This window comes from Stenotrophobium rhamnosiphilum (genome assembly GCF_003052265.1).
GTDB classification, from domain to species: domain Bacteria; phylum Pseudomonadota; class Gammaproteobacteria; order Nevskiales; family Nevskiaceae; genus Stenotrophobium; species Stenotrophobium rhamnosiphilum.
In genome coordinates this window covers 1-57,671 of the sequence record NZ_QANS01000001.1, presented here as the reverse complement: position 1 = coordinate 57,671, position 57,671 = coordinate 1, and the positions used below count along the sequence as shown (strand labels likewise).

General features: G+C 54.6%; 48 protein-coding genes (1 of these 48 running past the window's edge). 25 read left to right on the top strand and 23 right to left on the bottom strand.

Annotation, left to right across the window (positions count from 1 at the left end):
- Positions 1-198, top strand: the 3' end of a protein-coding gene (locus tag CJD38_RS00240; RefSeq protein WP_107938302.1) for a 2-hydroxychromene-2-carboxylate isomerase. The gene continues 402 nt to the left of window position 1, outside the view; 198 of the gene's 600 nt are visible here — the last part of the coding sequence; its start codon lies beyond the left edge, outside the window; its stop codon occupies positions 196-198.
- A gap of 1,136 nt (positions 199-1,334) precedes the next feature.
- On the opposite strand, the gene CJD38_RS00235 is transcribed toward CJD38_RS00240, so the two are convergent.
- Positions 1,335-4,664, bottom strand: a complete 3,330-nt coding sequence (locus tag CJD38_RS00235; protein ID WP_107938301.1) for a transglutaminase family protein — start codon at positions 4,662-4,664, stop codon at positions 1,335-1,337.
- A gap of 123 nt (positions 4,665-4,787) precedes the next feature.
- On the opposite strand from CJD38_RS00235, the gene CJD38_RS00230 reads away from it, so the two are divergent.
- From CJD38_RS00230 to CJD38_RS00210, 5 genes are all read left to right on the top strand, one after another.
- Complete coding sequence (locus CJD38_RS00230; RefSeq protein ID WP_107938300.1) at positions 4,788-5,654, top strand: alpha/beta fold hydrolase; 867 nt, start codon at positions 4,788-4,790, stop codon at positions 5,652-5,654.
- 59 nt (positions 5,655-5,713) lie between these two features.
- Positions 5,714-6,373: an SDR family NAD(P)-dependent oxidoreductase gene (locus tag CJD38_RS00225; RefSeq protein ID WP_107938299.1), complete on the top strand. Its 660-nt coding sequence runs from the start codon at positions 5,714-5,716 to the stop codon at positions 6,371-6,373.
- 2 nt (positions 6,374-6,375) lie between these two features.
- Positions 6,376-7,932 carry a glycerol-3-phosphate dehydrogenase/oxidase gene (locus tag CJD38_RS00220; protein WP_107938298.1) on the top strand — a complete coding sequence of 519 codons (1,557 nt, stop codon included), beginning with the start codon at positions 6,376-6,378 and terminating at the stop codon, positions 7,930-7,932.
- A gap of 147 nt (positions 7,933-8,079) precedes the next feature.
- On the top strand, positions 8,080-10,374 hold the full coding sequence (locus CJD38_RS00215; protein ID WP_107938968.1) for a hypothetical protein: 2,295 nt from the start codon (positions 8,080-8,082) through the stop codon (positions 10,372-10,374).
- Between the two features lie 21 nt (positions 10,375-10,395).
- On the top strand, positions 10,396-12,267 hold the full coding sequence (locus CJD38_RS00210; RefSeq protein WP_240625547.1) for a DUF1302 domain-containing protein: 1,872 nt from the start codon (positions 10,396-10,398) through the stop codon (positions 12,265-12,267).
- 61 nt (positions 12,268-12,328) lie between these two features.
- Here the strand turns inward: CJD38_RS00210 and CJD38_RS00205 are convergent, their stop codons facing one another.
- From CJD38_RS00205 to CJD38_RS00195, 3 genes are all read right to left on the bottom strand, one after another.
- A complete protein-coding gene (locus CJD38_RS00205; RefSeq protein WP_107938297.1) occupies positions 12,329-13,006 on the bottom strand; it encodes a SanA/YdcF family protein in 678 nt (225 codons plus the stop codon).
- Positions 13,003-13,404, bottom strand: a complete 402-nt coding sequence (locus CJD38_RS00200; RefSeq protein ID WP_240625545.1) for an MAPEG family protein — start codon at positions 13,402-13,404, stop codon at positions 13,003-13,005. The genes CJD38_RS00205 and CJD38_RS00200 overlap by 4 nt, the downstream gene beginning before the upstream one ends.
- 84 nt (positions 13,405-13,488) lie before the next feature.
- Positions 13,489-14,667, bottom strand: a complete 1,179-nt coding sequence (locus tag CJD38_RS00195; protein WP_107938296.1) for a vWA domain-containing protein — start codon at positions 14,665-14,667, stop codon at positions 13,489-13,491.
- Positions 14,668-14,926: 259 nt separating this feature from the next.
- Here CJD38_RS00195 and CJD38_RS00190 point away from each other — a divergent pair, with 259 nt between their 5' ends.
- A complete protein-coding gene (locus CJD38_RS00190) occupies positions 14,927-15,574 on the top strand; it encodes a DNA-3-methyladenine glycosylase family protein (RefSeq protein WP_107938295.1) in 648 nt (215 codons plus the stop codon).
- 167 nt (positions 15,575-15,741) lie between these two features.
- A complete protein-coding gene (locus tag CJD38_RS00185; protein ID WP_107938965.1) occupies positions 15,742-16,578 on the top strand; it encodes a metal-dependent hydrolase in 837 nt (278 codons plus the stop codon).
- Here the strand turns inward: CJD38_RS00185 and CJD38_RS00180 are convergent.
- From CJD38_RS00180 to CJD38_RS00160, 5 genes are all read right to left on the bottom strand, one after another.
- Positions 16,575-17,393 carry a UDP-2,3-diacylglucosamine diphosphatase gene (locus tag CJD38_RS00180; RefSeq protein WP_107938294.1) on the bottom strand — a complete coding sequence of 273 codons (819 nt, stop codon included), beginning with the start codon at positions 17,391-17,393 and terminating at the stop codon, positions 16,575-16,577. The two genes, CJD38_RS00185 and CJD38_RS00180, sit on opposite strands and share 4 nt — an antisense overlap.
- 950 nt (positions 17,394-18,343) lie before the next feature.
- A complete protein-coding gene (locus CJD38_RS00175; RefSeq protein ID WP_107938293.1) occupies positions 18,344-20,233 on the bottom strand; it encodes an MFS transporter in 1,890 nt (629 codons plus the stop codon).
- 60 nt (positions 20,234-20,293) lie between these two features.
- The gene (locus CJD38_RS00170; protein ID WP_107938292.1) at positions 20,294-20,782 is read right to left on the bottom strand and encodes a hypothetical protein; all 489 of its coding nucleotides are present in this window, start codon (positions 20,780-20,782) and stop codon (positions 20,294-20,296) included.
- 29 nt (positions 20,783-20,811) lie between these two features.
- Positions 20,812-21,486, bottom strand: a complete 675-nt coding sequence (locus CJD38_RS00165; RefSeq protein ID WP_161554113.1) for a glutathione S-transferase family protein — start codon at positions 21,484-21,486, stop codon at positions 20,812-20,814.
- A gap of 14 nt (positions 21,487-21,500) precedes the next feature.
- Positions 21,501-22,373 (bottom strand): alpha/beta fold hydrolase, encoded by an 873-nt coding sequence (locus CJD38_RS00160; RefSeq protein WP_107938290.1) that lies wholly within the window; start codon positions 22,371-22,373, stop codon positions 21,501-21,503.
- 359 nt (positions 22,374-22,732) lie between these two features.
- Between CJD38_RS00160 and CJD38_RS00155 the strand changes: the two genes are divergently transcribed.
- The gene (locus CJD38_RS00155; RefSeq protein ID WP_107938289.1) at positions 22,733-23,356 is read left to right on the top strand and encodes a phosphoadenosine phosphosulfate reductase domain-containing protein; all 624 of its coding nucleotides are present in this window, start codon (positions 22,733-22,735) and stop codon (positions 23,354-23,356) included.
- A 445-nt stretch (positions 23,357-23,801) separates the two neighbouring features.
- Here the strand turns inward: CJD38_RS00155 and CJD38_RS00150 are convergent, their stop codons facing one another.
- The 3 genes from CJD38_RS00150 to CJD38_RS00140 form a co-directional block, all read right to left on the bottom strand.
- Positions 23,802-24,359: an ATPase gene (locus CJD38_RS00150; protein ID WP_107938288.1), complete on the bottom strand. Its 558-nt coding sequence runs from the start codon at positions 24,357-24,359 to the stop codon at positions 23,802-23,804.
- 3 nt (positions 24,360-24,362) lie between these two features.
- A complete protein-coding gene (locus tag CJD38_RS00145) occupies positions 24,363-24,728 on the bottom strand; it encodes a TA system antitoxin ParD family protein (RefSeq protein ID WP_107938287.1) in 366 nt (121 codons plus the stop codon).
- A gap of 143 nt (positions 24,729-24,871) precedes the next feature.
- A complete protein-coding gene (locus tag CJD38_RS00140) occupies positions 24,872-25,801 on the bottom strand; it encodes an alpha/beta fold hydrolase (protein WP_107938286.1) in 930 nt (309 codons plus the stop codon).
- Between the two features lie 296 nt (positions 25,802-26,097).
- On the opposite strand from CJD38_RS00140, the gene CJD38_RS00135 reads away from it, so the two are divergent.
- From CJD38_RS00135 to CJD38_RS00120, 4 genes are all read left to right on the top strand, one after another.
- The gene (locus CJD38_RS00135; RefSeq protein ID WP_107938285.1) at positions 26,098-27,318 is read left to right on the top strand and encodes an efflux RND transporter periplasmic adaptor subunit; all 1,221 of its coding nucleotides are present in this window, start codon (positions 26,098-26,100) and stop codon (positions 27,316-27,318) included.
- Between the two features lie 75 nt (positions 27,319-27,393).
- A complete protein-coding gene (locus CJD38_RS00130; protein WP_107938284.1) occupies positions 27,394-28,086 on the top strand; it encodes an ABC transporter ATP-binding protein in 693 nt (230 codons plus the stop codon).
- Positions 28,083-29,243 (top strand): ABC transporter permease, encoded by a 1,161-nt coding sequence (locus CJD38_RS00125; protein WP_107938283.1) that lies wholly within the window; start codon positions 28,083-28,085, stop codon positions 29,241-29,243. Before CJD38_RS00130 ends, CJD38_RS00125 begins: the two co-directional genes overlap by 4 nt.
- Before the next feature lies 1 nt (position 29,244).
- The gene (locus tag CJD38_RS00120; protein WP_107938282.1) at positions 29,245-30,435 is read left to right on the top strand and encodes an ABC transporter permease; all 1,191 of its coding nucleotides are present in this window, start codon (positions 29,245-29,247) and stop codon (positions 30,433-30,435) included.
- A 34-nt stretch (positions 30,436-30,469) separates the two neighbouring features.
- Here the strand turns inward: CJD38_RS00120 and CJD38_RS00115 are convergent, their stop codons facing one another.
- Positions 30,470-31,852, bottom strand: a complete 1,383-nt coding sequence (locus tag CJD38_RS00115; protein ID WP_107938281.1) for a GGDEF domain-containing protein — start codon at positions 31,850-31,852, stop codon at positions 30,470-30,472.
- Between the two features lie 29 nt (positions 31,853-31,881).
- Positions 31,882-33,072 carry a serine/threonine protein kinase gene (locus CJD38_RS00110; RefSeq protein ID WP_107938280.1) on the bottom strand — a complete coding sequence of 397 codons (1,191 nt, stop codon included), beginning with the start codon at positions 33,070-33,072 and terminating at the stop codon, positions 31,882-31,884.
- A 144-nt stretch (positions 33,073-33,216) separates the two neighbouring features.
- Here CJD38_RS00110 and CJD38_RS00105 point away from each other — a divergent pair, with 144 nt between their 5' ends.
- Positions 33,217-34,104: an adenylate/guanylate cyclase domain-containing protein gene (locus tag CJD38_RS00105; protein ID WP_107938279.1), complete on the top strand. Its 888-nt coding sequence runs from the start codon at positions 33,217-33,219 to the stop codon at positions 34,102-34,104.
- Between the two features lie 3 nt (positions 34,105-34,107).
- Entirely contained in the window at positions 34,108-35,064 is a 957-nt protein-coding gene (locus CJD38_RS00100; protein ID WP_107938278.1) for an FHA domain-containing protein, read from the top strand.
- 99 nt (positions 35,065-35,163) lie between these two features.
- Here CJD38_RS00100 and CJD38_RS00095 read toward each other — a convergent pair whose 3' ends face one another.
- Positions 35,164-36,681 (bottom strand): glycoside hydrolase family 5 protein, encoded by a 1,518-nt coding sequence (locus tag CJD38_RS00095; RefSeq protein WP_161554112.1) that lies wholly within the window; start codon positions 36,679-36,681, stop codon positions 35,164-35,166.
- A gap of 578 nt (positions 36,682-37,259) precedes the next feature.
- Between CJD38_RS00095 and CJD38_RS00090 the strand changes: the two genes are divergently transcribed.
- The 3 genes from CJD38_RS00090 (at position 37,260) to CJD38_RS00080 (ending at position 42,605) form a co-directional block, all read left to right on the top strand.
- Positions 37,260-40,181 carry a ribonucleoside-diphosphate reductase subunit alpha gene (locus tag CJD38_RS00090; protein WP_107938276.1) on the top strand — a complete coding sequence of 974 codons (2,922 nt, stop codon included), beginning with the start codon at positions 37,260-37,262 and terminating at the stop codon, positions 40,179-40,181.
- 118 nt (positions 40,182-40,299) lie between these two features.
- Positions 40,300-41,460, top strand: coding sequence for a ribonucleotide-diphosphate reductase subunit beta (locus CJD38_RS00085; RefSeq protein WP_107938275.1), 1,161 nt, complete (start codon positions 40,300-40,302; stop codon positions 41,458-41,460).
- A 440-nt stretch (positions 41,461-41,900) separates the two neighbouring features.
- On the top strand, positions 41,901-42,605 hold the full coding sequence (locus CJD38_RS00080) for a hypothetical protein (protein WP_107938274.1): 705 nt from the start codon (positions 41,901-41,903) through the stop codon (positions 42,603-42,605).
- A gap of 58 nt (positions 42,606-42,663) precedes the next feature.
- Here CJD38_RS00080 and CJD38_RS00075 read toward each other — a convergent pair whose 3' ends face one another.
- The gene (locus CJD38_RS00075; RefSeq protein WP_161554111.1) at positions 42,664-43,467 is read right to left on the bottom strand and encodes a methyltransferase domain-containing protein; all 804 of its coding nucleotides are present in this window, start codon (positions 43,465-43,467) and stop codon (positions 42,664-42,666) included.
- Between the two features lie 179 nt (positions 43,468-43,646).
- On the opposite strand from CJD38_RS00075, the gene fsa reads away from it, so the two are divergent.
- The 3 genes from fsa (at position 43,647) to CJD38_RS00060 (ending at position 46,036) form a co-directional block, all read left to right on the top strand.
- The gene (gene fsa / locus CJD38_RS00070) at positions 43,647-44,294 is read left to right on the top strand and encodes a fructose-6-phosphate aldolase (protein ID WP_107938272.1); all 648 of its coding nucleotides are present in this window, start codon (positions 43,647-43,649) and stop codon (positions 44,292-44,294) included.
- 326 nt (positions 44,295-44,620) lie between these two features.
- Complete coding sequence (locus tag CJD38_RS00065; protein WP_161554110.1) at positions 44,621-45,433, top strand: SDR family NAD(P)-dependent oxidoreductase; 813 nt, start codon at positions 44,621-44,623, stop codon at positions 45,431-45,433.
- 159 nt (positions 45,434-45,592) lie between these two features.
- Positions 45,593-46,036: a hypothetical protein gene (locus tag CJD38_RS00060; protein WP_206362830.1), complete on the top strand. Its 444-nt coding sequence runs from the start codon at positions 45,593-45,595 to the stop codon at positions 46,034-46,036.
- 68 nt (positions 46,037-46,104) lie between these two features.
- Here CJD38_RS00060 and CJD38_RS00055 read toward each other — a convergent pair whose 3' ends face one another.
- Positions 46,105-46,836, bottom strand: a complete 732-nt coding sequence (locus CJD38_RS00055; RefSeq protein ID WP_240783516.1) for an isocitrate lyase/PEP mutase family protein — start codon at positions 46,834-46,836, stop codon at positions 46,105-46,107.
- A 374-nt stretch (positions 46,837-47,210) separates the two neighbouring features.
- Here CJD38_RS00055 and CJD38_RS00050 point away from each other — a divergent pair, with 374 nt between their 5' ends.
- From CJD38_RS00050 to CJD38_RS00040, 3 genes are all read left to right on the top strand, one after another.
- Positions 47,211-47,801 carry a TetR/AcrR family transcriptional regulator gene (locus tag CJD38_RS00050; protein WP_107938269.1) on the top strand — a complete coding sequence of 197 codons (591 nt, stop codon included), beginning with the start codon at positions 47,211-47,213 and terminating at the stop codon, positions 47,799-47,801.
- Positions 47,802-47,913: 112 nt separating this feature from the next.
- The gene (locus CJD38_RS00045) at positions 47,914-48,831 is read left to right on the top strand and encodes an SDR family NAD(P)-dependent oxidoreductase (RefSeq protein ID WP_107938268.1); all 918 of its coding nucleotides are present in this window, start codon (positions 47,914-47,916) and stop codon (positions 48,829-48,831) included.
- On the top strand, positions 48,786-50,066 hold the full coding sequence (locus tag CJD38_RS00040) for an NADH:flavin oxidoreductase (protein ID WP_366511301.1): 1,281 nt from the start codon (positions 48,786-48,788) through the stop codon (positions 50,064-50,066). Before CJD38_RS00045 ends, CJD38_RS00040 begins: the two co-directional genes overlap by 46 nt.
- 261 nt (positions 50,067-50,327) lie before the next feature.
- Here CJD38_RS00040 and CJD38_RS00035 read toward each other — a convergent pair whose 3' ends face one another.
- Positions 50,328-52,232: a CocE/NonD family hydrolase gene (locus CJD38_RS00035; protein WP_107938266.1), complete on the bottom strand. Its 1,905-nt coding sequence runs from the start codon at positions 52,230-52,232 to the stop codon at positions 50,328-50,330.
- Between the two features lie 115 nt (positions 52,233-52,347).
- On the opposite strand from CJD38_RS00035, the gene CJD38_RS00030 reads away from it, so the two are divergent.
- On the top strand, positions 52,348-52,974 hold the full coding sequence (locus CJD38_RS00030) for a TetR/AcrR family transcriptional regulator (protein WP_107938265.1): 627 nt from the start codon (positions 52,348-52,350) through the stop codon (positions 52,972-52,974).
- Between the two features lie 145 nt (positions 52,975-53,119).
- Here CJD38_RS00030 and CJD38_RS00025 read toward each other — a convergent pair whose 3' ends face one another.
- The 5 genes from CJD38_RS00025 to CJD38_RS00005 form a co-directional block, all read right to left on the bottom strand.
- Positions 53,120-54,757 carry a tetratricopeptide repeat protein gene (locus tag CJD38_RS00025; RefSeq protein ID WP_107938264.1) on the bottom strand — a complete coding sequence of 546 codons (1,638 nt, stop codon included), beginning with the start codon at positions 54,755-54,757 and terminating at the stop codon, positions 53,120-53,122.
- A gap of 271 nt (positions 54,758-55,028) precedes the next feature.
- Positions 55,029-55,328 (bottom strand): VOC family protein, encoded by a 300-nt coding sequence (locus CJD38_RS00020; RefSeq protein ID WP_146165885.1) that lies wholly within the window; start codon positions 55,326-55,328, stop codon positions 55,029-55,031.
- A gap of 164 nt (positions 55,329-55,492) precedes the next feature.
- Positions 55,493-55,981 carry a GNAT family N-acetyltransferase gene (locus tag CJD38_RS00015; RefSeq protein WP_107938262.1) on the bottom strand — a complete coding sequence of 163 codons (489 nt, stop codon included), beginning with the start codon at positions 55,979-55,981 and terminating at the stop codon, positions 55,493-55,495.
- Positions 55,982-56,109: 128 nt separating this feature from the next.
- Positions 56,110-56,463 carry a GNAT family N-acetyltransferase gene (locus CJD38_RS00010; RefSeq protein WP_107938261.1) on the bottom strand — a complete coding sequence of 118 codons (354 nt, stop codon included), beginning with the start codon at positions 56,461-56,463 and terminating at the stop codon, positions 56,110-56,112.
- Between the two features lie 540 nt (positions 56,464-57,003).
- Complete coding sequence (locus CJD38_RS00005) at positions 57,004-57,300, bottom strand: hypothetical protein (protein WP_107938260.1); 297 nt, start codon at positions 57,298-57,300, stop codon at positions 57,004-57,006.
- Positions 57,301-57,671: the final 371 nt, after the last annotated feature.

Sequence of the window (57,671 nt, the reverse complement as noted above, 5' to 3'; positions counted from 1 at the left end):
GCCGGTTTGGATGCTGCGGCGATTTTTGCTCGGGCGCAGGAGCAGAGTGTTAAGGATCAGCTTAAGGAGAACACCGAAGAGGCGCTGAAGCGTGGGGTGTTTGGGGCGCCGACGATGTTTGTGGGGGATGCGATGTTTTGGGGGAATGATCGGTTGGAGCAGGTGGGGTTGGTGTTGGCGGGGAAGATTAAGGCTTAATCGACAAGCAAGCTCCCGCTAAAATATATACATGGACGCGACAGCTCTGCTCTTCTTGCTATTTATTTTTGCGAACGGCACTTGGTGTCTTGTGTATCCAGATAGTGTCGCTCGATTCCGGAACAATTTTGGTAATCGCTACACTCGTACTGTTGATGGAAGCAATGCATATTTAACCCCAAGACGCGTGAGAATCATGGGGGCAATACTTGTCACTACTTCATTGCTCCTCGCTCTCATCTACTTTTCCTCTCAGTAGCATCGTAGGGTGGGTTAGCCGCAATGCGGCGTAACCCACCATTTTTCGCGCTTCATTTGGCTACTGCCTGCTGTTCTTTGAAGTGTCGTCTTTCGCGCTGTGGCGCGAGTTACTTTTCTTTGCTTGTGCAAAGAAAAGCTAACCAAAAGAAAGCACCCCCAGCGTCTACGCCCGCACGATGAAGCTGTGCGGGTTCCCTGCGCTTCTCGTCTTGGCCGGGGTGCGTGACAGGCCATCCATGGCCAGACACGCACGCTTCGGCTTCCTGCCTCGCCCGTGTCTGCGCACGGCAATAACCGGACAAGACTGTGATGCTCGGCGTTGACGAAGGGACCCGACATCAAAAGCAAAGCGACTCTTGCTGTGAGTGTGGAGAGAGTCGCCTCAACGGCACTTCCTGTGCTTGAGAACAGTAAAAGTGTTAGCAGCACTTTTGCCCGCATAAAGAGCTGCATCACCGCTCATTCGCTCGCTAGCTAATGAGATGTACAAGTGGCCTTGCTTTACCGGGTTCCCTTCGACAACGCCGAGCATCACAGCACTGATCGGTTATTGCCGACGCTTCGCGTCGGGCGAGGCAGGAGCCGAGCGTGCGTGCCAGGCCACGGATGGCCTGTCACGCACCCCGATCAGTGCGAGAAGCGCAGGGTACCCACACGTCTTTTTGTGTGGGCGTAGTCGCAGGGTGCCCTTTCTTTTGGTTACTTTTCTTTGGGCACGCAAAGAAAAGTCACTCGCGCCTCAGCGCGAAAGACGCCACTTCAAAGAACAACAGACAGTAGCCTCGCGAAGCGCGTAAAAAACGGTGGGTTTCGCTACGCTGTACCCACCCTACATTCATCAGCGCACGCCTGCGAAGCGGTGCGCACAGCGCACCCTACAGTCGTCGCAAATCGAGCGTGCAAGGAAACTCCGGATTCGGCGTCTCCGCCTGCGGCACATACCATCCCGGCTTATGCCCAATCGGCGCAAACCTCGCCAGCCTTCGCGCTTCTGCTTCGTAACTATTCACCGGGAACGTGTCGTAGTTACGTCCCGCCGGATGCGCCACGTGATATGTGCAGCCTGCAATCGCGTGCTTGTTCCATGCGTCGTAGAGATCAAACGTCAACGGCGTGTGCACACCAATCAGCGGATGCAAACACGAAGACGGTTGCCATGCGCGATAACGTACGCCGCCGACAAACTCACCGCGCACACCGGTTGAACGCAGCGGCACCTTGCGCCCGTTGCAGGTGACGAAATGGCGACCACCACTCGTGAGGCCGCTCACTTTCACTTGGATGCGTTCAATCGATGAATCAACGAAGCGCGAAGTCGCACCGCCTGCGGGTTCTTCACCCAACACCGGCCAGGACTCCAACGCGTGACGCAACTCCATCTCCATGCCATCGCAAGTCACAACACCATGGCGCGGGAAGCGGAAATCAAAGTGCGCTGCAAACCATTCTGGCTTGAAGTTGAACCCTGCACGCTGAAGATCAGCGACGACATCGCAAAGATCTTTCCAGTTGTCGTGCGGCAACATCCATCGATCTTGTAGCTCTGTGCCCCAACGCACGAGCGGCATTTTGTACGGCTCGTTCCAGAAGCGTGCGATCAGTGAGCGCACCAGCAATTGCTGCACGAGTGACATCTGCGCATGCGGTGGCATTTCGAAACCGCGTAGCTCTAACAAACCCAGACGACCCGTTGCGGAGTCTGGTGAATAGAGTTTGTCGATGCAGAATTCCGCACGATGCGTGTTGCCGGTGAGATCCACCAACAGATTGCGCAGGATGCGATCGACCAACCAGGGCGGCACATTCGCACCCTTGTCTGGCAACTGCGAAAGCGCGATCTCTAATTCATAAAGCTGACCATCACGCCCTTCATCAACGCGTGGCGCTTGCGAGGTGGGGCCAATGAACATGCCCGAGAACATGTACGACAGCGACGGATGGTTCTGCCAATAACGCAGGAGGCTTCCGATCAAATCCGGACGACGTAGAAACGGCGAGTCCGCAGTTGTCGCGCCACCCACCACAACATGGTTGCCGCCGCCCGTGCCAACAGCACGGCCATCGATGATGAATTTTTCGGTGGTGAGACGCGTCTGTCGCGCTTCTTCGTAGAGCGTCAGTGTGTTGTCACGCAACTGTTCCCAGTTGTGTGCGGGATGAATGTTGACCTCGATCACGCCCGGATCAGGTGTGATGCGCATGAGTTGCAGGCGCGGATCATTCGGCGGCGCGTAACCTTCGATGCGAACTGGCAAACCGGTTTCTGCGGCAACGTCTTCAATCGCTGCAACCAGATCAAGAAAATCTTCTGTGCGCTCAACCGGTGGCATAAAGATGTTGATGAAACCGTCGCGTGATTCCACCGACAGCGCCGTGCGCACATTGCCGCCTTGCACATGCGAGCCTTCGTGTTTCGGATAAGGCTGACGTGATTCTTCAGTGAGAACTTGCGCGCTGCGGCGACGATTTAGATCGTGCGGCACGCCGTGCATTTGCAGATAAGGCTGACGACGCGGATCAGTATCGGGCATCAACGATGGCAGCGATGTCGGATCAGCGGGAATCACCTGCGGATAATCTGCAGCAGGCAACCACGGCAGCGTCTCCAAGGGCAAACGCAAACCAACTGGAGAATCGCCCGGCAACAAAAATAATTTACCCGTGCGTAAGCGCCAGCGTTCAGACATCCAGCGCGCCGCGGACTGCCAACGTTGTACTGGCAATACAAAACCACGTGGCGTTCCGAGCCCACGCTCAAACACGCCGAGCATGCGCTGACGCTCTTCGGGATCCTTGAGTTTGTTGTCTGCGGGATCAACGTTGATCGGCAGCTTTCGTTCCTTCACCAAGTAGTGAAGTGTGTCTTCGAATGCTTCCAATACATTGCGTTGATCAACATCCAAACGCTGCGCGAGGCCGGCGATGAAAGAACGCGTCTCTTCCAATGTCGGTGGCTTGACCAAATTAGGCTTCGGCACAGGCAAGCGCCATGTCGGCTGCTCATCACTGCGCCAATACAAGGTGTAAACCCAACGCGGCAATGACTCACCCGGATACCACTTGCCCTGTCCGTAGGTGAGCAAGCCATTCGGTGCAAATTTATCGCGCATGCGCTTGGCAAGGTCATACGCCAAGGCTTGTTTGGTCGGCCCGACGGCGGAAGTGTTCCACTCCGCGCCTTGCGGATCATCGAGCGAAACAAAGGTTGGCTCGCCGCCCATCGTCAAACGCACATCGCCCGCTTTGAGTTTTTTATCGACACTCGCACCGAGCTTGTCGATCTCTTGCCACTGTTCATCGGTGTAAGGTTTGGTGACGCGTGCAGGTTCGTAGAAGCGCGAGATTTTCATCTCGTGATCGAACTCCACTTCGCAGGGTTCCATCATGCCGCTGATCGGCGCTGCCGATGAGGGCTCTGGTGTCGCACAAAGTGGAATGTGACCTTCGCCTGCGAACAAACCTGATGTGGGATCGAGACCGATCCAACCCGCGCCCGGCACAAATACTTCGCACCAAGCGTGAAGATCGGTGAAGTCGTGATCGGTCCCGCTAGGACCATCAAGCGATTTCACATCAGGCTTCAGCTGAATCAGATAACCCGAAACAAAGCGCGCTGCGAATCCGAGGTTGCGCAATATCTGCACGAGCAGCCAGCTGCTATCACGGCAAGAGCCAGACGCTTTCTTCAGCGTTTCTTCCGCCGTCTGCACACCCGGCTCCATACGGATGGTGTAGTTGACGTGCAGCTGCAACTCGCGGTTGAGGTCGACCAGAAAGTCGACCGTGTTGGGCGCCTTGTCCGGAATCTTGGCCATGTAGGCGCGCAGAAAATTGCCCGGCGGCAATGGCCGCATATAGGGCTTGAGGTCTTCCTTCAGCGACTTTTCGTAATCGAAAGGAAATTTGTCGGCATAAGGCTCAACAAAGAAGTCGAAAGGATTGAACACTGCCAACTCGGTGGTGAGGTCCACCGTCACCTTGAAGTGATCGATCTTCTCCGGAAACACCACGCGCGCCAGCCAGTTGCCGTGCGGGTCTTGCTGCCAGTTAATAAAGTGCTCGGCCGGCTCAACTTTGAGCGTATAGCCCAAAATCTGCGAACGCGAATGCGGCGCAGGGCGCAGGCGGATAATCTGCGGCGACATCGTCACCCGCTTGTCATAGCGGTAGGTGGTGACGTGGTGGAGTGCAGCTTGAATCGTCATTGATCTTCTCAGCGGCAAGTGACCGCGTGATTCCTTTGGCAAGATGGATGCCAGTTTAGGCAGATGTGACAGCTTAACTGGCCAGAATCTCCTTATACTGAGTAAAAATATAAGGACCTAAGCATGAGTGCCGGTGCCAGCCGTTCCGAATTCATCACCATCCGCGGCCTGCGGTATCACATCCGCCGCTGGGGCGACCCCAAAGCACCCGCTCTTTTCCTCGGTCATGGCTGGTTGGATGTCTCGGCCACCTTCCACTATGTCGCGCAGGCGCTGCAGCCACAGTTTCAGATTCTGGCGCCGGACTGGCGTGGCTTTGGCCATAGTCAGTGGCCGCAGGATGGTTACTGGTTTCACGACTATGTCGCCGACCTTGAAAGCATCCTCGACCACTATTCGCCAACCGAGCCTGTCCTGCTCGCCGGTCACAGCATGGGCGCGCAGATCACCAGCCTCTATGCCGGCCTTCGTCCCGAGCGCGTCAAAAAACTGATCGCGATTGATGGCCTGTTCATGCCAGACATGGCTGTGGACAGTGCGCCGCGACGTTTCCGCCGCTGGCTGGATCAGATCAATGCACCCGCGCGACAGAAGTCCTACAGCTCTTATGAAGAACTGTCTCTGCGCGTGCGCAAGCAGCATCCGCAATTATCAGAAGAGCGCGCCCTCTTTGTTGCGCGTTGCTGGGGTAACGAAGATGGCTACGGCCGCATCACTTTATGTGCTGATCCCAAGCACCGGCTCGATATGCCCTCGCTTTACCGGGCCGATCAGAGCATGGAAATCTGGAAGCAGGTGACTGCGCCAACCCTCTTACTCGACGCAGGCAAATCCGCTTTCATCAACGCCATTCCACCGGCACTGATGCAAGAACGCCGCGATTGCTTCGCTAAACACGAAAGAGTGGTGGTGGCCGACGCGGGGCACATGATGCATTTCGATGCCCCCGAAGAGACCGCTCAGCATATGGCGCGGTTTTTGTCGCAATAAGATGGCATCCTGAATACAAGAAGCGGCATCATTGACCGCAGCATCAAAGGGGAGCGTACATGAGCAAAGTTTGTCTGGTGATTGGTGCAGGGCCTGGCATAGGCCAAGCCGTCGCATACGCTTTCGCGCACGAGGGCTACGACATCGCAATGATCGCGCGCAATCCCGACAAACTCACCGAAGCCTGCTCGCTGATTCGCAAGAAAACCGGCCGTGAAGTTCGCGCTTATGAAGGTGATGCTGGCGACGCACGCTCACTCAAGACCGCCATTGGACGCGCACGTCGCGGACTCGGTGAGATTGAAGTGATGGTTTACAACGCCGCCGTTGCCACACTATGTCGTCCGACCAAGCTCAGCCCAGAACAACTGCTCAGCGAATTCCAAGTCAACGTCGGCGGCGCACTCGTTGCCGCACAAGAAGTTGCCAAGACAATGAAGGTCGCCAAGCAAGGCACCATTCTATTTACCGGCAGCGGTTTTGCGTCTGAACCTGCGGTTAACTACGCCTCGCTCTCCGTTGGCAAAGCGGCATTACGCAACCTCGCCCACACGCTGGCGCAAGAGTTGGGCACGGACAACATTCACGTTGCCACCGTTACCGTGCAAGGATTTGTGCAAACCAATACGCGCTTCGATCCACATCGCATTGCGCAGGCATATGTGAAGCTGCACAAGCAGCGCAAAGGATCTTTCGACATCGAGACGATTTATAAATAGCCATGCTTGAGAACAACGCCTTTCCATTGGTCCGTAACACTGAAGCACTGCGTAAGCGGCGCTTTGACCTGTTGGTGATTGGCGGCGGCATTTATGGCGCGTGGACAGCATACGACGCAGCGCTGCGCGGACTCTCGGTTGCGCTGATTGAAAAGAATGACTGGGGCAGCGGCACTTCGTCGGCGTCCAGCAAACTGATTCACGGCGGCCTGCGTTATTTAGAACATTACGAGTTCAGTCTCGTGCGTCATGCGCTCAAAGAGCGCCGCACGCTGTCACGCATCGCGCCGCATTTGGTGCGGCCACTCAACTTTATTTTGCCGGTGTGGGACGGCCCGCGCGCGAGCATGCTCATGCTGTCCGCCGGACTCACTCTTTACGATCTACTCGCCGCGGGTGGTCAACCTGTTCCGCGTCATCGTCGTTACAAGCGCGCGGAGTTGTTGGCGGATTATCCGTATATCGATCCTGAGCGTTTGCTTGGCGGATTCCGCTACGGCGATTGTCAGGAAGACGATGCACGCATGACGCTCACCGTCGTTGCGGCAGCACAAGCTGCAGGCGCTGTCGTCGCCAATCGCATCAACGCTGAATCCTTATTAGATGACGACACTGGCGTCACCGGCGCACGCTTGGTTGATGGTGTGACTGGCGAAACGTTTGATCTTGAATCCAGCGCCGTCGTTAATGCTGCAGGCCCTTGGGCTTCAAAATTACTGGGCACTGACGCACCAAGAGTCAAACTGATTAAAGGCACGCATTTAATTCTGCCCGCGATCGCCGGTCAGCGCGAAGCGTTTCTACTCACGGCCACCGATGGCCGCGTGTTCTTCGTCATCCCTTGGTATGGCCGCACATTGGTCGGCACAACCGAACAACAAATTACAGATCCTTCGCAAGCGACACCAACAACCGAAGAAATTAGTTATCTGATTGCTGGCGTAAAAAGTGGTTTGCCCGGACTCGGCTGGTCAGAAAAAGATGTGATCGGCGCTTTCTCTGGCGTGCGCACACTGCAAGACGAAGACACCGGCGATTTATCTGCTGTGTCACGTGAGTTCGTAATTACTGAACCACGTCCGCGCTTGATCATGCCAATTGGCGGCAAGTACACCACCTCGCGTTGTGATGCGGTGGACATTGTTGATCGCGTCTATAAAGCACTGCAGCGCAAAGCGCCGCCATCACAAACGCATAAACATTTATTGCCGGGCGCACCCAATGCTCCTTTCGAGCAATGGCAATCGGAAACGATGAAAGCACTCGGCCATTACGGTGTTGATGCTGAAAGCGCGCAGTGGTTGGCGCTGCGTCACGGCACACGCGTGTCGCGTATTGAATCGTTGTTGCAAGAATCACCAGCAATGCGTGAACGCATTCACCCTAACTTGCCTTTCATCCAAGCTGAAGCCGCACTTGCTGTGCGTGAAGAAATGGCACGCTCGCCCGAAGACGTACTGCGTCGCCGCATGCCTTTATCGTTGCTCGCACAGGATTCACCCGACTGGCGCAATGCCGTCGAAACACTGATCGCCACTGAAATGCTGCGGCTTGTTTGAGCGAATGTCATTCTCTCTCGCGATTTAGTTTTTGTTTTCTGATAACTGACGAACGGATCAACTCTCCCGACCGAGTGCAAACGTTTTTGCTGCGCCATGTCACAAACTGGCGCCTGCACAAAAACGACATTTCGAAAGGAGATCGACATGCGCATATCACGCATTGTTTCCATATTTTCCGTACTTGCTCTCGCTGCGTGTGGCAGCCAGAACGATGGCCCAGACATCAGCAACCCAGACGGTTCAACAAGCAACAGCGCAACATCGCTGTTTGATCCAACCGCTGGCGTTATCCCATTTCCATTTGATGCGCTGTTTGCGGATGCGAATGGCAATCTCACCGGCACCATCAATATTCCAAATCCTAAAGGCGCGCCGTTTGTTAACGACGCTAATCGTCAGGATGGTTTCTCGACCGTAGCATCTGCCTTCACTGATTTTGCAGGCAAGGTGGACTTCGCTACTGCTGCAGTTGATCCAGTCACACATCTTCCAGGCCTGATGGTGATTGATGGCTCAACTGGCGCGCCTCTTGTTGCTGGCACTGACTATGTATTGCAAACATCAACTGCGCTTGATGATGCGTTCGGCACGCCGATCAATTCTTTCCGCACACGCATTTTGATTGAGCCACTCAAGCCGCTGAAGCAATCCACTACTTATGTGGTCGCAGTGACTTCAGCACTCAAGAGCACGGACGGCATTCCAATTGTTGCTAACGCGATGTTTAAAGTTGTGCGTTCAGCGACTGCAGTAACGGGCTCACCTACTGCGCAAGACAGTGATCCAGCGAATCCCAACTATGCGTATCTGCAAAGACTCACTGTCGCGCAGAAGACAACGCTTGAAGTGTTGCGCTCACGCATCATTCGCCCAGTGGTTGCACAACTCGGTGGCGCAGGTATTCCTGAAGCTGCGATCGTGATTGCATGGCCCTTCACCACGCAGTCGATCACCAACACGCTTGCTGCTGTGAACACCGGCGCTACGAGCAAGACAATTGTTCTCCAAGCATCTGGCTTAGACACCGCAGCTGCTGGTGCACCAGCAGGTGCAGACATCTATATCGGCAAACTCTTTGGTCTGCCGTATTACTTGGCTACCGATGCGACTCGCACACTCACCGACACACCGCTAAAGAGCTACTGGAAGAACAACGGCGTGCCGGCTGCAGGCAACTTTGGTCCGACTAAAGCCACTTCATCACCAGTGCCTTGCGGACTTTTCGCAACTGGCGCACCAACTGTGCCCGGCATTAGCCAAAGCAAAGTCGACTCAACCACGGCTTGCTTCCCAACGCCGAAGAAGAGTTCTGATGAAACGATTCCGGTATTAGCAACCGTGCCGAATGCTGCTGGCTGCCCAACTGGCCAGCCGCTTGCAGGTTGGCCTGTAGTGATCTTTCAGCACGGCATCACCGGCAATCGCACGCAGATGCTTGGCATTGCGCCAACGCTGGCAAAAGGTTGCATGGTGACCATTGCAATCGACTTACCACTGCATGGCCTGCCACCACCGGTTAATCCAGCCGCTCCAACACCTATCGACAAAGTCTACTTAGCAACCGGTGGCATTGAGCGCACGTTTAATCTCGACGCTGCAGGACGCGGTCCGAGCATGACGGGGTACACCAGCGCAGCATCATCTGGCACGCACTTCATCAATCTCGCCAGTGTTATCACTAGTCGCGACAACATTCGTGAAGCCGCGGCTGATCTCATCACGCTGACCAAGTCGATCCCAGCTGCAACGTTCGTTGATGGCGTTGGTGTTCCAGTTGTTGGCTTCAAGATTGACTCCAGCAAAATTTATTTTGTTGGTCACTCGCTGGGCGGCATCGTCGGCGGCACCTTGTTGGGTGTTAACACCGACATCAAAGCAGCAACGCTAGCAATGCCCGGTGGTGGCGTCGCGAAGTTGCTCGATGCTTCAGCCAGCTTCAGTCCAAAAATTGCTCAAGGCTTGGCAAGCAATGGCGTGAACAAAGGCACGGACACTTACGAAACCTTCTTGCGCTTTGCGCAGACCTTGGTGGACTCAGGCGATCCAATTAACTTTGCAGTGGCAGCACGCGCCAATCATCCGATCCACATGATTGAAGTGGTGGGCAGCAGCAGCTCACTGCCAGATCAAGTGGTGCCGAATAACGCACTGGCAGGCACGCTGGCGAGCATCCCGGGTTATTTGTCAGGCACTGATCCGCTCTATCGCATGATGGGTTTGGAGGTCATCGACAATCTCAATGTGCCAGTGGCAACGCCTGAGCTGAAGACTGGCGCCAATCTGGGTTACGTCGTGCGCTTCACGGCTGGAGATCACGGATCGATTCTCAGCCCCACCGCCTCACCCGCCGCGACGCAAGAAATGCAGCGCGAAACCGTTAACTTCCTAGCTAGCGGTGGCACCTGCTTGCCGATCGGCCGCAGCTGCACGGGCCCGTAAGGACACATTGAGGAAATCCTAATGAAAAATTACAACAAAACGATGCACACCATGAAGCTGACCGCCATCGCCTGCGGCTGTCTCGCAACGTTTGGCGCCCATGCTTACAGCGCTGAGCACGATGGCTACGCGATTGAACTCGGCAACAGCGCCACCATTGGCGCCATGATGCGTGCACAAAACCGCGACGGAAAACTCATCGGCATTGCGAACGGTGGCAGCTCCAACTCCACCAACAAAGACGATGGCGATTTGGCATTTGATCGTGGCGATATTGTTTCCAGCGTCGCTAAGATCACATCCGATCTCAAACTCTCCAAAGGTGATTACGGAATTTTTGCTCGTGCCAGCGGCTTCTTTAATATGTCGTTGGATAACAAGGACGACTACTTCACCAACGGTCGTGACTACTCGCCGTACTGCGACACCGCTCCTGCTTGTGGCAAAGAAGCCACGACCGCTGAACGCGATCGCAAAAACAAGCAGGTGCAAGATCAAGTCGGCAAGAAGATCGAACTGCTTGATGCGTATGTGTACGGCAACACACCGATATTGGATCGCACCTTCAGCTTCAAGATTGGCCGCCAGGTTCTGAACTGGGGCGAATCCACTTTCGTGCTCAACGGCATTAACAGCATGGTGGCATTCAACGCTAACCGTGCACGCGTTTCTGGTTTTGAGTTGAGTGAAGCGATTATTCCGACACCGATGGTGTGGGCGTCGATCGGCTTAACGGAACAGACCAGCATTGAAGGCTTCTACCAACTGAGCTGGCAGAAAACCATCATTGATGCTTCTGGCACTTTCTTTAGCACGAATGATTTTGCTGGCATCGGCGGCAATCGCGCCAATCTGGGCTTTGGTGAATTTCCAGAAAACACGCCAACCACTTCGGTTCAGCGTGCAACGGATCGCACACCTGGCAGCTCGGGCCAATATGGCGGCGCCTTCCACGCGTTTTTGCCTTGGCTGCATGAGAGTGACATTGGTCTCTACGCGATGAATTACCACAGCCGCCTACCGGTCTATAGCGGCATTTCTACAGCGCTTCCGATCACGCCTGCCGGCACGCCTGATCCTTACGCTGCGGCCAGTGCCAGTTACTTTGCTGAGTTTCCGAAGAACATCCATCTCTACGGCCTTTCATTCAACACTGCGATTCCTTGGGGCTTGTCGCTGCAAGGCGAGTACAGCTTGAAGCAAGGCCAGCCAATTCAGGTGGACACGGTTGAACTGCTGCTCGCAGGGCTTGGTGCACCGAGTCAGATTGCAGGCAACCAACCGGGCGTCACCACTGGCAATAAATATCTGCGCGGCTATCGTCGCAAAGATATTAGTCAAGTCGACTTCGGTCTGACGAAAATTTTCTCGCCATCGAAATTCTTTGGCTACGATCAGATCATCGGTGCATTTGAAATCGCGGGCATGCGCGTGCATGGCTTGGAAGATAACGATGAACTGCGTTACGACGGTCCCGCAACGGACACGCCGGGCAACGCAGCGATCGCAAACTCCGTTTCAGCAAGCTACAGCCAGCTTGCCTCTGCGTTGGCGGGCCAGCCAGTTTCGCTGACCATTCCACAGCAGAAAGGCGGCTACGCGACTTCCAACTCTTGGGGCTACAACGTTCTGGCGCGCTTTAGCTACGAGAACGTGCTGAATACGTTCACGCTCACGCCGACGGTTCGCTTTGTACACGATGTCAAAGGCAATTCGCCTAAGCCTGTCGCCAACTATGTCGAAGGTCGCAAGCAGGTGAGCTTGAGCTTTGGATTCCGCTTCCGCAACGAAATCAGTACGGAAATTGGTTACACCAATTATTTCGGCGGTGGCAAAGAAAACTTGCTGGCTGACCGAGACTTCGTCGATGCATCTGTGAAGTATTCCTTCTGATTATCTTTGCTCCAACAAAAAAGCCAGGCATCTGCCTGGCTTTTTTGTTCAACCGTTTACTTCAGGTTTTCTCAGCGTCGTTGGTGATCTTGATCTCTTGCGGTTCGCTCTGCACCGTTGGTTCAGTGCCAAAGAAAATCACATCGAAGACCGCCAAAGTACGCGCCAGAATTTCACGCCATGGATTACGTCTACCGTAATCGCCGGTGACATCAATCGGTGCGGCATAACCCACTGCATTGAGATCAAGCTTGCGCGCAATGAACAAAGCACGCCACGAGTGATAACGCGTGGTGATGATGGTGAAGCGCTTAAGGCCGAAAACAATATCGGCGCGAGTGATGGAATCCAAAGTACGGAATCCAGCAAAGTCCATCGTGATGTCTTTTTCAGGCACACCCAAACGCACCAACTCACGCAACATCTGACGCGGCTCGTTGTAAGTCGAATCCGGATTCGCGCCACTCACAATCAAATGCTTGACCTTGCCCAACTGATACAACTGAGCAGCCGCACGAACGCGCCCGTAGAACTCCGCACTGGACTTACCATCGGAACGATAAGGGCTGGTACCCATCACCAAGCCCACATCATTTTCCGGCAGCAGCGACCAGTTGGTGTACAGGTAGCCATTTGTGCTGTTGACCACCCAACGATTGGTCAACAGCACAATTAATGCAAAGCCAAAGAAGCCAAACCAAAACCAGCGCTTGAGCTTTCTCTTAGTAGCGGGTTTCAAGCCAGCAATCCCCAGAACATGTAGAAGAAGATAAGAACCTGAATGACGTAGAAAGTTGCACGAACAAACACCAAGGGCTGCGAGGTGCCAATCAAATGCACCAGCGACTGCGCAAGACGCGCATACAGCACATAGCAAGCAAGGCTATCAACTACCGGCTGCTTGCCCAAGAAGTAAGCGGAGAAGACAAGGATGGCGAAGATCGGCAGATTTTCAAGGCAATTGAGATGCGCATGCTGCATGCGCTTAACAATTTCAGGAACAGCAATGCCGTCATCACGACCCCAGGAATTAATCCCCTTACCACGCAACACTTCAATCACGCGCCAGTTAACTGAGGTGAACACCAGAATCAGTGTCCACAACGCAAATGCGAGTACTGCAAGAATTCCCGTCATTGTTGCTCTCCTTATTATTAATCGCGGTGCATTGTAGTCAGACTTCTACTCACTGGCGCGCGCACCTTGCGCGTCAGTTTAAATTTAGTGACTGAGTCTGCGCATGGCCTTGTCGAGTCCCGACAAAGTCAGCGAAAACATGCGATCTTTGCCAAGCAGCTCTTGAGCCACTTGGATTGACGGCGTGTACTCCCAACGTTGATCGGCTTCAGGATTGAGCCAGACCATGCGCGGAAATACATCCATCAGTCGCTTCATCCACGTTGCGCCGGCTTCTTCGTTCCAATGCTCAACGCTGCCGCCCGGCTGCAGAATCTCATACGGACTCATCGTCGCATCGCCGATAAAGATCACTTTGTAGTCCGGCGTGAATTTATGCATCACGTCGTAAAGCGGAATTTTTTCGGTGTGACGACGGCTGTTGTCTTTCCACACGCCTTCATAAATGAAATTGTGGAAGTAGAAATATTCGAGATGCTTGAACTCGGTCTTGGCCGCAGAGAAAAGTTCTTCGCAAACTTTGACGTGCGGATCCATGCTGCCGCCAACGTCGAGGAACAACAGCACCTTCACCGCGTTGTGACGCTCGGGCACCATTTTGATATCAAGCCAACCTGCATTGCGTGCGGTGCTGCGAATAGTGTCATCAATATCCAACACATCTGCCGCGCCTTCGCGTGCAAATTTGCGTAGACGACGCAGTGCCACTTTGATGTTGCGCGTGCCCAGTTCGATGGTGTCATCGAGATTGCGGAACTCGCGCTTGTCCCAAACTTTCACCGCGCTCTTCTGGCCGCCGCTGCCGCCGATGCGAATGCCTTCTGGATTGAAGCCGCTATTGCCGAACGGTGAAGTGCCGCCAGTGCCGACCCACTTATTGCCGCCCTGGTGACGCTCTTTCTGTTCTTCGAGGCGCTGACGCAGCGTCTCCATCAATTTATCGAGGCCGCCCATGGCTTGGATCTTGGCTTTCTCTTCATCGCTGAGCACTTTCTGCGCCATGGCTTTGAGCCATTCGTCTGGAATTTCTCCGGCGACGTCTTCGTAGACCGAGTCCACGCCCTTGAAGTAAGCGGCGAAGGCGCGATCAAAACGATCGTACTGGGACTCGTCTTTAACCAGCGTGGCGCGCGACAAATGATAGAAATCGTCCGTCGAGAAAATCGCCACGTGTTTGGAGAGCGCCTCCAAGAGCATGAGGAATTCACTGAGGCTAGGCTTGAGGCCCGCCGCGCGCAGAGTCAGGAAGAATGTAAAAAGCATGCGGAATATTAGGCTGAATGGCGGTAGTTGAGCCACCCAAATGAATGGGTTTGCTTACGGAGTTTGTTTTTATTTATTGATTATTAGTTTAAATGACTACTAATAATAATTACAGGTCACGCGCCTCTCTGTCATTCCGAACGCAGTGAGGAATCTCGCCTTAAGGCAACAGCAGGATTCCTCACTAGGTTCGGAATGACATTGGAGTGCGATGAGCAATGCCAAAGTCTAGACTGCCCGGCATCCACTGCGAGGTCACATGCCCCTCATTGCCGCCACTGCTGCAGATGTTCTTGCCGCCGAAAAATTCCTGTCGCGACGCGACCCGGTGATGAAGAAGCTGATTGCAAGCTACAAACCCTGCACCCTCGTTGGCCCGCAGCGCGATCCTTTTCATGTGCTCTGCACTTCCATCGTCAGCCAGCAACTTTCGGTGAAAGCCGCAGACACGATTCAAAACCGTGTCATGAAATTGGTTGGGGCCAAGAAATTATTGAAGCACGCGCATATCAATGATGCGGCGCACGATGACCTGCGCGCCTGCGGCCTGTCTCACGCCAAAGCCCGCTGGCTGCGTGCGCTCGCTGAACAGGTGCGCGATGGCACGTTCTCCTTCACCAAACTCAAACGCATGGATGACGAGGCCGCGATTGAAGCACTCGATGCCCTACCCGGCATTGGTCGTTGGACGGCGGAGATGTATTTGATCTTTGCACTGCATCGTCTCGATATTTTCGCGATGGGCGATGTGGGTCTGCGCAACTGCGTCAACAAGCTCTACAACGATGGAGAGCCTTTAAACGTGGAAGAAACTTTGGCCATCACCGATCGCTGGGCGCCGTATCGCTCGGTCGCGAGTTGGTATCTGTGGCGCGTGATCGACGGCGATATTCAGAACTTCAAGTAATTCTCTAAGCACACTGCGTAAGCTGCATTTCCGAAACCCAGATTACTCGTGGCTTGCGCGCCTGTATGTCGCGTCTGCACGGCCACAGTAGTTAGATTCTCCGCACTGCTACTTTGACATTGCCAACTGGCAAGTTCGTTTTAATCAAAGAACAGAAGGAGAGCATCATGCTGCCAACACGTCGCGACTTACGCTTTAAGCTCACACCTGAGAGCGTCCGCAATTGGCACGCACAAGGTCCGCAAGTCGCGCACTTCTTCAATGCCCTCTCGATTTTCTTTCCAACCGGCGAGCGCTTCTTCATCAATAGCGTTCGTCAGTATCGCGAGCGCGTAACGGATCCAGAATTGCAGAAAGCCATCACTGCATTCATCGGTCAGGAAGCGATGCACGGCCGCGAGCATGAGGAATACAACGATCTGCTCGCGCAAGCCGGATTTCCGATTCACCGCATGGAAGGTCGCGTTAACGCATTGCTGGAATGGGGCAAGAAGAAATTGCCTGCGATCAGTCAGCTCTCCGCCACGATTGCTTTGGAACATTTCACCGCGATCATGGCCGATCGCTTGTTGCGTAAACCCGACATGATTGCGAGTGCCGATCCTCGCATGGTCGCGCTATGGCGCTGGCACGCGCTGGAAGAAACTGAACACAAAGCCGTCGCGTTTGATGTTTATCGCGCGGTGAGAAAACCATCCCTCAAAAACTACATCACCCGCAGCAGTGGCCTGCTGATTGCGACAGTCATTTTCTTGGGCTTTGCTCACGCCTATCAGCGCGAACTGGTGAACGCTGACAAAACAATCGGGAAATGGGATGGCATGGGCAACTACCTGCGCTTCATGTTCGCCAAAGGTGGTTTCGTGCGCGATATGGCAGGCCCGTGGTTCGACTATCTCAAACCCGGCTTTCATCCATGGGATCACGACAACCGGCACTTCCTCGCTGAGATCGACACACTCATCGCCGAAGCAAAGCGCTTCGATATGCAGGAAGCCGCTTAAGACGCTTTGCGACGAAGCTGTGAGACCTTAGGACTCTGGTTGAGGTGATCAAGGCTCACCCACTGGATAACGCTGATCTTGCCGTTGGCATCTTCACCGAGCGCCGTGCAGCTTTCGACCCAGTCACCACAGTTGTGATACGTGACGCCGTGTAGCTCACGAATCTCAGCGTGGTGAATGTGTCCGCAGATCACACCATCCAACTCGCGACGTTTGCACTCGCGTGCAACGCTGTCTTCAAAGTTGGAAACGACGTTCACTGCCGTTTTCACGCGCTGCTTGGCAAACGCTGAGAGCGACCAGTAGCGCATCCCCATCAGCGCACGTCCGCGGTTGAACCAGAGATTAAAGCTCATCGTGCTTTCGTAGATTGCATCACCCGCCAGTGCAATCCACTTGTGATAGCGCGTGATCACGTCGAATTGATCGCCGTGCGTAACCAGCAATTTGCGGCCATCAGCCGTCGTGTGAATCGCCTCATTCACGACCTGGATGTTACCCATCTCCAGCTTGTATTCGACGAACTTGCGTAGGAACTCGTCGTGGTTGCCGGTGACGTAAAACACTTTGGTGCCACGCTTGGATTTGGTGAGAATCCTGCGGATGACGTTGGTGTGTTCTTGCGGCCAATAAAAATTGGACTTGAGCTTCCAGCCGTCGATGATGTCACCGACCAGATAGAGCTTGTCGCATTCGTTGTGCTTGAGAAAATCAACCAGGAATTCTGCCTTGCAGCCAGACGTGCCCAAGTGCACATCAGAAATCCACAAAGTCTTATAACGGTTGGTCGCGCGGTCCGATTTTTCTTTTTTCATCGCGGGTCTGTCGTCTTTTTTCACGCGCGCATTTTTTACAATGCGCGTTGTGGGGAAATGACAGTTTGATGAAGGTTTTGTGAATGGTCCGGCTTTTGCGGTTTGTGCTCGCTTCGCGAGCTGAGGTCTGCTCTGATTGAGACGACGTATTTCGCACGGCGTGCGAGTTACTTTCTTTGCTTGTGCAAAGAAAGTAACCAAAGAAAACACACCCTGCGTCTACGCCCGCACGATGAAGCTGTGCGGGTACCCTGCGCTTCTCGTCTTGACCGGGGTGCGTGACAGGCCATCCATGGCCAGACACGCACGCTTCGGCATCCTGCCTCGCCCGTGTCTTCGCACGGCAATAACCGGACAAGACTGTGATGCTCGGCGTTGTCGAAGGGGCCCGACATCAAAAGCAAAGCGACTCTTGCTATGAATTTTGCGGGGACCTCCTCAATGGCCGTTTCTGCTCTTGAGAACAGTAAAAGTGTTAACGGCAATTTTTGATCCAATCTGAAACAGCATCACCGCTCATTCGCTCGCTATCTGACGCGATGTACAAGTGGCTTTGCTTTACCGGGTTCCCTTCGACAACGCCGAGCATCACAGCACTGATCGGTTAATTGCCGACGCTTCGCGTCGGGCGAGGCAGGAGCCGAGCGTGCGTGCCAGGCCATGGATGGCCTGTCATGCACCCCGATCAGTGCGAGAAGCGCAGGGTACCCGCACGTCTTTTTGTGTGGGCGTAGTCGCAGGGTGCCCTTTCTTTTGGTTACTTTTCTTTGGGCACGCAAAGAAAAGTCACTCGCGCTACAGCGCGAAATACGCCATTTCAAAGAAGAGCAGGCAGCAGCCCGCGAAGCGCGTAAAAAACGGTGGGTTTCGCTACGCTCTACCCACCCTACAGTCATCACAATATTCAAAGGGCGCGCGTGCGCACAGCGCACCCTACGCATGAAAAGACGCTAAATCGCATCCCCACGCAAAGCCCGCACCTTCTCCTCCAGCAACACCGCAGTCACCTCAGAAGCCGGCACCGCCGGCCCAGCGACAAGCTCAATCCTCGACCAAACCCGTCGCGGCAAGCGCATACGCTTCAAGAACGTATCGCGACGACTAAAGATACTGCCCCAGAGCCCACGCAGTGCCAGCGGCACCACAGGCACTGGTGTGCGTTGAATCACGCGCTCGATACCGCTGCGGAAAGTATCCATCTGGCCATCATGCGTGATCGCGCCTTCTGGGAAGATGCCAACCACATTGCCTTCAGCCAGCTCACGTGCAATCTCATTGAACGCGCGTTCCATCATTGCTGGATCTTCCTTCGCTGGCGCAATCGGAATCGCCTTGGCATTGCGGAAGATGAAGGACAGAACCGGAATCTTGAAAATCTTGTGATACATCACAAAGCGCACTGGACGACGGATCGAGCCGCCGAGAATCAATGCATCGACAAAGCTGACGTGATTGCAGATCACAACGGCCGGGCCTTCATCGGGAATATTTTCGAGGCCCTTGGTTTTGATTCGGTACATCGTATTCACCAACACCCACACCAACAGGCGCATCAGGAACTCTGGCACCAATGAATAAATGAACAGCGCGACTAATGCGTTGAGCACTGCGGTGGTCAGCAGCAGCTGCGGAATGGTCAGGCCCATTTTCAGCAACACAACCGCCAGCAGCGCCGACACCACCATGAACAAGGCATTGAGGATGTTATTGCCCGCAATGATGCGCGAGCGATGTGAGGCTTCTGAGCGCGTTTGAATCAAGGCGTAGAGCGGCACGATGTAGAGACCGCCGGAGATGCCGATCATCAGCAAATCAAACAGCACACGATGATTACTGATGTTGTTAATGAAATGCGTGACAGTCTGATCTTGCAGTACAGCTAAGTGCGGCGCGGCAAAGTAAATATCGATACCAAAGAGTGTCAGTCCGATAGAACCTAGCGGCACCAAGCCAATCTCAACTTTGTGGCCCGACAGTCGTTCGCACAAAAACGAACCCACGCCGATGCCGAGCGAAAACACTGTCAACAGCACCGTCACCACATGTTCGTCACCGCCGAGATAAAGCTTGGCGTAATTAGGCAACTGCGACAGGAAAGTCGCGCCGTAAAACCAGAACCAAGAAATGCCCAGCACCGATAAGAACACGGTGCGATTGCCGCGCATGAATTTAAAGTTGCGCCAAGTTTCGCTAAACAGATTCCAGTTGATCTTGAGATCCGGTGCCGTAGCCGGTGCATCGGGAATGCCGCGCGACGCGAGATATCCGGCGATAGCAACGATCAGCACCGCAGCGCTCACCATCATCCAGCCGCCATCCAGCGTGATCAGAAATCCGCCGAGTAGCGTGCCTAGAAGAATGGCAAGGAAGGTGGCCGATTCCACCCACGCGTTGCCGGCAATCAGTTCGTTCTCTCTCAGATGCTGCGGCAGGATTGAATATTTAACCGGCCCGAACATCGTGGCCTGCGTGCCCAACAGAAACAGCAGGCCCATCAACAGCGGCACACTTTTGAGATAGAGCCCAATCACCGCAACCACCATGATTCCCAGTTCCAGAATCTTGGTGTAGCGAATCAGTTGGGACTTTTCATATTTCTCTGCGAACTGACCACAGGTCGCAGAAAACAGAAAGAACGGCAGAATGAAAATTCCCGCCGCGAGATTGACGTAGAGGTTGACCTGATCCGGCGACAAACCAACGATGCCGAAGGTGACGAGAATCACCAAAGCATTCTTGAATACGTTGTCGTTAAACGCGCCGAGCGTTTGCGTGATGAAAAACGGCAGGAAGCGACGCTGCGTGAGCAGATTAGGCTGATCCGACTGACTTGAAGACATGCAGCACTCCGATTTAACGGCGATCTCGCGTCGCCAAACCGAAACGTACAGCCTAGACGATCATTGCGGCAACTTAACCAGATCAGGTTCTACTGGGGCGCCGCGCAATACGCGCCATGCAGGTGGCAGTTCCAGAATGAATGTAGCGAGGACACCTGCAGCAACGAGTGCCAGCGCGATCCAATCAGCCACTGCATTGAAACTGAGTGTCACTGCCATCACTGCGATCACCACGATGCTGGCTGCAAAACCACCAGCAGACATCCACAGATATTGGCGACGGTCATTGCCCTCGCCAAACTTGAACAAGAAGATGGAGCGGATCGTTGATGGAAATTCCACCGCACTGCCGGCGATAAGCGCGCCGAGCAAATGACCCCACTCGTGCAACAAGAAGCCCGCCACTGCTGCAGACGCGCCAGCAAGAATGGCGACTGGAATGGCGAGCGCGCTATGCACTGCATCCAACTCACGGCTCCATTGCCACAAGGCTAGCGTTGCCACAATCACCACGACATCGCGCAACAGCATGTGTATTGGCAGCTTCATGACGACCTCTCCTTGTCCCGCAACGAGTTTTAGCAGCGATTGAGCCACGCTGCGATTCGAGGATAACTGAGGATTCGCGGCTTCAGCTCACTGGTTCGGACGAGTTCGTCGAGTTGGCCTACTACCGAGAAATCAGCAATGTTGGGCGCATCGCCACCCAGGTAGTTGCGACCCTCAAGTAGCGCTTCGATGTCTTCAAGGCGATCAAAGAACAGTTTTTCGACTTGCTCGCGAGGCATGCGTGCAAGGCCCTGCTCCTTGAGCTTGCGCGGGTAGCGGCTCTTGAACACATATTTAAGGATTGCGCGCTCATAGCTTGGGCGACCGGCTGCAATCAGATCGAGGCCACGTTCCAGAGAAATCGGATCCAGCATGCGGAAATAGATTTCGTAGAAATACAGAGACTGACCCGCCCAGTCTTCCCACATGCGCGCTTCTGCCAATGCGCGAGGCTCGCGCGGGTAGAGCAATTTGTCTGGATATTTTTCATCAAGATACCGCGCAATCGCGGCAGAGTCCTGCACGCGGTGTCCGTTGAAATCCACTACAGGCAATTTGCCAACCTTGGACAGCTTGGCTGCATTCAGCGCGAGCAGGCCGTTGTAATCAACCACCGAGTAATCAAGGCCCTTGTGCTTCAAGCAACGCCGCACCTTGTTGCAGAACGGCGACATTTCCCATTGATGCAAAACGATCGTGCTCATGTTCATTCTCGCAATTAAATGGATGCTAAAAATTCTGCGACAACTTTATACGCCGCTTCTGGATTTTCCTGCATAAAGCAGTGTCCACCCGGCAAGGTTTTGACGACGAGTTGTGGATTTGCTCGCAGCGCTATTTTTTCTGCCTTCGGAAAAAATGAAAAACTTTCCTTGCCACGCAAAAACAGAATCGGCAGCTGCGCTTGCTTGAACGCAGCCCACGGCCACACAGGGCGTTCAAATATTTGCGCTTCCAATTCCGCCGGACAACTCAGCACACGTTTGTCGCTTTCATCACGCGTGGCGTATTCAACGAAGGAATGCAGGGCTTCTGGTGTCCAGCCTTTGTAAGTGCCGCGACCACGCAGACGATCTGCCACTTCTGCGCGCGAGGCCCAAGATTGTCGACGACGACGCGAAGCATTCGCCAGCGGATGACGGCCCAACATCGAAGCGATATGCACGCCGACAAAGAAAGGTGCAGGCATGACGATGGGATCGAGCAACACCAACGCCTTGAACAAGCCGGGATTGTCAGCCGCTACACGCAAGGTCAGCGCGCCACCAAAGCTGTGGCCCATGCCAATTAGAGCTTGGCCGGGCAAACCTTGATCTGCCATCACCTGCGGAATGCGCTCGATCACCGCTTCAACACCCGAGAATTTCTCCGGGTTGTCGCTATCACCATGCCCCTCAATATCGTGCGTGATCAGGCCGTATTGCGGCAGAAAGTGCCGCAGCATCGGCCAATAAACACCGCCGCAAAAGCCATTGCCATGCAGGAAGTGAATCAGTGGTGCACCGCCATCAGTCCGTCGACCGCGGATGGTGGGTCCAACTCCCGCAGTGGATTCCCAAGGAGACAGGTCGCTATAAGGCTGGATAGGCATGTAGATGGATGATTACTGAAGGGTTTTTAATACGTCGGAAAATTGGGCCGTGCTGGTGCCTATTTTACGTCTGCGGCGGAGAGCCATTGGGTGCAGAGCAAGAAAGAGGGAGTGCGGCATAGTGATTCTATGCAAACGACCGATGACGCCGCTATGTGCCCAATGGCTCCCGCCCCGAAGGGCTACCGCCTCAAAATTCGCCATGCGTTGTTGCTCCTTCGTTATTTAGAATGACTAAACCTCCTCAGTCGCGCCTAGCCTGGCGAATTTTGAGGGGGTAGCGCAGACGCAAAATAGGCACCAGCACGGCCTACACGGACTCTCTATAATGCGCGCCCGATTTAGAGGCGGAGTTTGACGTGAATTTTGATCTGGACGCCATCAACAGCCAGTACGCAGATGACCCTGAAGGTCTGATTCGCTGGGCTGTCAGCCTTGGCAAAAAGTCGGTCGTCACCAGCAATTTCCGTCCCTTTGCCGCTGTGATCCTGCACATGTGCACCCGCGAGCAGCCTGATATGCCGGTGCTGTGGATGGACAACGGCTACGGCACGCCTGCCACCTATCAGGTCGCCGACGAGATCACCAAACAGCTCAAGCTCAACCTGCACATCTACCACCCACGCCGCTCACGCGCGCATCGCGAAGCTGTGGAAGGCGTAGAAACACCGGGCGTGGGCGATCCGCGTCTGGTGCCTTTCACTCAAGAAGTGAAACTCGAACCGTTCGAGCGTGCCGTGCGCGAGATGAAGCCAGAGATCTGGTTCACCGCCGTCCGCGCCGAAGATACCGAAGAACGCGCCGCGATGAAGCCAGTCAGCATCACCAAGAACGGCCTGATCAAAGTGGCGCCACTGCTCAAGTGGAGCAGCAAGGACATGCACGAATACTGCAAGAAGCATGGCCTGCCGAATAACTTTGATTATTTTGATCCGACCAAGGTTGAAGATAATCGTGAGTGCGGATTGCACACGGTTAGCTAAAGCGTCGCTTTATAAAAAAGCCCCTCAATCGAGGGGCTTTTTGTTTAGGTTGTCATCCCGAACGCAGTGAGGGATGTTGCTGTAACTCTCAAAGCAAGATCCCTCACTGCGTTCGGGATGACACGGTTCTGCTGTGTCGTATCGAATGAGCAGAGCTGTTGCAATTCGTTAGGCCGAGCAGGTGTCGCGGTTACCTGTTTTTCGCATTGAGAATTTAGGCTGCATTCGTCTTGGGCCTATTCCCCGTCACCGTAAAAGTGGGCTTGTGATGTTTCTTTGGTTACTTTCTTTGCGCCAAAGAAAGTAACCCGCGCCACAGCGCGGAACACGCCATCTCAATCAGAACAGGCAGTAGCCCGCGAAGCGCGTAATAAAGATTGCCCCTCACCCCGGCCCTCTCCCCATAAAAAGCATGGGGAGAGGGAGACAGGAGAAGCCCGCCACATCAGGACAACGGCGACCAAACCGGCCAATGTGCCGCCCCCAATCGCTGACCATCCTGATACTGCGCCACCAAGCGAAACGGTTTCCGCGCTGTACTGTTGTCGTAGACAAAAACCTCATCCACCAAGGGAATTGCTTTCTCGATTAACGCCCACAATCGTTTGTATCGCGCACGCAAAACATCTTCTGGAACTGAGTGCCCACCCTGCCCTGAACGCAGCCTCGCACGCACCACGCTGAGTTCTTCCGGCACGATGAACACATGCAGCGTCACGCTATAGCCAGCTGCTTTAGCGCGCTCGATGAGTTCTAGTTTTGACGCGTGAGAAAAAACCGTTTCGCCGATGAATGAAGTCTTCGCTTCGATCGCCGTATTGCGCGCTTGTTCGGCGAGTGCAGACGCATCGTGACCATGCGCTTCTTCATCGCCCGGCCATTCACGCTTCGCAATTAAATCTGCATTGATGAATGGCAGACGCGTTGCTGGATACAACAGGTGTTCGTAGAACGTGGTCTTGCCCGACGCATTCGGTCCGGCGAGCAAATGCAAAACAGGCACAGACTATTTCCGTGCGCGCGCGGGACGCGTCACCACATTGCCATTGGCATCCAGCTCGGCGTATTGATAACCGGCTTTCTTGTATTCGGTGTCGAGACGCAGCGTGCTGCTGAGCGTGTCCAAACGTGCAGACCAGGACGCACGCACCAATGCTTGTTCTTTAACGGAAAGTGCGTCGTAGCTTCTTTTGCCGTTGAGTACGCCTTCGATATGACGAACTGAAATCTCAGGGCTACGTTCAAGTTCACGACCAATGCGCGCCCAATGGCTGAGCTGCTCGGCAACACTGCGACTCATCTGGCGCGCGGTTTCCCGAGCAGATGAGGTGATCTCTGCATCCAAACGAATCGGTGTGGTGACGTTGCTCATAAGCTTTAACCTGAAGCGTATTTAACTGGAATTTAGTGTAGCAGATTGCTACACATTTACTTATATAACCCGTCCCGCGCACGCACCACACACATAAAAAAGGCCCCTAGTGAAGGGGCCTTTCTTCATTAAAAACAAGGTGCTTACGGTGCCTTCAGACCATCACGGAAAGTCAGATAGTCCGCAGCCACTTCGCGCGGACGCTCCAGCATCGGCAAATGGCCAATGCCCGGCAGGATCAACACGCTGGCATTCGGCATCAGGCCTGCAAGAATCTTGGCGCCGCCAACATTCAGCGCACGATCCTTATCACCCCAAACGATACGCGCAGGCACCGTCAAACCCGGCACTCGCGATTCCAATGGCGGCTCGCTACGGATCTGCTGAAAGATCTTGGCATTGAGCTCGTGATTTGCCACCGCAGTGCGTCCCATCACGTCGATAAAACGGCGCGGCAAGAACGGCGGATCTGCCATCACAAACTTGAACACCGCAGCAAACTCATCTGGGTTGCTCGCGATCAACGGATTGCGGCCGCCGTCTTTCAGACTCAGTTCAACATCGCTCGGCGGCGCAGTGCCAAGACCAGCTGGCGCAAGCAACCAAATGCTGGCCGTCTCGGTTGGATATTTCGCCGCATAAGACGCCGCGATATTGCCGCCCATTGAACTGCCGCCTAAATGCACAGTCTTTAATCCCAAGGCCTGCACCAAAGCATGGACACGCTCAACCTGCGAAGCGACGGTGTAGATGCCATCAGCCGGTTTGCCAGACTCACCAAAGCCCGGCAGGTCAGGAATGATCACGTGAAAGCGCGGTGTCAGAAACTTGGCCACGCGAGTGAAGTTTTCTTTGTCGGCGCCGAAACCGTGGATCAATACCAATGGCTCGCCTTTGCCACCTTCGAGATAAACGTACTTAAGGCCCGCAACATCGATTTCATGACGGCTCAAGCTTGCCGCTGCACGTTCGCCTTCAACCGCAAGCTTCACGAGCTTTTCCGGACAGGCGTAATACAGGCCTGTCACCACAAGTGCGATCACCACCAGCAGCCCTAATAGTTTCTTCAACATATACCGCCCCTTTATTTTTAGTGCTCTCAGTGTGCCGCCACCCCAAATACTGCGCAATGACTGTGGAGCCATGACTGCAGCGCCACGTAATCGCGTCATTTGTGGCCTTGGATCGCTCCCTGACATGCAATCAATCCCACATCCTGAGGCCACCCCCTCAAAAATCACCTCGCCGCATTACTCACTCGTCATTTAGAACGACTAAACTCCTTTATGCCGCCCTACTTAGCGATTTTTGAAGGGGCGGCGCAGGGACGAAAAATCATAAACAGATACCAAGAAGGTTCGCTTTTCGCATGAATGATAAATCTGCCCTTTTGGGCCAGCTCAAAATCGATCGTAACGCTGCCATTGTTGAACCGAGTCCGCGTTGGCCGTGGCTTGTTGCGGCGGCAGTTATCGCACTCATCGTCATCGCTTACTTGGTGCTTCGTCCGAGCAGCACGCTGCAAGTTAAAGCCGTGCCCGCGCTGACGCTTGGCGGCGCAAGTGGCGGCGGTTCAGTGCTAGACGCATCGGGCTATATCGTTGCGCAGCGTCAGGCCACCGTGTCATCCAAGGTGACCGGCAAAGTACAGGAGTTGCTGGTTGAAGAAGGCCAGACGGTTAAAGAAGGCCAAGTGTTAGCGCGCCTTGATGACAGCAACGCACGCGCTGCATTGCAGCTGGCACGTGCACAACTCGACGCCGCTCGCGCTGGATTGTCACAGGCCAATGCACAATCCAAAGACGCCTCACGCCAAGCCGTGCGCAATAAAGAATTGGTCACCAAAGGTTTCGTCGGCCAGTCGGTTTACGACACCGCGCAATCCAATGCAGATGCACAAGCCGCAGGCGTTGAAGCCGCACAAGGTAATGTTGCGGTCGCGCAGCGCAATATCAGCGTGTATCAGCAACAACTTGATGACACCGTCGTGCGCGCGCCATTCGCAGGCGTGATCACGGTGAAGAACGCACAACAAGGCGAAATGATCTCACCGCTTTCTGCTGGCGGCGCGGGCACGCGCACCGGCATTGGCACGCTGGTGGATATGGATTCGCTGGAAATTGAAGTCGACGTCAACGAAAACTTCATTGGTCGCGTGCAACCGGGCCAGCCCGTCACCGGCAAGCTCAATGCTTATCCGGAATGGGAAATCCCTTGCAAAGTAATTGCCGTGATTCCAACCGCAGATCGCAGCAAGGCCACGGTTAAAGTGCGCATCGGCATCAACAATAAAGATCCACGCATCCTGCCGGACATGGGCGTGCGTGTTTCGTTCTTGAACGACGCTGCAAGCAAACCAGCTGAAGCGCCAAAAGGCGTGTGGGTGCCAGCGGATGCAGTGCAAGTCAGCGGCGACACCGGCGTGTTGTTTGTGATCAAGAACGAAAAGCTTGAACGTCGCGCCGTGAAACTGGGCGGCAAAAGCAGCGCTGGCCAGCAGGTTCTCAGCGGTGTCACCGCCGGCGATAGCGTCGCCGTTGGCGACCTGAGCAAATTCTCTGATGGCGCCAAGGTCGTCATCGCAGAATAATTGTTGAACAGGGTTATAAATTTATACGCAGGCTTTCATAGCCAAGCGTGAAACAGTGTTAATGGGGATTTGAAAATGAGCGAAGCCATCGTCAGCCTGCGCGGCGTTACCAAGAACTACACGCGCGGCAAACAGAAAATTGAAGTGCTGCAACCGCTCGACTTATCAATTTCGCAAGGCGACTTCTTGGCGCTGATGGGCCCTAGCGGCTCCGGCAAAACGACGCTGCTCAATCTCATTGGCGGCCTTGATCAGCCTAGCTCCGGCGAAGTTAACGTCGGCGGCCAACGCATCGATCAACTCTCAAGCCGCGCGCTCGCTCAATGGCGCTCGCATCATGTTGGCTTCGTGTTTCAGTTCTACAACCTGCTCGGTGTGCTCAGCGCAGAAAAGAATGTGGAGCTACCACTACTGCTGACATCACTGTCGAAAGCACAGCGCGCCAAACATGTGGCGACTGCACTTGAGATCGTTGGTCTGGCTGATCGCGCCAAGCATAAACCGTCTGAACTCTCGGGCGGTCAGGCACAACGCGTTGCCATTGCTCGCGCGCTGGTGGCTGATCCAACGCTGCTGGTTTGCGACGAACCAACCGGCGATCTTGATCGCAAAACCGCAGACGAAATTCTCGGCCTGTTGCAAACACTCAATCGCGAGCACGGCAAAACCATCGTCATGGTCACGCACGATCCGAAGGCTGCCGAGTACGCAACGCATCAGTTGCACATGGATAAAGGCAGTCTTATCGAGCAGAGCGCCAACACATGAAATACTTTCCGCTCATCTGGGCGGCGTTAGGTCGGCGCAAACCGCGCACGATCCTCACGGGCCTATCGATTGCCATCGCGTTCTTGTTGTACGGCATGCTTAACGCCGTCAACATTGCGTTCAATTACGGCGCGGAAATGTCAGGCGTTGATCGCCTCGTCACAACCGGCCGCTATTCAATCACGCAAATTCTTCCCTACGGCCACGCGCATCAGATTCGTTCACTGCCTGGCGTTTCTAGCGTTGCTGCATCGGATTGGTTTGGTGGCTACTACCAAGATCAGCGCAATTTCTTTCCACAGTTCGCCGTTGAGCAAGAAGAATATCTGGGGATGTATCCAGAAATCGTGCTCCCAGAACAAGAGAAGCAAGCTTTCTTCAGCACGCGTACCGGCACCATCGTTGCGAAAACTTTGGCCGATCGTTACCACTGGAAAGTCGGCGACAAGATTCCAATGCAAGCTGGCATCTGGCCTCTGAAAGGCGGTAGCAATGTGTGGACGTTTGATCTGGTTGGCATCTTCGACACCGCCAATCCAAAAGATCGCGGCCAGTACGAAATGATGCTGATCCGTCATGACTTCTTTGATGAAGCGCGACAGTTCGGCACCGGCACTGCAGGTTGGTATGTCACCAAATTAAAGAACCCTTCAGCGGCAGGCACGCTGGCCAAACTGATCGACAACACTTTTGCCAACTCGCCCAACGAAACGCGCACTGATACCGAAAAAGCGTTTAACCAAAGCTTTATGAAACAGCTGGGCGACATCGGCTTGATCATCAGTTCGATTCTCGGCGCGGTGTTCTTCACGCTGCTTTTCCTCACCGGCAACACGATGATGCAGTCGGTGCGTGAGCGCATTCCAGAACTCGCCGTACTCAAAACATTGGGCTACACCGATTTCTTGGTGCTGGCATTGGTACTCGGTGAAGCGCTGCTGCTCACGCTGATCTCTGCAGTGCTGGGCTTGACGATGGCCACCTTGGTTCTGCCATGGCTCGCATCTCAGCTGCCCGGTTTGTCAGGCCTCACGATCACGCTGCCAACGATCTATGGCGCCCTAGGCATTGCCGTGTTGCTGTCGTTCGTTGTTGGTCTGCCGCCTGCGCTACGCGCCATGCGTTTAAACATCGTTGACGCACTGATGGGACACTGAAATGGCTAGCTCACTCCAACAAGTTATTTCAGTCACTGCGATGAACATTCGCAGCATTCCCTCACGTCTCGGCACTTCCTTCGTAATTGTCATCGGCATTGCCGGCGTTGTCGGCGTGATGGTTGCACTGCTGTCGATGGCCAAAGGCTTTGAGCTGACACTAGCTTCGACAGGTCGTGCCGATCGCGCGATCATCATGCGCGGTGGCTCCAACGACGAACTCTCCAGCGTTCTGGTTCGCGAACAAGCGCAAGTCGTGTTGGATGCGCCGAGCGTTGCCAAAGGAGCCGATGGAAAACCATTGGCGATTGGTGAACTGTTCATGATCACCGACGTCGCCAAGCGTGGCGCCACCACACCCAACAATGTCGTGGTTCGTGGCACCACGACACGTGTTTTTGAGCTGCGTCCGGAAGCAAAAATTGTTGAAGGTCGCATGTTCACCCCTGGCTTGCGAGAAGTCGTTGCGGGTCGCTCTGCACAAAGGCAATTTGCCGGACTCAATATTGGCGACAAGGTTGATGTACGTGATGGCCCATGGACCGTGGTCGGCGTATTCGATTCCAAAGGCGATGTTCACGAATCCGAAATCTGGGTCGACGTTGATGCACTGATGACCGCCTCACGTCGTGGCGCCTACAACACCGTCACTGCGCAGCTGACGTCTGCTGATGCCTTCCAAGGTTTCAAAGATGCACTGACATCTGATCCGCGCGTCACCATCCAAGCGCAGCGCGAGCCGGAGTACTACGCCTCGCGCTCGGAGACACTGAACAAGATGATCACCGTGCTCGGCTATTCCGTCGCCGTGATCATGGGTATCGGCGCACTGTTCGGCGCACTCAACACGATGTATGCCGCAGTTGCGACACGCAGCGTTGAGATCGCCACGCTGCGCGCGATTGGCTTTGGCAACGGTCCTGTAGTGATTTCAGTAATCTTGGAATCGCTGGTGCTCGCTACAGCTGGCGGCATTCTTGGCGGTGCGTTGGCCTATGTGTTTTTCAACGGCTACACAGTCTCCACGCTGAACATGCAGACCTTCAGTCAGGTCGCGTTCCAGTTCCGCGTGACGCCTGATCTGTTATGGAAAGGTGTGATCTGGGCTTGCAGCATTGGTTTGATCGGCGGCTTGTTCCCTTCGATCCGCGCTGCGCGATTGCCCATCGTCGACGCGCTACGTTCGTCTTGAGCATAAGGCCTGCTCCGCAAGGAGCAGGCCCGCATCAGCTTGCTTGGACCTGCGCTTTCTTGGCGCTCTTGGCCGCATACATCACGACGTCAGCGCGGCGCAGTAAGTCGGTAAAGCTTTCGCTACCCAATGGATCACTCGTCGAGTCGCCAACACTGAAGCGGATCACATAAGAGCGATCACGTCGCAGATTGATATCAGCGACAGCTTCATCCAAGCGTTGCAAGGCCGTACGTGACGCAGTGGGATTGCTACTGCGCATCGCTACCGCAAATTCATCGCCGCCGACACGCCCAACAATATCCGCATCACGAAAGTTGGCGCGCAATACGCTGGCGAAATCTTGCAAGAAGCTGGAGCCTGCTTCGTGGCCGTAGCGATCATTGACCTGTTTTAGTCCATCCAGGTCGAAGAACAAAGTAGTCAACGACGATTTGCTGCGCCGCGCTTCACGCAAAGCCTGTTCGCCCAACAGATAAAAACCGCGGCGGTTGTAGATCTGCGTTAATTCATCGGTGAGCGACATATCGCGCAGATCTCGTTCAAGATCATTGATACGCCAAGCCGTCCACAGCGTCACGCCAAACAATAAGATCGAAGTCAGCACTGCCGTCATCGCGGCTGCGTAGGGCGGCGTCAGCAATCCAGAGCCCGTCACATACCCTCTCAACAGCACCAGAGAGAACGGCATGAACAGTGCGAATGGCAGAAAGAATCGCGCAGTACGACTGCCGATGCCGATACCAATCAGCACCGAGAAAAAACTGTGCTGCGCGCTGTGCCCCACTCGTACAAACGCGAGCAACACCATGCACAGCAAAGTGGCAGGAGCTACACGCGTGAAATGAGATTCAGCGAATAGCTGTTCGGCGCCAAAGCAGTAGCCTGCTAATACGATCAGCGCGATGGCCGCCAACAAGATGGATAAGACATCGACCAGATGCACAAACTTCTTGTCGCGCGGCCGCGAGATGCACAGGCTCAGGCCGAGAATTACAAAGTAGATCGCAGCCTGCACCGACATGCGTCCGGGCAACGGCGAAGCTGCATCTGCTGCCAGCAGCGTTTCAATGCCGGTGACTTGTCCACCTGCGTAAGCCCACAGCGCGGACGATGCAATGATGATCAGCAAGGCCGCACAAGCCTGCTTCACTCGCTTCCACAAAATGTTGTAGCGGAACTGCGTTACCGCCAACGCCACCGCACCCAGCATCATGCAGAGCGCCGAGTTCGCCTTCATCATCAACCAAATGCTTGGCAGTAGTTCGCCAATCAGCGGAATGAGCCACGCCAGCAAAACGACACCGGACACGAAAAAAACAATACTCAACGCATACTTCTGCGCCGTTAACAGTCTGCCAAGCAGACCGATATCAGGGCGAACAGAGGGAATCGCAGCTTGATCAACGCGGGCCATAAATCCTTATGTGGCTAGATGAATTCAGCCTACCTGTTGAGCCACAAGGGCAAGCTGATAATCACTGCGCCGAGCACAATCGCAGCGGCAATCAACCATGCCGGACCCCAAGGTGTTGGCACGACGGTGGACGTCACGATGGTTGGCGATGCATCACGCTTATTAAGCTGTGAAGGGTCTGAAGGATTGCCCCAAGCAACCGTCTTGGTTTCTGGCTCCACTGAGCCCTGAAGCGTTTGCGTCACATGAGCGTGCTTCTGGTCAGTGATATCCAACGCAGACATCAATGCTTGCTTGAACTCTAAAGCCGAGGTGTAGCGCTCATGCGGACGCAAGGCCAAAGCCTTACGCAGAACGACGGCCAATCTCTCTGGCAATTCAAAATCAGCATCGAGCGGGTCAGCGCCTAAACGATCCAAAGCCACTGCAGGCGGACCGCCTTTGAGCATGCGATACAAAGTCGCGGCGACGCCATAGATATCTGTCCACGGACCTTGCGGGCTGTTCTTCTGATACTGCTCCAGCGGCGCATAGCCTTCGCTCAACACCACCGAGATGCTGTCGACACTGATGCCTGCGGCCTGTCGCGCAGCGCCGAAGTCGAGCAGGATCACGCGCCCGGTGCTGGTCATGTAAATATTGTGTGGCTTCACGTCGCGATGCAGAACGCCGCGGTCATGTACAAACTGCAATCCATCGAGCACCGACAGCATCATCTGCACGGCGGCAGTAGGCTCCACCGGATGCTCAAGCGACGCCAGATAATCACCGAGGCTGCGGCCCTCGTAATAATCCATCACCAGGTACGCGGTGCCATATGCGCGGAAGAAATTGCGCACGCGGACAATATTGGGATGATCGAACTTGGCGATCATGCGGGCTTCTGAAAGGAACTGATCCAGGCCGAAATTGAAGTGCGCAACTTGATCCGGCACGTGCACATTCATCTGCAAACTAACCGGATCGCGCGCGACCTTGTCTCGTGGCAAATATTCTTTAACGGCGACGCGCTGCTGAAGATGCGAGTCCCAAGCCAGATAAGTCACACCAAAACCGCCGGGACGGCCGAGCACGCGACCGATGCGATAGGTATTCGCCAGCTGGGTTCCGTGGGGCAACAACAACGGCGAGCGCGGCTCGGACTCGTCGTAACTGCAATATGGGCAAGCTGCCAGTCCCTGCTTGTTTTCAAAGCAGCCCGGACAGTGTTTCTGAAACATGATCTATTCCCAAGAGACGGCTAGACGGCCACCGACAAGCTGAATTTACCATCTCGTCAGATTTAAGCCGACGGCACCCTCTACTTGGGGCGATGCGTATAATCGCACAGTCCCGCACTTCTTCGCCCCTTTACGCTCGCGCCCATGAGTCAGCAACAGATCGCCGTCCTTTTCGCTGACCTCAGTGGCAGCACTGCTATTTATGAGCAGCTCGGGGACGCTGCAGCCAAAAAACAGGTCGACGTCTGCCTGATGCAACTGGCGCGTAGTGCCAGCGGCCACCAAGGCTTGGTGGTTAAGACCATCGGCGATGAGCTGATGCTGCGCTTTCCAAGCGCGGATCAGGCCGCCGCTGCGGCGATTGCCATGCAGCTCGACAACGTCAAAGCCAAATCGCTGTTCCGGCTCCGGATCGGCTTTCACTTTGGCCCGGTCATTCTCGATGCCTCCGATGTATTCGGCGACGCCGTTAACACCGCCGCACGTCTGGCGCAGATGTCGCGCGACGGGCAAATCCTGACTTCTGAAGAAACCTCGCTCCGCTTTAACCATAAGCATCAGGGCATGACGCGCAATTTTGATTACGACAAGCTGCGCGGCAAATCTCAGGCCATGCGCATCGTTGAGATCATGTGGGAGCCCACGCACGACGTCACCCGCGCCGTCGGCACCCGCGACGCATCCTCGATCACCCAGCCCAAAACACACGCGCGCCTGCTGCGCTTGTCCGTGGGCGACAAAGAACGCGCTTTCACCGAACAAGATGTGCCGGTCACGATCGGCCGCGAAGCGGTTTGCACGCTGGTTGTTGCCAGCCAATTCGCTTCACGTGTGCACACGCATGTTGAATACCGCCGCGACAAGTTCGTGCTGCAAGACCGCAGCACCAACGGCACGTTTGTCACTTCAGACGGAGGAACGGAAGTGTTCCTTAAAGGTGAGTCCTTGCCACTGAGTGGGCACGGCATCATCAGCCTGGGCTGCCCGCTGCTGGCGCAGACCGGCGAAATTTTGCGCTACGCAGTGGAGTAAGGGATGAACCAAGAATCTCCAGCCGCGCTTCAAGACACCCTGCTCTACATTGAGTTTGGTGAGCGCCGTAACAGCGTCATCGTTGAACAACCTTTGTCTCTGCTGGAACGGCAAGAGTTTCACAACATCGCCACGCGTCATCACGGCTCGGTAATTGAATCGATCAGCCGCCGCATGGTGATCTCCTTCCGTCGCGCTGATCAAACACTGGCTTGTGCACGTGATCTGCGCAGCAACGTGCAGATGATCCGCACCCGCTCTGGCGAACGCATGGGCCTTTACTGCCGCATGTTGCTGTTGCCTGCACCTCCCGGCGTGCGTGATACCTCGGTCTGGGCCGAGATGGCACTCAAGCTGTCGCTGCATCTGAACAATGCACCGATCAATGGCATCACTGCCATCGAGCCCTTCATCAAGCTTTTGCAGTATCCACCGCTGCCAACGCCACGCGTGTTGCCTTCTATCAATGGCAGCCGCATCTCGCTCTTTCTGTTGGCGTACGAAGACAGCGGCGGTGGCAATCATGCAGACACACACGAAGGCATGACTCGCGGTGCCTCACCGCTGGCTGGCGCTGGCGTCGGTCTGTTTGCAGATCTCAAGCTACGCATTGGCGATCAGATGCGCGTGGTGCATCCGCCAGAGTGTCCGATCACGGTCGGCCGCAGCAAAGCTTGTGGCCTCGTGCTGCAAGGCGATTCGGTTTCGCGCATGCATGGCCGCATCGAATTCGACAACGAAAAGTTTTACTACATGGATGAAAGCCGCAACGGCACCTACGTGCTCACGCACGATGGCACCGAAGTGAAAGTCACCAGCGAACGCATCTTGCTCGTCGGCGATGGCGTCATCAGCCCGGGCATGCCAGTGATGAAGCAGACCGGACAAGTGATTCGCTTCAACTGCAATCCAATCCGACTCGACTTTGGTGGCGGCAGCGACATCACCAAGCCGCGTTGATTTGAGATAAGGCTGCAATAAAAAAGGCCGGGTGCGATGCATCCGGCCTTTTTTTGTTTTGGCTTGTCATTCCCGCGCAGGCGGGAATGACGGCAAGACTTATGTGCCTTTCAGCACCTGCGCACTGTACGCACCACTCACCGGAACGCGCGCAATAAAACCGCCCGGCACTCTCTTGATCACCGGCGCACCCAAACCATTACCACTGATCTTCGGCTTACCAATGCGATCCGGAATCCACAATTCCAACATTCCCGTACCGCTGCCCGCCATATCCAGTTCACCGCTATCGATATTGGCACTCACCTGCTGCAAGCGCCCCGGCGCGTGGCGTGGATACGCACGCGACATCGCCATCGCATTGGCTTGTACGTAGCCGAGATCCACATCGCCCGGACAGCCCAGCAACTTGAGCTGCACCACGGTATCGCCCGGCTTATTGCCCGGTTTGCCGATGGTGTGCGGATCGCCGCAGGCTTGCGCCCATTGCCATTCGGCAGCGCCAACCAACATCTGATCCTGATTCGCTGAGAACTCGTAAACATCGGGCCCGATGGTGTCAGGCGCGCCGAAGTAACCCCACTCGCCGACCCAGAACGTCGTTTGATAAAGCTGTGAAACTGATTGCGCGTAGCTGAAACACTGCGCCGCAGTGCTTGGCGCTCCAGCACCGCAATAGAAATGCGGCGAGAACACGAGGTTGGTGTCGTCAGTAAAAATCGGCAACGTCGGCAGCGTAAAACCGAGCAGCGACCAAATGATGTCGGGCTCAAAGAAAATGATGTGCTGCACCGGTTTTGCCTGCGCAGCTTCGGTTGCGCGAATCGCCGTGATCAAGCGCGTGTAGAACACGCTCAGATAAGTCACCGCATCCGCCTCCACCAAAAATCCGGGATTCGGTTCGTTAAATAAATCGTAGCCCACCACATTGTTATAAGGCGCTACGGCTTTAACCACGTGCTGCCACATTGCAATGAAGCGCGTTTGAATGCCCTGCGTATCCAGATAAAAATTAGTGAACGCTGCCTGCACTGCGGGCGACAACTCGCGCTGCTGAATGCGGCAAGTGGTCAAGCCATTAGTGATCGTTGCCCACTCCGGCGCGCCGTCCCAACCAATCGCGTCTTCTAATAAAGGCGGCAGGCAAACGTCAGACGTTTCACGCGTCGCGACAAACTTGCCCCAAGCGTCTTGGTGCATATCGACAATCACATACAAACCCTGCGCCGCCGCTTTTTCGATTTGGCTGCGCACCTGCGCCAGATAAGTTTCGTCGTACACGCCGGGCTGCGGCTCAACACGTGACCAGCTCAGTAACAAGCGCACGCTATTAATGCCGAGTGCGGCCATCTGCGGAAAGTCGCTGGCCTTGGCCAGAACCGGCGCGGGATACTCGGGCTGGTCAATGTAGTAATCACCCAGCGCGCCATAGTTAACGCCGTGCAGTAAGACCTGACGGCCTTGATCGTCGTAAATCCCCGGTGTTGCGCCACGCGTGGCATGCAACAGCGGCAAAGACTTTGCGCTTGTCACGCTACTCGTCGGTGAACTTGAACTACCGCAAGCAGCAAGTAGCAGCACCAACGCAATGACGATTCCTTTTGTCCCCACTTTCACAAAAATCTCTCCCGCACTCCCTTGTGCGGCGCGAAGTATCGCCAACGATTCACGCCGTCGCATTAGTAGAAACAACTTTGTGCGGCGTTCTGCTCGCAACATTGACAAGCACGCGTCCCTGCACTTTCAAAACTGTCCCGGTGGTTCGCGCAGGGCAATAATGGTCTGTTATTAATTATTGTCTAAATATTTATATGATACTTTTTTAAAACAATCTGCCTGCTTAAAAATTAGCCATCCCGGCATCCTTTTACCGGGTTTTCCAGCACTCTTTTAGGACCCCTTAATGCTTGCCGGATTTCCTCGCAGAAACCGCAACTTAGAGCGGTCTTTCCAAAGGTTTCCCGCAGCTTGTCCACAGGTTTTTGCAGCGGTCACCCACAGGCTTAAACACAGAATGTAGTGGTCTGGCATATGTAAAGACACAAGATGTTGTTGACGATCCCCAAATGCGGCATTACTGTTACGTCACTGCGCTGCTGTTCTATGCGCAATGCCGACCCAGCTTCCACATAAGGTCGGCATCGTTATTTTTTAAGTACAAATACATACAGATCTCGTGGGGGGATCAAATAAAAATGCATACACAAAACACCACCGCTTCTGAAACCCGCCGCGCTCCTCTGCAAGGCGAAACCCAAACCGCAGAATTAGCCGCCACCGCACCAGGCGGTCTGCGCGTTATTCGTCGTAACGGCAAGGTCACTAGCTTTGACGCCAGCAAGATCAACATCGCGCTGACCAAGGCTTTCCTCGCTGTTGAAGGCGGCACCGCTGCAGCAAGCTCCGCTGTTCGCGAAAAAGTTGAAGCACTGACCCAACAGGTCGTGCAAGGCCTGACCCGTCATATCTCTGGCGGCGGCACGCTGCACATTGAAGACATTCAGGACCAGGTTGAACTGGCACTGATGCGCGCTGGCGAACACAAAGTCGCACGCGACTACGTGATCTACCGCGACAGCCGTTCCAAAGAACGCGCTGCTGAAGCCGCAACCAAGCCACAGGCCGCTGCTGCAACGCGCCTCAAGGTCACGCTGGATGACGGCACGACCAGCCCACTCAATGAAGTGCGCATGAACCGCGTCGTTACCGAAGCTTGCGCTGGTCTCACCGGCGTTGATGTCGGCGAAATCGTGCAGTCTGCTCTGCGTGACTTGTATGACGGCATTCCAGAAGGCGAACTCTCACAGGCTGTGACGCTGTCCGCTCGCGCCCGCATTGAGAAAGAGCCCAACTACACCTACGTGTCAGCTCGCCTGTTGCTCGATGGCCTGCGTCACGAAGCGTTGAAGTTCCTCAATCAGGCTGAAACCCGTCCGACGTTTGAAGACATGAAGGGCCAGTACCCTGAGTACTTCCGCGCGTACATTCACCGCGCTGTTGAACTCGAACTGCTCGACCCCAAACTCGCGCTTTACGATCTCGAACGCCTCGGCAAAGCCCTGCTCCCAGATCGCGACGCCAAGTTCGACTACCTCGGCCTGCAGACGCTGTACGACCGTTACTTCCTGCACTCCAACAAGACCCGCTTTGAACTGCCACAGGCATTCTTCATGCGCGTTGCGATGGGTCTTGCCATCAATGAAATCGACCGCGAAGGCCGCGCCATTGAGTTCTACACGTTGATGTCGTCGTTCGACTTCATGTCGAGCACGCCAACGCTGTTCAACTCCGGCACGCTGCGTCCGCAGCTGTCGAGCTGCTACCTCACCACCGTTCCAGATGACCTGCACGGCATCTTCGGCGCGATCCACGACAACGCCATGCTCTCCAAGTTTGCTGGCGGCCTCGGCAACGACTGGACCCCAGTGCGTGGCATGGGCGGCTGGATCAAAGGCACCAACGGCAAGAGCCAAGGCGTTGTTCCGTTCCTCAAGGTTTGCAACGACACCGCTGTTGCTGTGAACCAAGGCGGCAAGCGCAAAGGCGCTGTCTGCGCTTACCTCGAAACCTGGCACCGCGATATCGAAGAGTTCCTCGAACTGCGTAAGAACACGGGCGATGACCGTCGCCGTACGCACGACATGAACACCGCTAACTGGGTTCCAGATTTGTTCATGAAGCGCGTCATGGAAGACGGCCAGTGGACGCTGTTCTCGCCAGAAGAAACGCCAGAACTGCACGACCTCGTTGGCCTCGCATTCGAAGAGCGTTACAACGCTTACGAAGCCAAAGCTGATCGCGGCGAAATCAAAAACTTCAAGCGCATCCAGGCACTCCACCTGTGGCGCAAGATGCTGAGCATGCTGTTCGAAACCGGCCACCCTTGGGTCACGTTTAAAGATCCTTGCAACCTGCGTTCGCCACAGCAGCACGTCGGTGTTGTGCACAGCTCCAACCTCTGCACCGAGATCACGCTCAACACCAAGGCTGATCAGGAAATCGCTGTCTGCAACCTCGGCAGCGTCAACATTCCTGCGCACATCGTTGATGGCAAACTCGATACCGAAAAGCTTGAGCGCACCATCAACACCGCCATGCGCATGCTCGACAACGTCATTGAGTACAACTACTACTCCGTACCGGCTGCTCGTAATTCCAACCTGCGTCACCGTCCTGTTGGCCTCGGCATCATGGGCTTCAACGACGCGCTGTATAAACTGCACCTCGCCTACGAGAGCGACGCAGCTATTCAGTTCGCCGACTACTCGATGGAAGCGGTCAGCTACTACGCGATCAAAGCTTCGGCTGACCTCGCTGTTGAACGCGGCTCCTACAACAGCTTTAAGGGCTCGCTGTGGGACAAGGGCATCCTGCCTCACGACTCGATCCAGATCCTCGCCAAGAACCGTGGCCAGTATTTGAATCAGGATCGTTCGATCTCCGGCGCATTTGATTGGGACGCACTGCGCGTTCGCATCATGACCACCGGTATCCGCAACTCCAACACGATGGCGATTGCACCAACCGCCACCATCGCCAACATCACCGGCGTGTCGCAGTCGATCGAACCGACGTATCAGAACCTCTACGTCAAATCGAACCTCTCCGGCGACTTCACCGTAGTTAACGAATATCTCGTTAACGATCTGAAGAAGCTCGGCCTGTGGGACGAAGTGATGGCGCATGACCTCAAGTACTTCGATGGCAGCGTGCAGAAGATTGACCGCGTGCCTAACGAGATCAAAGAGATCTACAAGTGCGCATTCGAAATCGACGCCAAGCGTTTGATCGATGCCGGCAGCCGTCGCCAGAAATGGATTGACCAAGCCCAGTCGCTCAACCTCTACATGGCACAGCCTTCAGGCAAGAAACTGGACGAGCTCTACAAGCACGCCTGGCTCTCCGGCCTCAAGACCACCTACTACCTGCGCACCATGGGCGCTACGCACACCGAGAAATCGACGATGGCCGACGGCCGTCTCAACAAGGTGAGCGAAGGCGGCAACAGCATGAGCGCAATGGCAGCAACGTCGCAGATCACTGCGACCGCATCTACCGATGTTGGTAGCGCCAAGGTGTGCTCGATCCTCGATCCTGAATGCGAAGCCTGTCAGTAAAAACCACCCATCCCCTCTCCCCTTGCGGGAGAGGGGATGGGAGAGGGGTAAACCCTCTTACAGAAATAAAAACGATCGCATTGAATTGCGGTCCAGTTAAAAGAATCTGGAGATACACATGAGTCTCGATTGGGATGATGTAAAACCAAGCACCCCCGCACCGGCCCTGCAAATTGCAGGCGGCCCTGCGCCGGTTGCTGCACACGGCGCTGTTGTCGCTGCTGCTGGCGCCACCGGTCTTGAGGAAGTCACCATGGGCGCACGCCGCATTCAGGTTGACGACAAAAAGATCATCAACTGCCGCGCAGACCTTAACCAGCTCGTTCCGTTTAAATACAAATGGGCATGGGAAAAGTACCTCGCTGCTTGTAACAACCACTGGATGCCGCAAGAGATCAACATGAGCGCCGACATCGCGCTCTGGCAGGATCCTAACGGCCTCACCGACGACGAGCGCACCATCATCAAGCGCAGCCTCGGTTTCTTCAGCACCGCCGACTCACTGGTTGCCAACAACCTCGTGCTCGCCGTGTACAAGCACCTCACCAACCCTGAGTGCCGTCAGTACCTGCTGCGCCAAGCGTTTGAAGAAGCGATCCACACGCACGCCTACCAGTACTGCATTGAATCACTCGGCCTCGATGAAGCCGAAGTGTTCAACATGTACCGCGAAATCCCGTCGATCCACGACAAGGCTGCATGGAGCATTCCATACACCCAGTCACTCGCAGACCCTGACTTCCATACCGGCACGCCGGAAATGGACCAGCGCCTGCTGCGCGACCTCATCGCCTTCTACGTCGTGTTCGAAGGTCTGTTCTTCTACGTTGGCTTCGTACAGCTCCTCAGCTTCAAGAAGCGCAACAAGATGGTCGGCGTTGCTGAGCAGATCGAATACATCATGCGCGATGAATCCATGCACATGAACTTCGGCATCGACGTCATCAACCAGATCAAGGTTGAAAACCCACACCTGTGGACGGCGCAGTTCCAGCAAGAAATGCTGGACATGATTGCCGAAGCCACCGAACTGGAAATCCGCTACGCCCACGACACCATGCCGCGCGGCGTGCTCGGCCTCAACGCCAGCCAGTTCAATGAGTACCTGAAGTTCATCGCCAACCGCCGCTGCTCACAGATCGGCCTCAAGCAGCTCTACCCGGGCGCAGAGAATCCGTTCCCATGGATGAGCGAAGTGATGGACTTGAAGAAGGAGAAGAACTTCTTCGAAACACGCGTCACCGAGTATCAGACGGGTGGTGCGTTGAGTTGGGATTGATTTATCCATAGGAATGAAGCTTCAGCGAAATTCCTAAAAGTTATTCTTCAGATGTACCGACAAAAGCCCGGGCAATTCTTAGATTTGCCCGGGCTTTTTAGTTTTTGCTCTGACAATCAAAATAATCTAATCAAATCCAGAGCACTTAATTAAATCGGTCGTTCTTGGATTTACGGCAACACTGGATAGTCAATCATGCACCCGCTTTTCCTGATCAAAACAGCTGATATTCAAGCACTCGATGACTCACACCGAAGAGCTAAGACCTTTCTTAGCTGCAGCGAGAGCGTCATTGGAGAAGAGAATTAAGTTAGAGGCGAAACGCGAAGAGGCTGAAGAAAGGGAGCGCACAGCTCGATTTGAGTAAACTCCAATGCAGCGACATTTAGATCCGCCCTTAAACTAAAGGAACCAGACTCCAATTTACCGAAGAGACTTAGATGAAACCTGCCGCCATAGCTCAAGAAGATTCAGGTGTAGAAGCGCCGCAAATATTGAGCTTCTCGGCGTTTGATCAAAGAATCGCATCTTGCCTTCCAAACGATTACAGGCCACTCGCGAACAAGAGCGAGAAAATTGGCATCTTGATACTTCTCGTCGGCGCACTGACAGCTGCGATTTCTACGATTTACTTGCCGTCAAAAATCGCGGCAGGATTTGCAATAGCTGGATTAGCGATAGAAATTTCTGGCGGGCTACTGGCAATAATTGCAGGGTCTGGCAAAGAATTGAAGGAGATGTGGAACAGAAGACCCATCTTTGCCGCGCAGTTAGACCAAGAATCTCAAGGCTTCAATCAGATCGTTGCTTGGTTGAAGGCTTACCCTGAAAACGAGCTAGTGGAAAAGCTTCAGTTTTCTCGAAAAAGGCTGGAGCCCTTAACAAAGCGCTCTGGCTTCTTGCTGGGAGGCGTTGAGAGATTAGGGTTTCTGCCAGTTGTTGTAGCGCTTTACCTGCAATTCAGAGACGTAACGCTGACGGGACTCGTTGACGTACATGCAGGAGGAATATTCCTCGGCCTACTAATCCTTGTTCTGTATTTCATTGGCCTATGGTCTATATCAATTCGATGGCAGCTTGAGACATATATTCGCTTTCTTGAAATGGCAACCAATCAAACGTCTACTGAGGCCAAGCTGCCTTAGCACTTAGGGCGAGCTAGACCCGCCTCTCGCTCACAGCAGATTACGCACTAACTTCAATTCACCACTGCGCCAACACAAAAATTGCATCATCCAACACATCCACTGGCGCCTTTGCGGTGCCGCTGCAGAGATACGGTGCGCGGGTGAATGCGGTGACGCGGTAGCCGCGTGGGGCGAGGACTTGTTCGTATAGAGCAGTGACAGCGGATTCGAAATCTGGCGTATCGACCGGCAACAATTCCTCCGGCATGAGTCTGCGCGAGCCGGCATAGACCTCGGGCTGGAGTGGCAATGGTGTTGCTATGACAACGCGACCTTCTTCGCCAAGCAGGTTGAACGCGCTTTCAATCAACCGTAATGGATGTGTTGTGCGGTCGATGACGTTTTGCAGCGCTACGACATCAAAGCCACCCGGGTCGTCGATGTCTGCAAACGCAATATCGCAGTGGTGACTGCGATAGCCCTTGCCGCGGAGTCGGCGCACCATCGGCTTGGATACTTCGGTAGTGACGATGTCGGAAAACAATGGCGCGAGTTGGCGTGTGACTTCGCCATCGCCAGCACCCACATCGAGCAAACGCGCCCCACCCTCACCCAACAATCGCTGCCATTGCGCGGTGCTCAGCAGGCGATCTTGAAAGCTGTTGGTCAAGCCGTTGGCGTCGTAGAGGTTGACGAACAACATCGCCAAATTGCGCAGCAGAATCTTGCTGCGTGGATTGGGCTTGGCATGGACGGCATCAATCCACGCACGGGTGCTGTCGTCGGCGTCCAGCTCAACAAACACACCCTGCAACTCTGCCGGCAGCCGTGCCAGATCGACGCTGTAACGCAGGGGAATATCGCGGTAAAGGAAGCTCATCAGATTCGTAACTGTGCAGTGAGGGCAAGCGCGCGGCATTTTACCGAAAGCGTTGCCGCGACGAATGCGGTACGTAGGGCGGGAGCATCCCGCCAGTCGCGTCGCGGAAGGCGGGATTCTCCCGCCCTACTTTAATGTGGTAAAACGCTGCCCAGACTAAATCCACTCAATCGTTCCCAATGAAAATCTTCCTCGACACCGCCGATACCAACGAACTACGCGAAGCTGCTGCCTCTGGGCTTGTGGATGGCGTGACCACGAATCCTTCGCTAATTGCCAAGACCGGCCGCAAGCTGGATGAGGTGGTGGCAGAGATCGTGAAAATCATCGACGGGCCGATCAGCGTGGAGACGATCAGTCTGGATGCCGAGGGCATGATTGCGGAGGGCAAGAAGTTTTCGGCGGTTCATCCGAACATCGTCGTGAAGTGCCCGCTGACCACCGAAGGCCTCAAGGCCACCAAGGCGCTGACGTCGGCTGGCCATAAGGTCAACGTGACGCTGTGCTTCTCGCCTTTGCAGGCGCTGCTGGCAGCCAAAGCTGGTGCGACGTATGTGTCGCCCTTTGTTGGCCGTCTCGATGACATTGGCATGGACGGCATGCAGCTGATCCGCGACATCGTGCAGATCTACCGCACCTACGATTTCAAGACCGAAGTGCTGGCCGCCAGCCTGCGTCATCCGCAGCATGTGCTGGAATCGCTTAAGGCTGGTGCGCATGTGGGCACGTTGCCGTTGTCGGTTTACAAGATGTTGGTGAAACATCCGCTTACGGATAGTGGGCTGGCGCAGTTTTTGGCGGATTGGAAGAAGGTGCCGACGGCTTAAAGCCGCCGTACCGTAGGGTGGGTAGAGCGCAGCGAAACCCACCATTGTTCGTGCAGCGAAGACGGTGGGTTTCGCATTCGCTCTACCCACCCTACGTAAATTCGTAACTCGGTTGTAGGGTGCGCCGTGCGCACCGGCTTCATCTCACGTCTAACTCCCCTACTTTTCGGCCACTCTACGTGGCCGCTCGGCCAATAAAAAAGCGGTGCGCACGGCGCACCCTACGCGCACATCGCTTTTGTAGGAGCGCCTCTTAGGCGCGATGGTTCATGCACCAATCGCGCCTAAGAGGCGCTCCTACGGGTACAAATACATCGGAGAAACGTATGGCTCGCTTCGCTCAACAGAAAGTTCTCGTCACTGGCGCCGGTAGCGGCATTGGTCGCGCCACGGCGTTGGCGTTTGTTAAGGAAGGCGCTTACGTGATTGCGGTTGATCTCGGCAAAGCCAGCCTCAAGGAAACGGCTCAACTCATCACCGCCAAGGGTGGCGAGTGCGAAACCCATGTTGCGGACGTGAGCGATCAGGTGGCGATGACGGCGCTGGCGAAGAAGGTGCACGCCAAGCACGGCGCGCTGGATGTGCTGGTGAACAACGCGGGCATTGGCGCTTCTGGGCGCTTTCTCGAAACCAGCATCGAGACCTGGGACAAGGTGCATGCCGTTAACGTGCGTGGCGTGATGCTGGGCTGCAAGTTGTTTCTGCCTGCGATGGTGGAACGCGGCCACGGTCATGTCGTGAATACAGCGTCGATGGCGGGCTATTTCTCAGCGCCAGACCTGCCGATCTACGCCGCGTCCAAGTACGCCGTGCTGGGCTTTAGCGAGGCGCTGCGGATGGATATGAAGAGCAAGGGCATTGGCGTGAGCGCGATCTGCCCGGGCATCGTCAACACCAACATCGTCGCCACCACCGTCTCCGAAGGCGAAGCCGCCAAGTGGCAATCGGGCGCCGTGGCCTTCTACAAGAAACGTAACTACGGCCCAGAGAAAGTAGCCGACGCCATTCTCAAAGCCGTGCAACACAACCGCGCGGTAGTGCCGGTGTCGCCAGAAGCTTGGGCGGGTTATTACCTGAAGCGCTTCATGCCGGGCCTGGCACGCACGTTGGCATCGAACCCTTTGCCCTTCATGAAGTAAACAGCGCGGCCGCTTCGCACCAAATCTGCACACGAAATTTCGATAGTTGATCGAAGAACAAATTTAGATCTTCTTAAAAATTTAATTGCCAACTTGCGCTCTCTTTGATCTACTCAAAGCCGCAGGCCCTATTTCCTGCATCACTATCGGAGTTTCGACATGGCAGGAAAAAAGAAAGCAGCTAAGAAAGTCGCCAAAAAAGCGGCCAAAAAAGTTAGCAAGAAAGTTGTGAAACCAGTCGCCAAAAAAGCAGTGAAGAAGGCGGCAAAGAAAGTAGCCAAGAAGGCAGCTAAGAAAGTTGCGAAGAAGCCAGCAAAGAAGGCTTCTGCCAAGAAAGCGCCTAAGAAAGTTGCCAAGAAGACCGCGAAAAAAGTCGCAAAGAAAGCCGTTAAGAAGGCTGCAAAGAAGATCGTAAAGAAAGTTGCAGCGAAGAAAGCTCCAGCCGCGAAAGTGGTGAAGAAGCTCGTCAAGAAAGTCGTGAAGAAAGCTAAGAAAGCTGCAGTTGCAGCCGTAGCAGCAGTCGCCGCCGTTGCGCCAGCAGTTGTCGATGCACCTGCGCCAGCCGACACGACCAGCGCAAGCGACACCCCTTCAAACTCTTAACGCGGAATATGGTGATGGCGGGTTCCGCGCTTTGCGAACCCGCCCTACTTTAGGCACTTAAGAATTCGCTACGAGAAGATGCTGTTCAGCTCTTTGCCAGAGATGGCCTCACTCGTATAGCTGAACGTACCAGCGATCTGAACCTCTTTAGCCGCACGCACCAGTGCGCCATAAGCCGCTCTGGCCAGTGATCCACCCAGACTGATGCGAACAACCCCAAGCTCCTGCAACTCGGCCACTGTGAGCCGAACGCCTTGCAAGCCCATCATCACGTTCAATGGCCGGTCTATGGACTGCAAGATAGCCTTGATGTCGTCCCTTGATTGAATCCCCGGAGCAAACAGCACGTCTGCGCCAGCTTCCTGATAAGCCTGTAGGCGCCTGATGGTGTCTTTGATATCCGCACGCCCATAGAAATAGTTTTCAGCACGGGCCGTCAGCATGAATTTGAAATCCAGAGACTTGGCGGCAGCGACGGCGCTTTGAATCCGCTCAACGGCCAATCCGATGTCGTAGATGGGATCAGCGTCGTCACCCGATGCATCTTCGATAGAGCCACCAACGATGCCTGTGTTGGCAGCCTCAAGGATGGTTCTCGCAGCATCTTCAGGCGTGTGGCCGAATCCGCTTTTGAGATCTGCGCTAATGGGCAGATCGGTGGACTGCGCCAGCTCAGACAAGTGTCCGAGCATTTCTTGTGTCTGCACGCTGGGGTCGCTTCGCCCTTGAGAGAACGCAAACCCTGCCCTGGTTGAGGCCAATGCTTTGAAGCCGAGATGTTGAAGGAGCTTTGGGTACATCACACTTACTTTAATCATGAAATCGCGCTTATTAGTTAGGTCTGTAAATACGGTCATTCAGCGTCGCGTTGATTCTGCAGACATCTGGACGTCTGCGTTAACGGGGCAATTCCAGTTTGCAGTTTACGCTCACGCAAAAGAGGAGAAGATTGATGGAGGCGGAAGGTTTTCACTTTCACGTAGAGCATAAGCGAGACTCGAAATTTGTTCGTGAAATGGCACTGCAAAGAATCCATGTAGCGGGCTGTTGCCAAGGAGCAATAACTAAACACCGATGACTACGACTGTGTTTAAAATGAGATGGAGACTGGTGTCAGTGCGCGATCAGTCGTTTGCTTACAGCTTCACTCTGCGCTTTCAATGTCGGTAGGTGTATGGCGTCTTCCAGTGCTGTGATCCAAAGGCCGCGTAGCCTCGCCTCCGAGAAGGCGATTCTCAAAGCCACTTTGAAAATATTGTCGGAAAGCGGCTATGCCGGAGTGACGATTGATCGCGTTGCAGCGGTAGCCAAGGCCAGCAAGTCCACGATTTATCGACGATGGAAAACTAAAGAGCAGTTGATACTGGCTGTGATTAGTCAGTTGCCTATCGCGGAGCCCCCAGAGCGGTCCAGTCTGGAAGCAGAGTTGCTAGAACAGTTCGCGCAGGTTTCGCGTGCCATGCAAAACTCGCCGTTGAAGGGGGTGATCCCTATGTTGGCGGCGGAGTGTGCGAGTAATCCTACGTTGGCGTCGGCGCTGATGGTATTGAATGACCGGCGCCGCGCACCGCTTCGGCTGATTCTTCAGCGTGCGATTAAACGGGGCGAGATTGACCAAGCAGCGGATATTGAGCTGACGCTAGACGTCATCCAAGGGGCGGTCGTGACGCGCATGTACTTTCTGCTGGAGCCACTTACTAAAGTCTGGATTCGCAAGCTGGTTCGTCTGGTGACTACCGGTGTAGGCAGCAAAAAAGGTCTCTGACGCTCAAAGACCTCATTCCTGATTACTCAATCGTCTCATCCATTTGAGTGATTCATAAGTGTACGAAACGTATCGTACACTTATATAAATGCAAAATAAGCACTCTGATTTTATGCCCCACAGTCTCAAGAACAAACATGTACTGATCACAGGTGGTGCTAGTGGCCTAGGGCTGGGTGCGGCGATGCGTTTCGTGAAACTTGGCGCGAAAATCACGATCGCAGACATCAACGAACAAGCTGCACAGAAGGCGCTGGAGCAATTGCAAGCACTTGGCTCATCCACGCTGAGATTTGAGCAGGTGGATTTGTCGGATGCAAAAAGCATCCAGTCCGTGGCGCAGCGTTTACTCGCATGCGGCGAGCCATTAGATGTACTGGTTAACAATGCGGGCATTTATCCTCCTTCGCTTAAGACGCTGACAGAGGAAGGACATGAGCTGACGTTTGCCATTGCGCATCTCGGTCACTTTCGTCTCACCCATGCTTTGTGGCCTTTACTCAAGGCAGCGTCCGCAGCGCGAGTGGTCAGCGTCACGAGCTTAGTTCAGCGCACAGCGAAGATGAATCCAGATGATTTGAATTTCAGCATGGGTTACATGCCGATCAAGGCGTACCAACAGGCCAAACTATCGAACTTGTTATTCGCACTGGAGTTGCAACGTAAGTTAGAAGCAGTAGGTAGCAGCATCAGCAGTTATGCCGCGCATCCTGGTGTGTGCCGTACGCAACTAGGCCGCAATCGCAAAATCTCTGACAGAGACAATTGGTGGCAACGCTTTTCGTCGAAGTCATTAGGTTGGGGGCAGGAAAATTTTGGTCAAACACCGGAGAACGGTGCGTCTGCCATTGTCGTCGCCGCCACGTCTGCTGATATTCCGCGCGGCGCATTCATCGGGCCAAAACTATTGTTCGAAAGTTTCGGTATTCCGGGTGTCGTTAAGCCGGGTCCAGCAGCATTGAACTCGCAGTTGGGTGCAGATTTATGGGCGCGTACCGAAGCACTCACAGGTATCCAATGGACATATTGAATTCAACGCAGTCATCTGAGTTTAGTCGAGCGCTGATGCCTTGGGCACTTGGGCCGATCCGTCTACGCAATCGCGTCATTAAATCTGCCACTAATGAGGGGATGGCGCCCCGGGGGGTGCCGACAAAGGCGCTGGTCCAGCATCATCGCTCGATGGCGGCAGGTGGCGTAGGCATGACGACGGTGGCTTACTGTTCGGTGAGTGCTGATGGTCGTACGTTCCCAGATCAAATCACGCTCAATGCAGAAACTGTCAAACATCTGCGTGTGCTCACGGATGCTGTGCATCGTGAAGGCGCAGCAGCAAGCGCTCAGATCACGCACGGCGGCGCGTTCAATTTTCTGCCGCAGTTGTCTACGCGTTATCCGATGAGCGCATCGAGCGGCTTCAATGCTGCCGGCGTACTCAATGGTCGATGGTTTAAGAATGCGATGACTCGCGATGACATGGCGCGCATTAAGCAAGAATTTGTTTCGGCGGCACTCGTTGCGCAGCAATCCGGTTTTGATGCAATTGAGCTGCACATGGGCCACGGCTATTTGCTCAGCCAGTTCCTCTCACCAAAATACAACCGGCGTAAAGATACCTTCGGCGGCAGTGCAGAAGCGCGAGTGCGGTTCCCTGCAGAAGTACTGAACGCTGTCCTCGATGCGGTTGGCAAGACCATGCCGGTGATCTGCAAGATCAGTATGTTCGAAGGCTACAAAGGTGGAGGCACGGTGGAGGATGCCGTCGTCGCCGCTAAAAGTTTATCGGCACACGGGGCGCATCTGATTGTGCTCAGTGCGGGCGCAAACGTAGAAGCGCCATGGGCGATCTTCGGCAGTCAGATTCCCAAAGGTGTCGCAGGCGCAACACAGTCTTTCATGATGCGAGCTGCTACTCAGGTGTTGCAGTGGCAACAGCCAAAGATCGAATTCCACGATCTATATCTGCTTGAAGCGGCTCGCCGCATCCGAGCTGTAGTCGACACACCGTTAGCCTATCTCGGTGGCGTGAAATCGATCGCTGGGATTGAAGAAGCGATGCGCGATGGCTTCGAAGCGATAGTCATGGGCCGAGCATTGATTCATCAGCCGGATCTTTTACGCGGTTTTGAAGCAGGCAAGAAGACGCGCTCGGGGTGCACGGCTTGCAACCTGTGCGTGCCGATGATGTACACGCCGGGCGGCACACGCTGTGCGCTAACATCGGTGGAAAATTCCGCGCTCAACCAACTCGCCGCCTGCGATTGAACGATTGCTGCGGCGTTCGCATCTCAAGCCTCTCGAGCCGTCAGGCCCCATAACCTTTAGGGCGCAGTCATAACCGCCCATTGCCACGTTGGGATCACCATCTTGCTGCGTTCCAACCAATCACCTAGAGCTGATCTGTTCGATTACATTGAGGTCTTCTACAACCGCAGCCCGCATGAGCAGCAGAGAGCGCCAAGTTGAGTATCTTGCTCAGCCAACAAAAAGCCCGCTCACGCGGGCTTTTTGTTTTGCCCTTTCAACTTAGGGCAGTGTTGATGTCGGTACGACTGGCAGTAATACACTCGACACATGTTGTGCATCGCTATAAATCGTTAGTGCACCAATCACGCCGCCTACAAGACTCGGCAGTGGTGGCAGACCGTGCGGAAAATCGCTGGGCCCGACAGAGATACGCAACTTGTGCCCGGTCTTAATCAACGCACTGGTCGGAAATACTTCTACCGAAATCTTCATCGGTGCACCCGGTGTAACCGTCAGCTGCGCGGCCTGAGTAAACGTGTGCCAAGGCTGGATAATCTGCTCGTCGAGTGTACGCGAGCGCGTAGTGTCGACTGCGCTCATCGACAAAGTCTGCAGGCCATTGGTGAGCGGTGAGACGGTGTTACCGCTCACATCGTCGACGCGTACTGCAACGCCACCGTCGCTGCCGGTTGTCGAAACCCAGAGATCAACAGCAATGGGGCCGTTCAGATACAGGTCATTCGTCAACGGCGCGGTTTCGTAGTGAACATCCAACGCTTCGGCGAGACCGTCGTCAGTAATGCAGGGCAAAGGTACAGCGCCGAGCGCACCAGCGGTCCACTGTGCAGCGCTGGCCGAGCAAACGCCATTGAGTGGCACTTGCAAAGTGACGTTACTAGCCTCGCCCTGCGCAGGTTGCTCCGCGCGCAGGCTCTTGTCTCCGCGCATGTAGAGTCGTTGCACGCTGGCCTGCGGATTCGGCCAATCGGTGGTGCTAACGTAGTGGCCGAGACCGTAAACGTATTGAGTGACATTGGGCAGTTGCTCAGCGCCGCTGTCTTGCCCACGCAGATATTTGTCGAACCACTGCAACGTGATGTGATCAAGCACGGGCACGCCATCTACGGGCAGGCCATTGCCAGTCGCTATGTGTGTCCATGGGCCGATCAGCAACTTCGCTGGCGCATTACGTTTAATGGTTTCATAGAGCAGCGGTTCTCCACGCTGGAAAATGTCTTGCAATCCACCAACGATGAAGGTTGGCACATGGATGTTGTTGGCCTGCTCAATCGGCGAACGGATTTGCCAGAAAGCACCGTCATAAACTGTGTCGGAGTCGCCAACAATTGCTTTGAGCAGCAAGGGCACCTGGAAGTTAGTGAGTGCACTGAGTAGCTGAGTGAGCTCTAGCGGAATGCCGCTTGCAGGATTCTGAAGCACTTCAGGATTCAGAACGCTATCGGCAGTGACCAAGCCTAGCCATAGTGGAATGAAGCCTAAATTGGTTTGGCCGCCTGTGAAGACGATATCGCGATAACCATCCGCCATCGGCACGATCAAGAACGCCGCCTTCACCGCTGGATGGTTCTTGGCTGCAGCCAGTGCGGCATTGATCGCCAGCAATGACCCGCCATAGAGACCGATGCGACCATTGCAAAATGGTTGCGCCACCACCCAGTCGAGAATCGGACGATCATCTCCTTGTTCGGTCGCGCCGAAAGCTTCCCATTGACCCTGCGAACCGCCAGTGCCACGCACGTCGACGACAACCTGAGCGTACCCATGCGTGATCGCGTAGCTGTTGATGGCATCGTTGCCAGGTGAGTTTTTGTTGTAGCCAGTCAACGTCACAATAGTCGGGAGCGCTTGCGTCACGCTCTTACCGCTGGCGTCTGCTGGCAGCGTCACCGCAGCGGATAGCTGAGTGCCGTCCGCCATTGTGATCGTGCTCAACGTGGTGTTCATATTGGGATAGGTAGCCGGCGGGTTGTAGTCCACCCATTTGGCATCAGCATTCGAGGTGATCGATGTTGCCGCTGCGGCTGGCTCAGCACGCGTACCGAGCGTGCTCCATGAAGAGCTAGGGCTAGTACTGTTGTCTGCGGCTGGTGAAGCACTACGGCTGCAACCAGACAACGAAACAGCGAAGCCAAAAGCCAGACCAATGGCCGCTATTTGTTTCATGGAATCTCCTCACACTACAGTCGTAGCTGTAGTAAATATTTATGACTTACAACTATGTAAGTTACAGGACTGTAATATACAATTTTTCTTGCTGTCAATTTAGAGGCATTTTCTAATGGCCGTAAGAGCTGTCAACGCCGTCAAAGGTCATCGTCACGGCCGCGTTCCTCGCGCATTTCGGGAGGAGCAGCTGCTCAACATTGCTGAACACCTTTTCGGTCAGCAAGGCTATCAAGGCACTTCTGTCGAAAATATTGCCGCCGCAGCAAAAGTGACTCGGCCTATGGTCTACAACTACTTTAAATCTAAAGACGGCATCTATCTCGCTTGCCTTCGAAAGGCTCGTGAGAAGCTCGCGGCTGGGATGATCAATGCAGTAACGGCAGCAAAAACTCCATCCGAGCGACTCACTGCTGGCATGGATGCATATTTCAGTTTCGTTGAGCACAGTAGTGCGTCGTGGGATGTGCTATTCGGGGGTGGCGCAGCAGTAGCAGGGCCCGCAGTCGTGGAAGCGGATCGCCTTAGAAATATCACCACCATGCTTATTGTCGGTTTTCTAAAAAACGATGTGAAGCCTGGCGTGGATGATGAAATGATCGTCGCCTGTGCGCATGTACTCTCTGGTGGCGGCGAGCAGTTGGCAAAGTGGTGGCGCAAGAATCCGGACACTCCCAGATCGCGGGTCGTCGAACTCTTCTCTACTCTTTATTGGAACGGATTAAAGCCAATCGTTCGTTAGGCTGGAAAATTCAGAACACGCTTTGAGAACTGAAAGAGAGATATCGGGTTAGTTCTGCAGTGATGTCCTGTATGTGCCATGAGCGGAAGCTCGCGAATGGCCTCTTTGGGAGCTGCAGCCCGACTCAACTGCCGCGCAGCAAGACCTAGTTTGCGGTACATATCTTGCCGCACTTACGTTTCGATCCATTCGCAGGCGAGGTGTCGCGGACGCTCCCCGCGGAGTCGCTCCAACAACTGGCTTTTCCTGTAACTGGATTCCACCCCGCGATTTCGTAGCCCCCTTTTGCTCGCCAAAAATCGCCGGGCTCCATTTCGCACTCGAATGTCGCTCTGGGAGACTCCGCCGCTTGGGAGGGCGCAGTGTTACTGCGGGGGGACGAAGGCTCGTCATCCGACCTGATCCTGCGACAGGTGTAGTTGTCGTCAATCAGGCTCCTGAACGGCAGAGGTTCGCCGTCTTCTGTGGCAAAGTCCCAGCCCTCGCGGCAAGCCCTGACCTTCCACTTGATATTGCGATACTCGTACCAGGTGCGTTCGCTCTTTGTCTCCTTCGCCTTCAGCGTCGTTCCGCCCCAACCGAAGCCGGGACAGGGAACCCCATCCTGATGCCGGTCGAAGTCCGGGCTCGGCTTTTTGTCAGCACGGTCGGTGTGGAGACATACCAACAACTTGACCGCATAGCTGCAGTTGTTGATCAGCTTGTAGAGCCCGTAGGCCATTTCGTTAAATCTTGTCGGCGGAACTCCTACCACATCGACGCATTCACCGTGATCGACGTCGTCATAAATCCAGGGTGATCCCCCGTCCCTCATCTTGGGCTCATAGAAGGAACGGCTGCGCCAGTCATCCAGGAATTTCCGATCGGAGTTGGTTCTCGAACCATTCGCGCCATACAACTTCTCATCTACCGCGACTAGGCGGGCCTGGTATTCCAGCGCAATCATGTCCGTCACATAGCCGTTCGACTCGCGGTGCGCGGACACCTGGTCTTGAAGCAGGTTTGCCTTGAGCTTCAGCCATTTGGAATCTGGGTCGGGTTGATTCTCGTGGGTCTCGACAATTGCCATTGCTTGCGATCGCATGCCGGCTGCCACGAGCCATTCCTTGCGCTTCACATATGACGCTGCTTGCTTCCTCAGCAGCGTTGCCACCTGGATGTCATTCGGGCCATAGATGCTCTCCAGCACTGGCATCAAATATTCGAATAGCTGATCCGCCTTGGCGACCATGCCGGGGTGCGTGTGCAGGATGCGATAGGCGTCACCGAGGTGATCCAGAACGTTGAACGTTGTCCAGCTTCTCTTTCCCTGATCAATCTCCATGCAACGCAACGCACGTTCAAAGAGTGGGACTGCAGACTCATACTCGGTGCGGCTATAAGTGAATTTGCCTATTTCCAAGAGATCATTACACATCGAATATTCCTGCTGCTGCCCCTGTGGCTGCTTCTCATAAAGGGTTAGCGATCTCTTATAGAACGACTCTGCACGTGCGGAGTCACCTAGGTAGTACAGGTAGAAGAAGCCAAAGTCGGAGAGAACGCGAGCCACCTCCGACGAATCTTGGCCATAGGCCTCTTCCGTGCGGCTATGTAGTTCCCGCAGGGAGGAGAGTCCCGCGTCGTACTGTCTGGCACTCTGAAAGAGCCGATACGATTCTCCACGGAGTGCCTCCAGCTCCGGCGACAGCTTTTGAGCCGAAGCGGAAGGGGAGAGCATAAGCAGTACGACAAGCTGCAGTAACAACGCAACAGTGCCGATTCGACGGACTTGGTTCTTCACGCAGCGCTCCGGGGAGTGGACCGGCGTGTTTGGCAACCTTGATCGCTTGGTTCCTTCTTTACGCCTTCTGACATGGTAGTCGGGTTGGCCATAAGTGTCTCGCTCTCTTTTTGCCGGTTCATCTAGGCAACCGGCCTCGACACTGGAAAGCAAGGAACAGGCTGTTGTCTGACTGACGGCTTTGGGGCGCGGATGCAAAATCCCGAAACTTCCGCCATGGGCGGGGTTGTGCCAATTGCGGACATTCAGCGTAGATTCGAGCAACGAATTGTTAAGGCGCGAATTTCAGTTCGCAACGATTCCCATCGGGATCAGAGAACACGCCAATGTGTCCCCAATCGAATAACTGTCTTTCCACCGAGACGCCTTTGCTTTCGAGTTCCGTCGCTGCGGCCTCTAAGTTCGTGACATCGAAGCGAAGAACAGTTGGATTCTTATTGTGCCCATTTTCTTGACGTGAGTTTCCGTCACTTTGCTCAACCAATAGATACGCCGAACCGAAGTGAAAGCAGGTCAGTGAGTGTTTTGTATAGGCGACCTCAAGCGACACTAAATCTCGATAGAAAGTCACTCACTCTTCATACTTCTCGACAAACAGGATTATTCCGTATTGAACAATATTCATAGCTTGCGCGAAGGACTCACGTCACTTCCTCCTGGATATTCCCGAGTTTTACAGACGCTTTAGGTCAGCACAAATCTCAGTTTTGGGCTGGTCAGTGCCGAGAGCGGACATTATCGAAGCCGCGAATACAGGTGAACAATCACTTCCTGATTCAGTGCGTCCTTTTCATACTTGAAATTTAATTTACGAAGGACAGCTGCCGACGCTAGATTATCTGGCCAGACAACAGCAACCAGAGCAGAAATATTTAAGGTTGTGAAAGCATAGTCCACAAGCGCGGATGCCGCTGTCGTTGCGTATCCGTTCCCCCATTCACTCGCGCAAAAGCGGTACGCAATTTGGTGTCGTCCATCTGGTTTCCAATTGGTCAAGCTTACCCAACCAATAAAATTGCCTTTCTTCTCAACAGCCCAATGTCCGGTATCGGTCCGAGCTTGTTGCAAGTAGTGAATCACATCTTGGCGACGTTCTAGCGTCGGGGTGATTCTTCCGCTCGTAAATTGCATAACAGAAGGGTCGCTCTCCATTTCCAAGAGCCTATCTACATCCTGCTCGGACATTGGCCTGATATACAGGTCGGATGGCAATTGCGAATTCATCGGAGTTTCTGACTGATGGAGCGCCAATATTAAACTTGGTCGCGAAAGTGCGCTTAGGGCAGTTCGCTGACGGCCACCCAAAACATGCCAATCATGGCACCTCAAAATGTACCGCCTCGCATGTCCGCTTAGTGCCAGTAATAACGAACAGCTCCGAACTTTCTTGCGTGATCAGCAACGGCAGAAATCAATGCTCTGCCAACACCACGCCCCCTAACTTCAGGGGCGGTATACATGTCTTGCAGGTAACAGACTGTGTTCGCCCAGGCGCTGGCATGGAATAGGTGATGCGAGATGCCGACGATTTTATCGTCTAGCCTTGCTGCTAATCCAAAGACCCCCTCGTGCGCCAGAAGTCGTTGCCATGCTTGATCGTATTCAGCGTGCGCTGTCTCGGTTTGATAGAACGCCTTGTATGCACGCGCCAGTGTCTCCCAAGCTTCTCGATCGTTGGCGTGCAGTGGGGAAATCTTGATACTCATCGCAGTGTTTGCCTCATTCTAAAATACGCATGTTGGATCTTTCTGATTGGCTGATCAGTGTCAACAGTCGCCAGTCACAACGCAAAGCTCGTCGCCCTAAAGCAGTCATTAAACGCCGGTTGAGCAGCAGTTTATGGCGCTGTGTCACTGTCATGCTTGTTGATGCCACTTTTGGCTTGCTCCTCGAAGGTAGGAACTGATGCTTCGTCAGCGCGGATGACCAGAACAGAGGCAACTGCGCCCAACATTGGCACAAGCCAGATGATTGAAAGTTGGGTGCATTTCTGCGCTACCGAATCGCCCGCGTACTTTGCTGCTAACCAGTTGGGCCAGCCGTTGAGTAGTAGAAAAAAGAAAGCCTCCCAGCGCGATCATTTTGATACTCAGCGAATTAACTCTGGCGATAACCACAGAGCGATGATGCGTTGTCGCCGCGAGGGCTGTGCTGTTTCGGAATCGTTCATGGCGCCTAACGACAAAACTCAAACTCGGCCCCGCGAAGCAGGGGCGTCGACTGGGGCAGCTTGTTAGGCAGTATTATCAGTGCACCCATGAGAACAAGGCCCAGCAGGCTATCACCATGCCAAATGCCGTTGATGCTGCTCCCACAATAAAAGCGTCTGAACCCTCGTAATGTTCTTTTCTGGCGCGGCGTGCAAATGACACGCGGCGAGTTTTAATTACGAGTGCTCCGTTGGCCGTCATGGACAAGCCAAAAAGGACGATGCCGACTCTAGTAGCAGAAATAGAAAGCGTTGTACCTAAGATAACAAAGAAGCCAGCCAGAATTGGCAGTGCGATGGCCATCCACTTAAGCAATGAATCAGAATTTTTCATGCCGCCCCACTAAAATTGGACCGCCTAATTGCGGTAATTAATTGCTGCATTTCGGCGGTTTTCTTCGGACGAATCATTCGTAAGGCACTGATTTCTTCAGGCTGAGGTTGTACTGTTGCCAGATTGGATCGCAAATACAATTACCCATTTGGCTATGAATGGGAATGCCCGCTTCCGGCGAGGTGAATTACGAAGCCGACCGACGGGTAATCGCACAGGAATTACCGTTGCAACCTGGAACCCGTGTGCGCCTGACGCTGCCGTTGGTGTAGCACTCACCAATTTATGTGATATCGCTCCGAGCGCAGAGCTACTACAACTGACGTCTGTCTTTTAGGATCGTCATGAACAGCTCCCCGCGCCATCACCAC

What these genes read in the sequence shown, in the direction of transcription:
- CJD38_RS00085 (WP_107938275.1), top strand. Translation starts at nt 40,300, where the DNA reads ATGAGTCTCGATTGGGATGATGTAAAACCAAGCACCCCCGCACCGGCC.
- CJD38_RS00120 (WP_107938282.1), top strand. Translation starts at nt 29,245, where the DNA reads ATGGCTAGCTCACTCCAACAAGTTATTTCAGTCACTGCGATGAACATT.
- CJD38_RS00180 (WP_107938294.1), bottom strand. Translation starts at nt 17,393, where the DNA reads ATGAAAAAAGAAAAATCGGACCGCGCGACCAACCGTTATAAGACTTTG.
- CJD38_RS00115 (WP_107938281.1), bottom strand. Translation starts at nt 31,852, where the DNA reads ATGGCCCGCGTTGATCAAGCTGCGATTCCCTCTGTTCGCCCTGATATC.
- CJD38_RS00210 (WP_240625547.1), top strand. Translation starts at nt 10,396, where the DNA reads ATGAAAAATTACAACAAAACGATGCACACCATGAAGCTGACCGCCATC.
- CJD38_RS00035 (WP_107938266.1), bottom strand. Translation starts at nt 52,232, where the DNA reads ATGAAACAAATAGCGGCCATTGGTCTGGCTTTTGGCTTCGCTGTTTCG.
- CJD38_RS00130 (WP_107938284.1), top strand. Translation starts at nt 27,394, where the DNA reads ATGAGCGAAGCCATCGTCAGCCTGCGCGGCGTTACCAAGAACTACACG.
- CJD38_RS00125 (WP_107938283.1), top strand. Translation starts at nt 28,083, where the DNA reads ATGAAATACTTTCCGCTCATCTGGGCGGCGTTAGGTCGGCGCAAACCG.
- CJD38_RS00055 (WP_240783516.1), bottom strand. Translation starts at nt 46,836, where the DNA reads ATGTACCCAAAGCTCCTTCAACATCTCGGCTTCAAAGCATTGGCCTCA.
- CJD38_RS00190 (WP_107938295.1), top strand. Translation starts at nt 14,927, where the DNA reads ATGCCCCTCATTGCCGCCACTGCTGCAGATGTTCTTGCCGCCGAAAAA.
- CJD38_RS00220 (WP_107938298.1), top strand. Translation starts at nt 6,376, where the DNA reads ATGCTTGAGAACAACGCCTTTCCATTGGTCCGTAACACTGAAGCACTG.
- CJD38_RS00200 (WP_240625545.1), bottom strand. Translation starts at nt 13,404, where the DNA reads ATGACGGGAATTCTTGCAGTACTCGCATTTGCGTTGTGGACACTGATT.
- CJD38_RS00140 (WP_107938286.1), bottom strand. Translation starts at nt 25,801, where the DNA reads ATGTTGAAGAAACTATTAGGGCTGCTGGTGGTGATCGCACTTGTGGTG.
- CJD38_RS00080 (WP_107938274.1), top strand. Translation starts at nt 41,901, where the DNA reads ATGAAACCTGCCGCCATAGCTCAAGAAGATTCAGGTGTAGAAGCGCCG.
- CJD38_RS00145 (WP_107938287.1), bottom strand. Translation starts at nt 24,728, where the DNA reads ATGAGCAACGTCACCACACCGATTCGTTTGGATGCAGAGATCACCTCA.
- CJD38_RS00050 (WP_107938269.1), top strand. Translation starts at nt 47,211, where the DNA reads ATGGCGTCTTCCAGTGCTGTGATCCAAAGGCCGCGTAGCCTCGCCTCC.
- CJD38_RS00185 (WP_107938965.1), top strand. Translation starts at nt 15,742, where the DNA reads ATGCTGCCAACACGTCGCGACTTACGCTTTAAGCTCACACCTGAGAGC.
- CJD38_RS00090 (WP_107938276.1), top strand. Translation starts at nt 37,260, where the DNA reads ATGCATACACAAAACACCACCGCTTCTGAAACCCGCCGCGCTCCTCTG.
- CJD38_RS00065 (WP_161554110.1), top strand. Translation starts at nt 44,621, where the DNA reads ATGGCTCGCTTCGCTCAACAGAAAGTTCTCGTCACTGGCGCCGGTAGC.
- CJD38_RS00175 (WP_107938293.1), bottom strand. Translation starts at nt 20,233, where the DNA reads ATGTCTTCAAGTCAGTCGGATCAGCCTAATCTGCTCACGCAGCGTCGC.
- CJD38_RS00160 (WP_107938290.1), bottom strand. Translation starts at nt 22,373, where the DNA reads ATGCCTATCCAGCCTTATAGCGACCTGTCTCCTTGGGAATCCACTGCG.
- fsa (WP_107938272.1), top strand. Translation starts at nt 43,647, where the DNA reads ATGAAAATCTTCCTCGACACCGCCGATACCAACGAACTACGCGAAGCT.
- CJD38_RS00105 (WP_107938279.1), top strand. Translation starts at nt 33,217, where the DNA reads ATGAGTCAGCAACAGATCGCCGTCCTTTTCGCTGACCTCAGTGGCAGC.
- CJD38_RS00135 (WP_107938285.1), top strand. Translation starts at nt 26,098, where the DNA reads ATGAATGATAAATCTGCCCTTTTGGGCCAGCTCAAAATCGATCGTAAC.
- CJD38_RS00005 (WP_107938260.1), bottom strand. Translation starts at nt 57,300, where the DNA reads ATGAAAAATTCTGATTCATTGCTTAAGTGGATGGCCATCGCACTGCCA.
- CJD38_RS00215 (WP_107938968.1), top strand. Translation starts at nt 8,080, where the DNA reads ATGCGCATATCACGCATTGTTTCCATATTTTCCGTACTTGCTCTCGCT.
- CJD38_RS00030 (WP_107938265.1), top strand. Translation starts at nt 52,348, where the DNA reads ATGGCCGTAAGAGCTGTCAACGCCGTCAAAGGTCATCGTCACGGCCGC.
- CJD38_RS00040 (WP_366511301.1), top strand. Translation starts at nt 48,786, where the DNA reads ATGGGCGCGTACCGAAGCACTCACAGGTATCCAATGGACATATTGAAT.
- CJD38_RS00045 (WP_107938268.1), top strand. Translation starts at nt 47,914, where the DNA reads ATGCCCCACAGTCTCAAGAACAAACATGTACTGATCACAGGTGGTGCT.
- CJD38_RS00015 (WP_107938262.1), bottom strand. Translation starts at nt 55,981, where the DNA reads ATGAATTCGCAATTGCCATCCGACCTGTATATCAGGCCAATGTCCGAG.
- CJD38_RS00060 (WP_206362830.1), top strand. Translation starts at nt 45,593, where the DNA reads ATGGCAGGAAAAAAGAAAGCAGCTAAGAAAGTCGCCAAAAAAGCGGCC.
- CJD38_RS00170 (WP_107938292.1), bottom strand. Translation starts at nt 20,782, where the DNA reads ATGAAGCTGCCAATACACATGCTGTTGCGCGATGTCGTGGTGATTGTG.
- CJD38_RS00195 (WP_107938296.1), bottom strand. Translation starts at nt 14,667, where the DNA reads ATGCTTTTTACATTCTTCCTGACTCTGCGCGCGGCGGGCCTCAAGCCT.
- CJD38_RS00010 (WP_107938261.1), bottom strand. Translation starts at nt 56,463, where the DNA reads ATGAGTATCAAGATTTCCCCACTGCACGCCAACGATCGAGAAGCTTGG.
- CJD38_RS00075 (WP_161554111.1), bottom strand. Translation starts at nt 43,467, where the DNA reads ATGAGCTTCCTTTACCGCGATATTCCCCTGCGTTACAGCGTCGATCTG.
- CJD38_RS00235 (WP_107938301.1), bottom strand. Translation starts at nt 4,664, where the DNA reads ATGACGATTCAAGCTGCACTCCACCACGTCACCACCTACCGCTATGAC.
- CJD38_RS00110 (WP_107938280.1), bottom strand. Translation starts at nt 33,072, where the DNA reads ATGTTTCAGAAACACTGTCCGGGCTGCTTTGAAAACAAGCAGGGACTG.
- CJD38_RS00165 (WP_161554113.1), bottom strand. Translation starts at nt 21,486, where the DNA reads ATGAGCACGATCGTTTTGCATCAATGGGAAATGTCGCCGTTCTGCAAC.
- CJD38_RS00225 (WP_107938299.1), top strand. Translation starts at nt 5,714, where the DNA reads ATGAGCAAAGTTTGTCTGGTGATTGGTGCAGGGCCTGGCATAGGCCAA.
- CJD38_RS00100 (WP_107938278.1), top strand. Translation starts at nt 34,108, where the DNA reads ATGAACCAAGAATCTCCAGCCGCGCTTCAAGACACCCTGCTCTACATT.
- CJD38_RS00230 (WP_107938300.1), top strand. Translation starts at nt 4,788, where the DNA reads ATGAGTGCCGGTGCCAGCCGTTCCGAATTCATCACCATCCGCGGCCTG.